At 70.3% G+C, this 56,313-nt stretch carries 53 protein-coding genes (1 of these 53 cut by a window edge); 32 read left to right on the top strand and 21 right to left on the bottom strand.

Annotated features, from left to right (window positions below):
- From ACZ6JY_RS11545 to ACZ6JY_RS11500, 10 genes are all read left to right on the top strand, one after another.
- Positions 1-1,154 carry the 3' portion of an ATP-binding protein gene (locus ACZ6JY_RS11545; RefSeq protein ID WP_469194686.1) on the top strand. The gene continues 187 nt to the left of window position 1, outside the view, so the window shows 1,154 of its 1,341 coding nt (coding positions 188-1,341); its start codon lies beyond the left edge, outside the window; the stop codon is at positions 1,152-1,154.
- Positions 1,151-1,567: a roadblock/LC7 domain-containing protein gene (locus tag ACZ6JY_RS11540; RefSeq protein WP_469194685.1), complete on the top strand. Its 417-nt coding sequence runs from the start codon at positions 1,151-1,153 to the stop codon at positions 1,565-1,567. Before ACZ6JY_RS11545 ends, ACZ6JY_RS11540 begins: the two co-directional genes overlap by 4 nt.
- Complete coding sequence (locus ACZ6JY_RS11535; RefSeq protein ID WP_469194683.1) at positions 1,564-1,920, top strand: DUF742 domain-containing protein; 357 nt, start codon at positions 1,564-1,566, stop codon at positions 1,918-1,920. The genes ACZ6JY_RS11540 and ACZ6JY_RS11535 overlap by 4 nt, the downstream gene beginning before the upstream one ends.
- Positions 1,898-2,506 (top strand): GTP-binding protein, encoded by a 609-nt coding sequence (locus ACZ6JY_RS11530; RefSeq protein ID WP_469194682.1) that lies wholly within the window; start codon positions 1,898-1,900, stop codon positions 2,504-2,506. The genes ACZ6JY_RS11535 and ACZ6JY_RS11530 overlap by 23 nt, the downstream gene beginning before the upstream one ends.
- Complete coding sequence (locus tag ACZ6JY_RS11525) at positions 2,503-3,711, top strand: cytochrome P450 (RefSeq protein WP_469194680.1); 1,209 nt, start codon at positions 2,503-2,505, stop codon at positions 3,709-3,711. Before ACZ6JY_RS11530 ends, ACZ6JY_RS11525 begins: the two co-directional genes overlap by 4 nt.
- A 14-nt stretch (positions 3,712-3,725) precedes the next feature.
- Positions 3,726-4,961: a cytochrome P450 family protein gene (locus ACZ6JY_RS11520; protein ID WP_469194679.1), complete on the top strand. Its 1,236-nt coding sequence runs from the start codon at positions 3,726-3,728 to the stop codon at positions 4,959-4,961.
- Between the two features lie 340 nt (positions 4,962-5,301).
- Positions 5,302-5,652, top strand: a complete 351-nt coding sequence (locus tag ACZ6JY_RS11515) for an STAS domain-containing protein (RefSeq protein ID WP_469194677.1) — start codon at positions 5,302-5,304, stop codon at positions 5,650-5,652.
- A gap of 147 nt (positions 5,653-5,799) precedes the next feature.
- Positions 5,800-6,759 (top strand): hypothetical protein, encoded by a 960-nt coding sequence (locus ACZ6JY_RS11510; protein WP_469194675.1) that lies wholly within the window; start codon positions 5,800-5,802, stop codon positions 6,757-6,759.
- 128 nt (positions 6,760-6,887) lie between these two features.
- Entirely contained in the window at positions 6,888-7,151 is a 264-nt protein-coding gene (locus tag ACZ6JY_RS11505) for a GlsB/YeaQ/YmgE family stress response membrane protein (RefSeq protein WP_469194673.1), read from the top strand.
- A 281-nt stretch (positions 7,152-7,432) separates the two neighbouring features.
- Positions 7,433-7,897, top strand: coding sequence for a PPOX class F420-dependent oxidoreductase (locus ACZ6JY_RS11500; protein WP_469194671.1), 465 nt, complete (start codon positions 7,433-7,435; stop codon positions 7,895-7,897).
- Between the two features lie 24 nt (positions 7,898-7,921).
- Here ACZ6JY_RS11500 and ACZ6JY_RS11495 read toward each other — a convergent pair whose 3' ends face one another.
- Complete coding sequence (locus ACZ6JY_RS11495; protein ID WP_469194669.1) at positions 7,922-8,377, bottom strand: winged helix-turn-helix transcriptional regulator; 456 nt, start codon at positions 8,375-8,377, stop codon at positions 7,922-7,924.
- 125 nt (positions 8,378-8,502) lie between these two features.
- On the opposite strand from ACZ6JY_RS11495, the gene ACZ6JY_RS11490 reads away from it, so the two are divergent.
- Together ACZ6JY_RS11490 and ACZ6JY_RS11485 are read left to right on the top strand one after the other, a co-directional pair.
- Positions 8,503-9,747, top strand: a complete 1,245-nt coding sequence (locus ACZ6JY_RS11490; RefSeq protein ID WP_469194667.1) for an MFS transporter — start codon at positions 8,503-8,505, stop codon at positions 9,745-9,747.
- 98 nt (positions 9,748-9,845) lie between these two features.
- On the top strand, positions 9,846-10,607 hold the full coding sequence (locus ACZ6JY_RS11485) for a GNAT family N-acetyltransferase (RefSeq protein WP_469195039.1): 762 nt from the start codon (positions 9,846-9,848) through the stop codon (positions 10,605-10,607).
- Between the two features lie 16 nt (positions 10,608-10,623).
- Here ACZ6JY_RS11485 and ACZ6JY_RS11480 read toward each other — a convergent pair whose 3' ends face one another.
- Complete coding sequence (locus tag ACZ6JY_RS11480) at positions 10,624-11,445, bottom strand: NAD(P)H-binding protein (RefSeq protein WP_469194665.1); 822 nt, start codon at positions 11,443-11,445, stop codon at positions 10,624-10,626.
- 121 nt (positions 11,446-11,566) lie between these two features.
- Between ACZ6JY_RS11480 and ACZ6JY_RS11475 the strand changes: the two genes are divergently transcribed.
- A complete protein-coding gene (locus ACZ6JY_RS11475) occupies positions 11,567-12,037 on the top strand; it encodes a winged helix-turn-helix transcriptional regulator (protein WP_469194663.1) in 471 nt (156 codons plus the stop codon).
- Between the two features lie 237 nt (positions 12,038-12,274).
- The gene (locus ACZ6JY_RS11470) at positions 12,275-12,811 is read left to right on the top strand and encodes a hypothetical protein (RefSeq protein WP_469194661.1); all 537 of its coding nucleotides are present in this window, start codon (positions 12,275-12,277) and stop codon (positions 12,809-12,811) included.
- A gap of 68 nt (positions 12,812-12,879) precedes the next feature.
- Here the strand turns inward: ACZ6JY_RS11470 and ACZ6JY_RS11465 are convergent, their stop codons facing one another.
- Genes ACZ6JY_RS11465 through ACZ6JY_RS11450 form a run of 4 tightly spaced genes read right to left on the bottom strand, consistent with a single transcriptional unit; the run spans position 12,880 to position 15,445 of the window.
- Positions 12,880-13,365, bottom strand: a complete 486-nt coding sequence (locus ACZ6JY_RS11465) for an NUDIX hydrolase (RefSeq protein ID WP_469195037.1) — start codon at positions 13,363-13,365, stop codon at positions 12,880-12,882.
- Positions 13,366-13,412: 47 nt separating this feature from the next.
- A complete protein-coding gene (locus tag ACZ6JY_RS11460; RefSeq protein ID WP_469194659.1) occupies positions 13,413-13,889 on the bottom strand; it encodes an NUDIX domain-containing protein in 477 nt (158 codons plus the stop codon).
- A gap of 41 nt (positions 13,890-13,930) precedes the next feature.
- Positions 13,931-14,698: a class I SAM-dependent methyltransferase gene (locus ACZ6JY_RS11455; RefSeq protein WP_469194657.1), complete on the bottom strand. Its 768-nt coding sequence runs from the start codon at positions 14,696-14,698 to the stop codon at positions 13,931-13,933.
- Between the two features lie 57 nt (positions 14,699-14,755).
- Positions 14,756-15,445, bottom strand: a complete 690-nt coding sequence (locus tag ACZ6JY_RS11450) for a TetR/AcrR family transcriptional regulator (RefSeq protein ID WP_469194655.1) — start codon at positions 15,443-15,445, stop codon at positions 14,756-14,758.
- 146 nt (positions 15,446-15,591) lie between these two features.
- Here ACZ6JY_RS11450 and ACZ6JY_RS11445 point away from each other — a divergent pair, with 146 nt between their 5' ends.
- Positions 15,592-16,434 (top strand): SDR family NAD(P)-dependent oxidoreductase, encoded by an 843-nt coding sequence (locus ACZ6JY_RS11445; RefSeq protein ID WP_469194653.1) that lies wholly within the window; start codon positions 15,592-15,594, stop codon positions 16,432-16,434.
- Here the strand turns inward: ACZ6JY_RS11445 and ACZ6JY_RS11440 are convergent.
- Positions 16,400-17,023, bottom strand: coding sequence for a helix-turn-helix domain-containing protein (locus ACZ6JY_RS11440; protein ID WP_469194651.1), 624 nt, complete (start codon positions 17,021-17,023; stop codon positions 16,400-16,402). The genes ACZ6JY_RS11445 and ACZ6JY_RS11440 overlap by 35 nt on opposite strands.
- Positions 17,024-17,282: 259 nt before the next feature.
- Between ACZ6JY_RS11440 and ACZ6JY_RS11435 the strand changes: the two genes are divergently transcribed.
- Positions 17,283-17,933, top strand: coding sequence for an FMN-binding negative transcriptional regulator (locus ACZ6JY_RS11435; RefSeq protein WP_469194649.1), 651 nt, complete (start codon positions 17,283-17,285; stop codon positions 17,931-17,933).
- 80 nt (positions 17,934-18,013) lie between these two features.
- On the top strand, positions 18,014-18,718 hold the full coding sequence (locus ACZ6JY_RS11430) for a B3/B4 domain-containing protein (protein ID WP_469194647.1): 705 nt from the start codon (positions 18,014-18,016) through the stop codon (positions 18,716-18,718).
- 8 nt (positions 18,719-18,726) lie between these two features.
- Here ACZ6JY_RS11430 and ACZ6JY_RS11425 read toward each other — a convergent pair whose 3' ends face one another.
- A complete protein-coding gene (locus ACZ6JY_RS11425) occupies positions 18,727-19,323 on the bottom strand; it encodes a TetR/AcrR family transcriptional regulator (RefSeq protein ID WP_469194645.1) in 597 nt (198 codons plus the stop codon).
- A 137-nt stretch (positions 19,324-19,460) separates the two neighbouring features.
- Between ACZ6JY_RS11425 and ACZ6JY_RS11420 the strand changes: the two genes are divergently transcribed.
- Positions 19,461-20,948, top strand: coding sequence for an amidase (locus tag ACZ6JY_RS11420; protein ID WP_469194643.1), 1,488 nt, complete (start codon positions 19,461-19,463; stop codon positions 20,946-20,948).
- Between the two features lie 30 nt (positions 20,949-20,978).
- Here ACZ6JY_RS11420 and ACZ6JY_RS11415 read toward each other — a convergent pair whose 3' ends face one another.
- Positions 20,979-21,986 (bottom strand): LacI family DNA-binding transcriptional regulator, encoded by a 1,008-nt coding sequence (locus ACZ6JY_RS11415; protein WP_469194641.1) that lies wholly within the window; start codon positions 21,984-21,986, stop codon positions 20,979-20,981.
- 98 nt (positions 21,987-22,084) lie between these two features.
- A complete protein-coding gene (locus ACZ6JY_RS11410; protein ID WP_469194639.1) occupies positions 22,085-26,368 on the bottom strand; it encodes a discoidin domain-containing protein in 4,284 nt (1,427 codons plus the stop codon).
- A 364-nt stretch (positions 26,369-26,732) separates the two neighbouring features.
- Here ACZ6JY_RS11410 and ACZ6JY_RS11405 point away from each other — a divergent pair, with 364 nt between their 5' ends.
- The 6 genes from ACZ6JY_RS11405 to ACZ6JY_RS11380 all read left to right on the top strand — a co-directional run bounded on the left by ACZ6JY_RS11405 (position 26,733) and on the right by ACZ6JY_RS11380 (position 32,835).
- Positions 26,733-28,100 carry an ABC transporter substrate-binding protein gene (locus ACZ6JY_RS11405; RefSeq protein WP_469194637.1) on the top strand — a complete coding sequence of 456 codons (1,368 nt, stop codon included), beginning with the start codon at positions 26,733-26,735 and terminating at the stop codon, positions 28,098-28,100.
- Complete coding sequence (locus tag ACZ6JY_RS11400; RefSeq protein WP_469194635.1) at positions 28,100-29,065, top strand: carbohydrate ABC transporter permease; 966 nt, start codon at positions 28,100-28,102, stop codon at positions 29,063-29,065. The genes ACZ6JY_RS11405 and ACZ6JY_RS11400 overlap by 1 nt, the downstream gene beginning before the upstream one ends.
- 4 nt (positions 29,066-29,069) lie before the next feature.
- A complete protein-coding gene (locus ACZ6JY_RS11395) occupies positions 29,070-29,951 on the top strand; it encodes a carbohydrate ABC transporter permease (protein WP_469194633.1) in 882 nt (293 codons plus the stop codon).
- Positions 29,952-30,020: 69 nt separating this feature from the next.
- Positions 30,021-31,601 carry a glycoside hydrolase family 13 protein gene (locus ACZ6JY_RS11390; RefSeq protein WP_469194631.1) on the top strand — a complete coding sequence of 527 codons (1,581 nt, stop codon included), beginning with the start codon at positions 30,021-30,023 and terminating at the stop codon, positions 31,599-31,601.
- Between the two features lie 147 nt (positions 31,602-31,748).
- Positions 31,749-32,264 (top strand): lytic polysaccharide monooxygenase auxiliary activity family 9 protein, encoded by a 516-nt coding sequence (locus ACZ6JY_RS11385; RefSeq protein WP_469194630.1) that lies wholly within the window; start codon positions 31,749-31,751, stop codon positions 32,262-32,264.
- 169 nt (positions 32,265-32,433) lie between these two features.
- Complete coding sequence (locus tag ACZ6JY_RS11380; protein WP_469194628.1) at positions 32,434-32,835, top strand: nitroreductase family deazaflavin-dependent oxidoreductase; 402 nt, start codon at positions 32,434-32,436, stop codon at positions 32,833-32,835.
- A gap of 73 nt (positions 32,836-32,908) precedes the next feature.
- On the opposite strand, the gene ACZ6JY_RS11375 is transcribed toward ACZ6JY_RS11380, so the two are convergent.
- Positions 32,909-34,198: a PAS domain S-box protein gene (locus ACZ6JY_RS11375; protein WP_469194626.1), complete on the bottom strand. Its 1,290-nt coding sequence runs from the start codon at positions 34,196-34,198 to the stop codon at positions 32,909-32,911.
- A gap of 331 nt (positions 34,199-34,529) precedes the next feature.
- On the opposite strand from ACZ6JY_RS11375, the gene ACZ6JY_RS11370 reads away from it, so the two are divergent.
- Genes ACZ6JY_RS11370 through ACZ6JY_RS11360 form a run of 3 tightly spaced genes read left to right on the top strand, consistent with a single transcriptional unit; the run spans position 34,530 to position 39,237 of the window.
- Positions 34,530-35,894, top strand: a complete 1,365-nt coding sequence (locus tag ACZ6JY_RS11370; RefSeq protein WP_469194624.1) for an ATP-grasp domain-containing protein — start codon at positions 34,530-34,532, stop codon at positions 35,892-35,894.
- A complete protein-coding gene (locus ACZ6JY_RS11365; protein WP_469194623.1) occupies positions 35,891-37,918 on the top strand; it encodes a PEP/pyruvate-binding domain-containing protein in 2,028 nt (675 codons plus the stop codon). Before ACZ6JY_RS11370 ends, ACZ6JY_RS11365 begins: the two co-directional genes overlap by 4 nt.
- The gene (locus tag ACZ6JY_RS11360) at positions 37,915-39,237 is read left to right on the top strand and encodes an MFS transporter (protein ID WP_469194621.1); all 1,323 of its coding nucleotides are present in this window, start codon (positions 37,915-37,917) and stop codon (positions 39,235-39,237) included. Before ACZ6JY_RS11365 ends, ACZ6JY_RS11360 begins: the two co-directional genes overlap by 4 nt.
- Here the strand turns inward: ACZ6JY_RS11360 and ACZ6JY_RS11355 are convergent.
- Entirely contained in the window at positions 39,149-39,814 is a 666-nt protein-coding gene (locus tag ACZ6JY_RS11355; RefSeq protein WP_469194619.1) for an HAD family hydrolase, read from the bottom strand. The genes ACZ6JY_RS11360 and ACZ6JY_RS11355 overlap by 89 nt on opposite strands.
- A gap of 277 nt (positions 39,815-40,091) precedes the next feature.
- Here ACZ6JY_RS11355 and ACZ6JY_RS11350 point away from each other — a divergent pair, with 277 nt between their 5' ends.
- From ACZ6JY_RS11350 to ACZ6JY_RS11340, 3 genes are read left to right on the top strand one after another with little or no spacing between them, the layout of a single operon-like run.
- Positions 40,092-41,504 (top strand): family 2B encapsulin nanocompartment shell protein, encoded by a 1,413-nt coding sequence (locus ACZ6JY_RS11350; protein ID WP_469194617.1) that lies wholly within the window; start codon positions 40,092-40,094, stop codon positions 41,502-41,504.
- Positions 41,505-41,514: 10 nt separating this feature from the next.
- A complete protein-coding gene (locus ACZ6JY_RS11345) occupies positions 41,515-42,648 on the top strand; it encodes a family 2 encapsulin nanocompartment cargo protein terpene cyclase (RefSeq protein WP_469194615.1) in 1,134 nt (377 codons plus the stop codon).
- A 15-nt stretch (positions 42,649-42,663) separates the two neighbouring features.
- Positions 42,664-43,542, top strand: a complete 879-nt coding sequence (locus tag ACZ6JY_RS11340; RefSeq protein ID WP_469194613.1) for a geranyl diphosphate 2-C-methyltransferase — start codon at positions 42,664-42,666, stop codon at positions 43,540-43,542.
- Between the two features lie 19 nt (positions 43,543-43,561).
- Here ACZ6JY_RS11340 and ACZ6JY_RS11335 read toward each other — a convergent pair whose 3' ends face one another.
- From ACZ6JY_RS11335 to ACZ6JY_RS11315, 5 genes are all read right to left on the bottom strand, one after another.
- On the bottom strand, positions 43,562-43,903 hold the full coding sequence (locus ACZ6JY_RS11335; RefSeq protein ID WP_469194611.1) for a VOC family protein: 342 nt from the start codon (positions 43,901-43,903) through the stop codon (positions 43,562-43,564).
- 89 nt (positions 43,904-43,992) lie between these two features.
- Complete coding sequence (locus ACZ6JY_RS11330; protein ID WP_469194609.1) at positions 43,993-46,851, bottom strand: NHLP bacteriocin export ABC transporter permease/ATPase subunit; 2,859 nt, start codon at positions 46,849-46,851, stop codon at positions 43,993-43,995.
- A 1-nt stretch (position 46,852) separates the two neighbouring features.
- On the bottom strand, positions 46,853-49,135 hold the full coding sequence (locus ACZ6JY_RS11325) for an NHLP family bacteriocin export ABC transporter peptidase/permease/ATPase subunit (protein ID WP_469194607.1): 2,283 nt from the start codon (positions 49,133-49,135) through the stop codon (positions 46,853-46,855).
- On the bottom strand, positions 49,132-49,935 hold the full coding sequence (locus ACZ6JY_RS11320; protein WP_469194606.1) for a hypothetical protein: 804 nt from the start codon (positions 49,933-49,935) through the stop codon (positions 49,132-49,134). The genes ACZ6JY_RS11325 and ACZ6JY_RS11320 overlap by 4 nt, the downstream gene beginning before the upstream one ends.
- Positions 49,936-50,030: 95 nt before the next feature.
- Entirely contained in the window at positions 50,031-50,258 is a 228-nt protein-coding gene (locus ACZ6JY_RS11315; protein WP_469194604.1) for a type A2 lantipeptide, read from the bottom strand.
- 740 nt (positions 50,259-50,998) lie between these two features.
- Here ACZ6JY_RS11315 and ACZ6JY_RS11310 point away from each other — a divergent pair.
- A complete protein-coding gene (locus ACZ6JY_RS11310) occupies positions 50,999-51,931 on the top strand; it encodes a trypsin-like serine peptidase (RefSeq protein WP_469194602.1) in 933 nt (310 codons plus the stop codon).
- Between the two features lie 10 nt (positions 51,932-51,941).
- The gene (locus ACZ6JY_RS11305) at positions 51,942-52,247 is read left to right on the top strand and encodes a carboxypeptidase-like regulatory domain-containing protein (RefSeq protein ID WP_469194600.1); all 306 of its coding nucleotides are present in this window, start codon (positions 51,942-51,944) and stop codon (positions 52,245-52,247) included.
- A 16-nt stretch (positions 52,248-52,263) separates the two neighbouring features.
- On the opposite strand, the gene ACZ6JY_RS11300 is transcribed toward ACZ6JY_RS11305, so the two are convergent.
- From ACZ6JY_RS11300 to ACZ6JY_RS11285, 4 genes are read right to left on the bottom strand one after another with little or no spacing between them, the layout of a single operon-like run.
- Complete coding sequence (locus ACZ6JY_RS11300) at positions 52,264-53,100, bottom strand: alpha/beta fold hydrolase (RefSeq protein ID WP_469194598.1); 837 nt, start codon at positions 53,098-53,100, stop codon at positions 52,264-52,266.
- Between the two features lie 60 nt (positions 53,101-53,160).
- Positions 53,161-54,024: an SAM-dependent methyltransferase gene (locus ACZ6JY_RS11295; RefSeq protein WP_469194596.1), complete on the bottom strand. Its 864-nt coding sequence runs from the start codon at positions 54,022-54,024 to the stop codon at positions 53,161-53,163.
- Positions 54,025-54,053: 29 nt separating this feature from the next.
- Positions 54,054-54,593, bottom strand: coding sequence for a flavin reductase family protein (locus ACZ6JY_RS11290; RefSeq protein WP_469194594.1), 540 nt, complete (start codon positions 54,591-54,593; stop codon positions 54,054-54,056).
- On the bottom strand, positions 54,590-56,185 hold the full coding sequence (locus ACZ6JY_RS11285) for a tryptophan halogenase family protein (protein ID WP_469194592.1): 1,596 nt from the start codon (positions 56,183-56,185) through the stop codon (positions 54,590-54,592). Before ACZ6JY_RS11285 ends, ACZ6JY_RS11290 begins: the two co-directional genes overlap by 4 nt.
- Positions 56,186-56,313 lie beyond the last annotated feature (128 nt).

Genomic DNA, 56,313 nt, shown 5'->3' with positions numbered 1-56,313 from the left:
GCGGGGTGATTCCCCGTCTCGGGGCCGAGGCGGAGCGTTCGGGCACCGGCCATGGTGTCGACATCGAACTGCCCGACGCCCTGGTGGGCACGGTGCTCGCGCAACGGCTGACGGAGCTGGCCAACTCCGCGGCACACACCGTGCGCAAGGTGCAGTACGACGCGCAGACCAGCACCAGTTCCCAGATCGCCGAGGCCCAGCAGGACGCGCGGGAGCAGACCGCACGCGCGCGGCAGGCTGCCGAGGAGTCCAGCCGCGCGGCGGTGCGTGCCGTCTCCTCCGCGATGGTCGGCATGGCATCGAAGCTGAGCCAGCGGGTCAGCCAGGGCGTGCGGCGCCACGAGGGCGACGAGGCGTACGAGACGCTGGTCGGCATCGACCACCCCACCCAGCAGATGCTGCTCGTGGCCCAGAACTACGTGGTCCTGTCGGGAGGCAAGCTGTCACGCCGCTGGCCGGCGACGCCGATGACCGATGTGGTGCGGGCGGCCATGGGAAGCATCGAGGAGTACGAGCGGGTCGAGCACCAGGAGCTCGCCGTCACGGTGACCAGCCGGGCCGTCGGACCCGTCGTACACGCCCTCGCGGTCCTCCTGGACAACGCCGTGCGCTACTCCCCCTCCTCCTCCCGGGTGCACGTGGCGTTCCAGGAGGGCCACCACGGGGTCTCGGTCATCGTGGACGACGCCGGTCTGCGCATGAACGAGGAGCAGTTGACGTGGGCCAGGGAGATCCTGACCGGTGAGCGGCGCGATGACATCAACCAGCTCGGCGCGCACCCGCAGACCGGTTTGCGGGCGGCCGCGGCCCTGGCCGGTGACTACGGGTTCCGCATCGACCTGGAGGCCCCGAACCCCTTCGGCGGCACCCGCGTGTACATGTTCATCCCCAAGAGCCTGCTGACCACGCCCGCCGCGCCGCGGCCCACTCCGCCACCGGCCATCGAACCGGCTCCCGCGACGCGCACCACCGCCAGCGGGCTGACCGTCCGGTCACGGAAGGCCCCGGCCGCGGGCGGGCGGACGCCTGCGTCCGCCTCCGAGAGCCCGGCGGTGGCGCCCGGGCGCCCCTCCATCGCCGCCGCCTGGGCGAGGGGCACGCGCAGCGCCCGTACCGAAGACCCGACCACCACGCACGAAGGAGCCCGACCGTGACCACCGGCAACGAACTTGGCTGGCTGCTCGACCGATCACTGGGGTCGGTCGAGGGTGTCCGGCACGCGGTGCTCATGAGCTCCGACGGTCTGCTGCACTCCCGTACGTCCGGCATCGGGCAGGACGACGCGGAGAAGTTCGCCGCGATCACCGCGGCCGTCCGCGCCGCCGCGCTCGCCTACGACGAGGAGACCGGCGGCGGTGGCACCCGGCAGGCCCTGATCGAGCTGACCAACCACGTCGGCCTGATCACCCAGGCCGGGGGCAACACCATGCTGTCGGTGCAGACCACGGGGCCCGACGCCGACATCGGCCTGATCACCCATCACATGCTGGAGCTGGCCCAGCGCGTCGGCCATGAGATGAAGGTCGCCGCGCGGCAGCCTTCCGGGCCCGGCCCCCTGGCGACGTGAGCGGACCGCGGCGAGACCCGGATCTGGTCAGGCCGTACGTCCGTACCGACGGACGGGTCCACGCCGACCCGGATGTGCGCCTGGAGACCGTGGTGCTCGCCGCGAGCGGCTCCAGGGACGGCCTGGGAGCGGACACCCGGCGCGTGATGGGCCTGTTCGCCCACTCCGCCGGCGGCGGCCTGGCGGTCGCGGACATCGCGGCCGCCCTGGAGTTCCCTCCCTCCACGGTGCGCATCCTCGTCTCCGCGCTCATCGACCAGGGCCTGTTGATCCGCCCGGTCGCCGCCGATCACGACCAACCCGAAACAGATCTGCTCCAGGAGGTACTGCGTGGTCTCCGCGCCCTCGTCTGACGGCCTCATCTACGTGCCTCCCGGCGTGACCCGGTCCGCGAAGATCGTGATCTCGGGGAGCTTCGGCGTCGGCAAGACGACGTTCGTGGGCAGCGTCTCCCAGATCCCGCCGCTGCGCATGGAGGAGCGGATCACGGAGGCCAGCGCGGGGGTGGACGACCTGGCACGCACCCCGCGCAAGACGACCACGACCGTCGGCATGGACTTCGGGCGGCTGCACCTGAGCGACGCGCTCGTGCTGTACCTGTTCGGCACCCCGGGCCAGGGCCGTTTCCGTCCCATGTGGGCGGGGCTCACCGAGGGTGCGCTCGGGGCGCTCGTCCTGGTCGACACCCGCAATCTGGAGGACTCCTTCGAGATCCTCGCGCTGCACGAGGAGCAGGGCACGCCGTACGTGGTGGCGGTCAACCTGTTCGACGGCGCACCGCGCTACGACCTGGACGAGATCCGCCAGGCCCTCGCCCTGGACGCGCACACTCCGCTGACGACGTGTGACGCGCGGGACGGCACCTCCAGCGTCCTGGCCCTGATCACCCTCTGCGAGTACCTGACCGACCTGCACGCACCCTTGGAGCCCCGCCCGTGACCAGCCCGACCACGACCGAGGCGGCGTCCGAGCGCCGCGTCGCCCTGTACGAGCCCGGGTTCGCGGCCGACCCGCATACGGCGTACGCGAAGATGCGGGCGGAGTTCGGTCCTTTCGTCCCGGTGGACCTCGTCCCCGGGGTCCCCGCGACGCTCGTCATCGGCTACGCCCAGGCCCGGCGCATTCTCAACGACCCCTTGCGGTTTCCGGCCGATCCGCGAGTGTGGGAGCAGACCGTTCCCGACACCTGCCCGGTGCGCCCGATGATGGAGTACCGCCCCAACGCACTGCGCTCGACCGGTCCCGCGCACACGCGCTACCGGTCGGCGAACACCGCCGCGATCAACGCCGTCGACCAGCACGGACTCCGTACGCTGGTCGAGCAGGTCGCCGATGCCACCATCGGCGAGTTCAGCGCGGCCGGCGAGGCCGATCTGCTGACCCAGTACTCCTGGCCCATCGCCTTCCGCGTCCTGAGCGCGCTGCTCGGCTGCCCGGACGAGACGGGCCGCCGCATCGCCGACGGCATGGCCAAGATCTTCGAGGGAGTAGACGCCACCAGCGGCAACGAGATCCTCGGGCAGGCCGTCGCCGACCTGGTGGGTCTGCGCCACCGGCACCCCGGTGACGACATCACCTCACGGCTCCTCGCGCACGACGCGGCCCTGGACGACGTCGAGATGGCCCACCAGCTCGTCACGCTCTACGGCGCCGGCATCGAGCCCCTGACCAACCTCATCGCCAACACCGTCCTGAAGATCCTCACCGACGACCAGTTCTCCGGGGACCTGCACGCGGGCGGTTCCTCGGTGCGCGAGGCGCTCGACACGGTGCTCTACCTCGACCCGCCCATGGCGAACTACTGCATCAGCTATCCGCCGCACCCGGTCGACGTCGACGGTTTCCTGCTGCCCGCGCACGAGCCCGTCGTCATCTCGATGGCCGGCTGCAACAACGACCCGGCCCTCGGCGACCAGCGCACCGCCAGCAACCGTGCCCACCTGGCCTGGAGCACAGGACCGCACGCCTGCCCCGCACGACCGCACGCCTACCTCATCGCCGAGACGGCCATCACCCACCTGCTCGACGCGCTGCCGGAGATGGACCTCGCCACCGCCCCCGAGGAACTGCACTGGCGCCCCGGGCCCTTCCACCGGGCACTGTCCGCCCTGCCCGTCCTGTTCCCCACCGTCGTATCCGTCTGAAGGGACACCCCACCATGGCCCTGTCCACCCGGCCCATCGTTCTGGACCCCACCGGGGCCCGCGCCCACGACGAGCACCGCGAGCTGCGCGAGCACGGTCAGGCGGCCCGCGTCGACATCCTGGGGGTGACCGCCTGGTCCGTCACCGACCCCGCCCTGCTCAAGGAGCTGCTGACCAGCCCCGACGTCTCCAAGGACGCCCGCGCCCACTGGCCGGACTTCGCCGAGACGGTCCAGCGGTGGCCGCTGGCCCTGTGGATCGCGGTGGAGAACATGTTCACCGCCTACGGAGCCGACCACCGGCGGCTGCGGCGCACGGTCGCGCCCGCCTTCAGCCACCGCCGCATCAGCGCGCTGCAACAGGACATCGACACGGTCGTCACCGACATCCTCGACCGCCTCGAAGCCCTGCCGCCCGGCGAGACCGTCGACCTGCGCGAACAGCTCGCCTTCCCGCTGCCCATCGCGGTCATCAGCCGGCTCATGGGCGTACCGGCCGAGCAGCGGGACGCCTTCCGCCGGGTCGTCGACGGCGTCTTCGACACCACCCTGACCGCCGAGCAGTCCGAGGCCAACACCAAGGCGCTGTACGAAGCCCTCCACCGGCTCATCGCCGCCAAGCGCACCGAACCCGGCGACGACATGACGTCGCTGCTGATCACCTCGCGGGACGAGGACGAGGACGGCGGACTGTCGGAGGAGGAACTCCGCGACACCCTGCTGCTGATGATCAGCGCCGGTTACGAGACCACCGGCAACGTCATCGACCAGGCGATCACCCAACTGCTCAGCCACCCCGAACAGCTCGCGCTGCTCACGTCCGGCAAGGCCGACTGGGCCGACGCCGTCGAGGAGACCCTGCGCCTCGAACCGGCCGCCCGGCACCTGCCGCTGCGGTTCGCGGTGACCGACATCGCCCTGCCCGGCGGCCAGACCATCGCCAAGGGCGAGGCGATCCTCGCCTCCTACGCGGCCGCCAACCGGCACCCCGACTGGCACGGCGAGACCGCGGACGCCTTCGACATCACCCGCGCCTCCAAGGAACACCTCGCCTTCGGCCACGGCGTCCACTTCTGCCTCGGCGCCCCGCTCGCCCGTCTTGAGGTCATCGCGGCCCTGCGGCTGCTCTTCGAGCGCTTCCCGCAGCTCGAACTCGCCGTGCCCGCGGCCGAACTGCTGCCCCTCGGCTCCCTGATCAGCAACGGTCACCAGTCCCTGCCGGTCCGCCTCAGGCCAGCCGCCACCGCCTGAGGACGGACGCCCGCCTTCCACCTCACTTCTTCTTACGGTGAGGTGGAAGGGGCCGCGTGGCGTGGCCTCACGGGCCACAGCTCTGCCGTGCAGCCCTGCCGTACAGCCGTGGCAGGACCGCCATCAGGCCATGCGACACCTTTCCGTCGGCCGAAGACGGGCCTACGCTGCGAAGGGAACCGCAAGAACCGGCCATTGCCCCTCCCGAGGGAGCACATGCGGTCGGCGGCGCTTGCTCGCACACCGCCGGCCACCAGTGAGGGCGTCCCGCGCGAAAGCCGCGAACCCGCGTACGTCGCGCCCGTGGAAGCCCCGCCCACGATGTACCGGAACGGGCCACATGACGGGCAAGTACGACACCTTCGACCCGCAGCAGCGGCTGACCATCGAGGAAGCACCCGCCGACGAGCATGGCGTCCTGCTCCGGCTCGGCGGGGAGCTCGACTTCGCCACGGTCCCCACGCTCTGCGGCACGGTCGTGGACCTGATGGCCGACGGGCACCGGCACCTGCGCCTGAACCTGTCCGCGATCACGTGGTGCGACAACGCCAGCCTCTACACCCTGCTCGGCATCCGCAGCGCGCTCGAGAACGCCGATGGCAGCCTGGCCCTCATCGAGGCCAGCCCCGCCATCCGCCGAGCCCTCGACCGCACAGGCCTCTCACACCGCCTGCCCGTCACCCGGAACTAGACATGGCCCGGGCAGGACCCTATGCGGCTCGGGGGGGCGAGCAGCCTCTGCCCCTGTGTCGGTGGGTCGCGATCACGGAGGGCCTAGGATCTCCGCGACCCATTCGTTCCCGACCCATTCGTTCGCGACCCACTCGTTGGAGGGCCGTTGCGGTACCTACGTCTCGCGGGTGTCCTTGCCGCGCTCACGCTCTTGTCGGCGTGCGGCGGGGGCGGCGACACGTCCGATGCCGAGCCCAGCGCGTCCAGCTCATCGCCGGTCGGGCTCCGCATGCACAGCGTCGGGGACCGCGGCGACGCCCGGCGCGGGCTCTCTCTGGACTTCGCCAACAAGGGGCGCCCGCGGCCCGATGTCACCGTGCGGGTACGCATCGGGGGCCACCACGCCGACGATGCCCGGCTGAAGCTGGAGCAGAGGGGCGGCAGCGACTGGAAGCCGGTGGCTCTGACGGCGGACAAGCAGGGCTCGACCGGCACCTTCCGTACGGACCTGCCGCGAGGGAACTCCCTGTCGTTCCTGCGCATCACCCCGCGCACCCGCCCCGAGGTCGAAGGCGAGGGGTTTTCCGTGGACGTCGCGGTGCGGGACGGGTCTCGCACGCTGGCGCGCGAGCGCCACACCGAACCGCTGGCCACGCTGTCGCTCAACCCCGTCTCCCCGGTCACTCCCGCGCCACTGCGGGACGGCCACTGGACCGAGGTGGTCTTCACCGCGGTCAATCACTCGCACAGCGCGTACCCGAAGGCGCAGGTACAGGCGGACTACACCGCCTGCGACGCGGCGGACGACCCGTACGACTCGGGCGACTGCCGGGAGGTTTCACCGCTAGTGACAACTTCTCTGCGCACCCAGTTCCACGACGGCAAGGGCTGGAAGGACGCCACCGCTCCCGACGACGGCTCGATGCTCGCCGAGACACTGACCATGCCGATCGGAACGCTCCCCGCGGATTCCACGCGGAAGTTCAGGCTCAGGTTCACCGGCCGCGAGAATCTGGACAGCAAGGTCCATCTGCTCGTCCTCAGTGCCCGTGTCAACGGGAAAGCCACCGGCGCCTCCGAGCGCTCGCTCGATGTCGCGCCTCCGCTCACTTTCGCCGTCCGCTGACGCCCTGGCCCCTGCCGTCGGCCGTCTTGTCGCACTACGGGATGACTGTCTCGGCAAAGACGGGGAACTCGTACATCTACAGTTTTGTAGATAAATTTGTAGACGAGTCGCAGAGGAAGGCAGCCAGCATGGAGATCTCAGGGATCATCACCGCGATCGTGATCGGTATCGTCATCGGGATCCTGGGGCGTCTCGTCCTGCCGGGCCGGCAGCGCATCGGCGTGCTGTGGACCATCGCGGTCGGCATCATCGCCGCCCTCGTCGGTACGGCCATCGCCGGAGCCTTGGACGTCGCGGACACCAAGGGCATCGACTGGATCGAACTCGCCATCCAGATCGGCCTTGCCGCCGTCGGTGTCGCCGGCCTGGAGCGACTCAAGGGCCGCCGCTGACCTTGTCCTGTCCACCATGGCGGCGGCGAGGGGCGAGGGGCGAGGCGTAACGGGTGGCCGACTCGGACGCCGACTCCCAGGTGCCCGCTTGCCGTAGTGCCCGCTTGCCGTGCGGCGCGGGGTCGTGGCCGAGCCACGGCTCCGCGCCGCTCGGCGGATCGCGCCAGCGCTTTCGGCTCCCGAGGCGGAAGCGGCATCCGAGCAGTGCGGCAACCTACTCCGGCGGCGCTCGACGTCCAGCCGGACGACTCCACCACGACGACTGAGAGCCGACACCCGCCATGCCCCGCTCGATCGCCGCCAACACCCGCGTCGACCTCGAAGGCCTCCTGGACTTCGTCCGCCCCCGCCACCGCGCCCTGCTCATCACCAACCGCAGCGACGGCACCCCCCAGGCGTCCCCGCTGACCTGCGGCGTCGACGACGCCGGGCGACTCGTCATGTCCACGTACCCGGAACGCGCCAAGACCCGCAACGCCCGCCGCAACCCCATGGTCAGCGTGGTCGTCCTCTCGGACGACTGGAACGGGCCCTGGGTCCAGATCGACGGCGAGGCCGAGGTCCTCGACAGCCCCGACTCCATCGAGCCGCTGGTCGAGTACTTCCGGAACATCTCCGGCGAGCACCCCGACTGGGACGAGTACCGCGAAGCGATGCTCAAGCAGGGCAAGTCCCTGATCCGCGTCACGCCCCGCCGCTGGGGGCCGGTCGCGGTGGGCGGCTTCCCCGCACGCCTGGCGGAGTGAACAGCCGCCTGGCCAATCCAGGAGCTAACCGTCCCGGCGCACCTTGTGGACGGCTGTGTCGTCGGGGGCCAGTCGCCGTCCGTCGGCGGACAGCACTTCGAGTGCGCGGAGGCGCTGTCCCTGCCGGCGGTCGACCAGTTGTGAGTGCGGTTCGTCCGGAGCGAAGAAGTTCTGTTCGCCCCACTGCCGCAGGGCCACGATGACGGGGAAGAGCTCCTTGCCCTTCGGGGTCAGCACGTACTCGCGGTAGGCGCTGCCGTCAGAGGCGGGGACGGATTCGAGTACGCCGCCGGCCACCAAGGTGCGAAGACGCGCGGTGAGGATGTTCTTCGCCACGCCGAGGCTGCGCTGGAACTCCCCGAAGCGCCGGCTTCCGTCGAAGGCGTCCCGCACGATCAGCAGGGACCACCAGTCGCCGATGGCGTCCACCGACCGGGCGACGGGGCATTCACTGTCGTCGAAGCGCGTCCTGGTCACCAAGGCGTCCCTCAATCGGTCTGCTCGATCCCACTGGTTGCAACATGCTACCAAAACGCATACCGTCACCCCATTCCAAGAGTGGTAGCAAGTTGCCACCACATCACACGTGACGGGGAAGGGTGCCGATGCCCTGCAAGAATGCGGACGCGGCCGCTGCACGACACGACGAGGTCCGCCGCAAGCCTGAGGAATCCGCGTACGAGCTCTCCCGCGGCGTCGTCGCGCTGTTCGCCGTCGCCTGTGGTGCCGCGGTGGCCAACGTCTACTTCTCCCAGCCGCTCCTGGTGACCATGGGGCACGACCTCGCCATGAGTCCGGCGCTCGTCGGGAGCGTCGTCACCCTCACGCACGTCGGCTACGGCCTGGGCCTCTTCTTCCTCGTACCGCTCGGGGACATGGCCGACCGCCGACGGCTCGTCGTGGCCCAACTGCTGCTCCTCGTGGTGGCCCTGGCCGTGGTGGCGACCGCCGGTACCGTCGCGATCCTGCTCGCGGGCATGGCCGCGACAGGGCTCCTCGCGGTCGTCACGCAGACCCTGGTGGCCTTCGCGGCATCACTGGCCACGCCCGCCGGGCGCGGCCGGGTCGTCGGCCTGGTCACCAGCGGCGTGGTCATCGGCATCCTGCTCGCCCGCACCGCGTCCGGCCTGCTGGCCGACCTCGCGGGCTGGCGCTCCGTCTACCTCGCCTCGGCCGCGCTCACCGCGTTGCTCGCCGTGGTCCTGCACCGAGTACTGCCGCGCCACCGTGACGCTCCGCCGACGAACCTGCGCTACGGGCGGCTTCTGCGCTCCACGATCACGCTGTTCGCACAGGAACGGCTGCTGCGGCTCCGGGCCCTGTTCGGCCTGCTGGTCTTCGCCGCGTTCAGCACTCTGTGGAGCAGCGTCGCGCTGCCGCTCAGCGAGGCCCCGTACTTCCTGTCCCACAGCGCGATCGGGGCGTTCGGGCTGATCGGTGCCGCCGGCGCCCTGGCCGCGGGGGTGGCGGGCCGCCTGAACGACCGCGGACACTCCCGGCGCACCACCGGCGCCGCCCTGGCACTCCTCGCCATCTCCTGGCTGCCCCTGGCCTTCACCCGCAGCTCGCTCTGGGCGCTGGTGGCCGGGGTCGTCCTTCTCGACCTCGCCGTGCAGGCGGTCCATGTCACCAACCAGACCCTGATCTACGCGCTGCGCCCCGACGCGGGCAGCCGGCTGATCGGCGGTTACATGGTCTTCTACTCGATCGGCAGCGCCACCGGCGCCATCGCCGCGACCTCCCTCTACACGGCGGCCGGCTGGGGCGCGGTGTGCGCGCTGGGCGCGGCGTTCAGCTGCCTCGGTCTCGCGGTGTGGGCGTTCACTGATCGCGGATCTACGCAGGGGTGAGGATTCCGCCCGGTGTGGACTGCCGTGGACTGCGCGCGGACGCCCAGGGGGACGAGCCCGCTGCCGTCGAAGCGGGCGGGGATGGAAAGATCTGCCGGGTGAACAGTGATACCGCAGTCCTCGCCAACCCCGTGACCGAGTCGCTGCTCGGGCCGCACGCGCACCTGGGCCGACGGCTCGGGCAGGCAGCCACGTACCTGCCGGGCGTCTCGACCTTCTGCGCGCTGCCGGCCGAGCCCGGCGCCCAGGACTGGTCGGACCTTGCGGAGCTGCTGGGGCCCGGCGGTTTCGCCGACATGTTCAGCAGCCCGGCGCTGCCGCCGCCGGGCTGGGAGCCCGTCTTCAAACTTGAGGGCCGGCAGATGCTCTGGCCCGACAGCCCTCCGCTCGCCGCCCCGTCCCCGGCGGCCGGTACCGCGATAGCCGAGTCGGGGGCCGTCGAGTCACCGGCCGTCGAGTCGATGGCGGTCGAGTCGACGGTCGTCGATTTGGGGCCGGGCGACGTGCCCGAGATGCTTGACCTCGTCGCGCTCGCCCAGCCAGGGCCGTTCGGACCCCGCACACACGAACTCGGCACCTACCTGGGTATCCGCGCGCAAGGACGCCTCGTGGCGATGGCGGGCGAGCGGCTGCGGCCCCCGGGCTTCACCGAGATCAGTGCCGTGTGCACGGCCCCCGAGGCGCGCGGCCAGGGGCACGCCGCCCGTCTGGTGCGTGCGTTGGTCGACCGTGTCCTGTCCCGAGGCGAACGGCCGTTCCTGCACGTGGCCGAGGCGAACACCGGCGCCATCGCTCTCTACGAGCGGCTCGGCTTCGAGAGCCGCCAGGACGTGACCTTCCGCGGTTTCCGGACGCCTTGAGGCTCGTGGACGCCTCCTATGCCGCCCGGCCGCCGACCGCAGCGACGTACGCATCGAGGGCGGAGTGCGGTGTACGGCCGAGCAGGGCCCGCAAGGAACCGCGGTCGTCGATGGACGTGCCGTCGAGGAAGCCCCCGGCGATCGCCGAGTACGTGCTCAGGAGCATCGGCACCTGGAACGGCAGCGCGTGACCGGCGCCACTGATCGCCTCGCGGGCCGTGGCGAGCGTGCCGGGTTCGTACGAGCCACCGATCGCCGCGGCCAACTCGGCGCCGCCCAGGGCGTGTTCACCGACCAGTTCGTACGTGCGGCCCTCGTGGTCAGCGGGGGCCGATGCCACACGTACCGCCACCTCGGCCAGATCTTCGCGCGCCACGGCGGCCAGGCGCCCCGTGCCCAGCGGTGCGGCTATGACGCCGTCGGGGCCGGGCGCGGCGATGGCGGCGAGGAACTCGGCGTACAGGCCATTGCGCAGGATCGTCCACCTGAGCGAGGAGGCACGCAGCATGCGTTCGGTCACGCGGTGGGCGAGCGCGTAGGTGAGGTGGTCGCCGTCACCGGCCAGGCTGGTGTAGACGACGTGCCGCACACCCGCCTTCTCGGCGGCGGAGATCGCGGCCTCGTGCCGGGCGGCGACGACGTCGTCCTCGGCGGCCCCGGCGGAGATCATGAGAAGGGTGTCGACGCCGGTGAATTCGAGGGACGCGGGGTCGTCGAAGTCGATGTGGCGTCCACCGGGCGTGGGCCTGCGGGAGCCGACGACGACGTCGTCGCGGCCGGCGAGGCGGGCGGTGATGAGCGTACCGAGGGCGCCGGAGGCGCCGGTGATCATGAGCATGGGAAGCTTCCGTGTGAGGAGTGGGTGAGTACTGTCAGGTAGGTCTCGGCTTGGGCCTGAGGCTTTAGCTGACCTGGACCATGGTGATCCGCGGCGCGCGGCCGCGTAAGGAGGCACTCTGATGTCAGCAGGGCACATGGCGGTAACCACCGCGCCGATCGCGCCGCCGAACAATGCGGGTGCTGCGGGGGCTGCGGACGCTGCGGACACCGCCGAGCCGGTGATCCGTTGTGAGACCCCGCAGGACGAGTGCGGGGTGCGTGACGTCCTCGACCGCCTCGGCGACAAGTGGTCCGTATACGTCGTGGTCGAACTCGCCTCAGGCGTCCTGCGGTTCAAGGAACTGCAGCGCAGGATTCCGGGTGGCATCTCGCAGCGCATGCTCACCGTCACCGTACGCCGTCTGGAGCGCGACGGCCTGGTCAAGCGCACGGTGTACCCGACGATCCCGCCGCAGGTCGAGTACGAACTGACGGAGCTGGGCCACAGCCTCACCCACCTCATCAAGGCCCTTGCCGACTGGTCGATCGGCCACCGCCCGGCCATCACCGCGGCGCGCGAGGCCTACGACGACGCGGCGGCCAAGGTGTGACCCTCTCGCGGCGCCGAGGTCACGAACGCCCGCGGCCGGCAACACGCTTTGCTCGGTTCGCCCGACGAACCCACGTGCCATGCCGCCCCGGAAAACACCCCGCACCGGCACGTTGACGCCAGGGCACGCGGCAGATGACGTCGTGCCGCGAGCTGCCCGCCCGGAAGACGCGTCCCAGAGGTGTCGGCACTGATGGACATAATGCGATCTGTGTACCTGAGTCCGGAGGAGGAACCCGTGTCTTCACCTTGCGACCCTGAGAACGCCCCTGCCGGCGACGTCGGCGGGGCGCTCATGATGGTCGACTCCCGGCTCAAGAGCGTTCACAGCGACAGAACCGAGAACGATCCCGTGCAACAGGCGCTGAGCGATCAGTTCACCGCGTCGCTGGACCACGAGGGGATCACCGATCTCCTGGACGGCACGTGCACGCTCATCTATATGTACATGATCTGGCTGCGCCAGGTGCACGAGAGCCAGGACAAGGACGTCATCGAATACGTGGTGCCGACCCTCGTGGCGACGATGCGCAGGATGCCCAAGAGCATCCGTCCCGAGGTCATTCCCACCATGGCCGGCCTCGTCGTCGCCGCGGGCATGGGCCTGAGCCCGAATCTGTGGCGGCTCCAGTACGGAGACTGGACCAGGAAGGAGATGAACTCCTTGGAGGCCACCGCCTTCCTGCTCGCGGACCACATCAACCGCGTCACCGACGATCCAGACTTCGCCACCCGCCTTATCACGGAGGCGATGTCCCTCTCCGAGGAGAACTGAGACACGGCGCCCCATGTGACGGAACCGCTGTCGCCCTGCACTCAGGGCTGCGTTCCCAGCGCTCGTTCCTACTCCGGGTCGGTGTCCTCGTTGACGTGCCCCAGGTGCAAGGGCGTCGGCCGTCGCACGTCGCTCGTCAACAGGTCAGCGAGCAGGTGGGCCATCCTCTTCGGACGGACCGTCTCCGAAGTGGCGGCCAGCTCGTCGACCGGCCACCAGCGGTGTCCGTGCCGGGCTTCCTCCGTATCGATTTTTATCGCATCCGCCTCGTCGAACGTGACGCGGGCGAGGCGATACTCCTCGTACTGGTCGAAACTCTGGCCATCCACGCTGAAAAGAGCCTGCCGGGTCCAGACGATCGGGCTCAGCCGCCGGACAGGCAGTCGCAGTGCCGTCTCCTCCCACACCTCGCGCACTGCCGCCTGGAGATAGTCCTCACCGTCTTCCACTCCCCCTCCGACGGTGAACCACCATCTCGCTCCCGGACTGCGTGGATCCCTGCCGCACAACAGAAGAAGACGATCACGCTCGTCGACCAATAGCACACGGGACATCCATCGCCGTTTCGACTCCATGCCAGGCGACGCTATCTGCCTGCGGCTCACTGCGGCTGCCGATGCCGCCAAGGGCCCCCAGGGGCCAAGGCATCGAGCACTGCCAGGAGTTGTGGCGGTTCTACCGGGTCCGACAGGGAGCTGAGGTTCGACCGCTCGGTCCAGATGTGCGAGTGCAGGCTGGTCCGCTCTTCGGGCAGCAGGCCGGTCCGCAGCAGGGGTGGTTGTTCTACGGCGAAGTGGGCGACGAAGAACAGCTCCGTGCCGACGTACCGCTTTCCCATCCAGCGGACGTCACGGTCGACGGGTACCGATCGGTCCAGCACTGCTGCCGGGTCCAGGCCGGTCTCCTCGGCGAGTTCGCGTCGTGCCGCCGCGAGCGGTGTCTCGCCGGGCTCGATGCCGCCACCAGGTGGCTCCCACAGATGGTTGCCGTCCACCGGGTCCCGCCACCGCAGCAGAAGCAAGCGGTCGGCGGCGTCCAGACAGAGGACTCGTACGGCGGGTCGATGTGTCGTCTCCACCAGGGGGACGGTATGCCGCACCGCAAGACATGGGCAAGGCCTCAGGTGCGGCGGCGCGCGAGGTGGACCGTGAAGTCCGCGTCCAGTTCCACCGTGGCGGGCAGGACCCGCAGGGTCCGGCTGAACACCTGCTCTCGCTCGTGGGGCGGCAGGACGAGATAGGCCGAGACGGTCGAGAGATGGCCCAGGTAGTCGCGGGCGCTAATCGACAGGCGTCGTGCGATACATCTCTGCTGGACATCCGTGAACCACTCGGAGCGTCGCAGCTCCGTACCCGGCCACCGCATCCCCTGTTCGGGAGGTCTACCGTCCGGGGACCGGAGCTCATCGGTCGTCAGGAACGATGCCCGAGCCGCGCGAGCGGCCGACTCCACAGCGGGGTCGGCCAGTCGCATCGGGCCGCCGCACGACACGAACACACCGTCCGGCTCCAGCAGCCCGGCCACTCGCGCCCACCGGCCCACCGGGTTCGTCCAGTGCAGCGCCGCCGCCGCATAGACGAGTCCGTAGCGCTCACCCGCCCCGAAATCCGCGTCCTCGAACGCGGCTTGCACTGTCCTCACCCCGGGTGGCACGTGCTTGTGCAGTTCCGCGAGCATGGCGCCGTCCGGTTCGGTCGCGGTGACCGCGATGCCCCGCCGCGCGAACAGGCGGGTCGCTTTGCCTGTTCCGGCGCCGATCTCGAGGGCGGTCCTGATCGGATGGCCCGCGTACGCCATCACCATGTCGACCAGCTCCGCCGGATACCCCGGCCGATACCGTTCGTACGCCTCCGCCACCGCTCCGAAGCTCTGTGCACGATCAGACATGCCAAGCATCCTGACACGAGCCGGCCCCTCCGCGACCTGACCGGGCCTGAGCGGCGGCTACGTCGACCGCGGCATCGTCGATGAGACGGTGTCGTCGGGATCGGGCAGCGGCGCCTGCCGCGGGCGGGCGCGCAGTCCGTCGAGAAGGATCACCAGATAGCGTCGCCACGTCTCCGAGGGGCGTTCCGCGGGCAGGGCCATGACTGCGTCGAGCATCGCGGCGACGGGTCCGAGATCAGCCTCGGTCACTCCCTCACGTAGCGTGCCCTGCGTGCGAGCCCGTGACAGAAGGTGCTCGCAGTGCACGGTGATCTCCTGCCGTGCTCGGGCCAGACCGGCGCCCTCGACGGCACCATGCCGCATCAGTTCTCGTAGCCCTCGGTTGTGTGCTGCCCGTGCAAGGGCCTTGTCGAGGAAGTCGGCCAGAGCGGTGAACGCGTCGTCCTCGGCCCGGGCCTCCCGTGCCATCGCTGCGATCTCGTCGAGCTCTTCGGCGAAGACGGCCTTCGCGAGCGCCTGCTTGTCGGGGTACTTCCGGTAGACCGTGCCGACTCCGAGGCCGGCGTGGTGCGCGACATCGTTCAGCGTGGCTTGCAGGCCGCGCACGGCGAAGACCTCGCGTCCGGCCTGGACGATGCGGCGACGATTGAGCTCGGCGTCCCGCCTCAGTGAACGCCTTCCAGTCCCCCCGGCTCCCCCGGCTCCCCCGGTCACCAACGGTTCCTCGCCTGCCTTCTCCCTGCCCATGAATGGCTCCTTCCCTTTCTCCTGCGATGGCCGTTGACCATGTCCGGGCCTAAGCGGATACATCATATCCGCATCGTGGTACGGTCCCGCCTAAGCGGATATCCAGTATCCGCATGGAGTCCACTCGGAGCAGGGAGGGTTCAGGCATGCGAACCGTGGTCATCACCGGAGGAACCGACGGGCTCGGCAAGGGGCTCGCACTGCACTATTTGCGCCAGGGCGCGCGCGTGCTCGCCGTGGGCAGTACGTCAGCCAAGGGAGCCGCGCTTCTGGCCGAGGCGAGGCGCGCGTCAGCCGGTGACCGAGTCACCTTCCTGCAAGCCGATTTGACCTCGGTCGCGGCGGCCACGGACCTCGTCACCACCATCGCCGACACCTGCACCTCGGTGGACAAACTCGTCCTCTGCGCCCAGCGGTACCAGTTCACGGGGCCCCGTATCGTCACACCCGAAGGGTTCGAGCGCGGCTTCGCCCTCACCTACCTGAGTCGGTACGTACTGAGCCACGGCTTACGCGCGTCACTGGAGTCCGCGCCGCGACCGGTCATCATGAACGTCGGCACCCCCGGCGTCCCTCTGGGCCGGATCCACTGGGAGGATCCGCAGTTGGAGCACCGCTACAACGGCGTCCGAGCCACCCTGCAGTCCTTCCGCGCCAATGACCTGCTCGGCATGGCCTTCTCCGCCGTGCACGACGGCACCCCGATCCGCTACATCGGCTACAACCCCGGCGTCGTGGCGACCGGCATGCCCGACCACCTTCCGCAGCCGCTGCGGGCCCTCACCAAGGCTTCCTTCGCCATGCTGGCCACCTCCGTGGCGAAAGCCGTCACCCCGATGTACCGCCTTCTCGACGATCCGCCGGACGCGCGATTCACCGCCTATCGCGCCACACGCCAATTGCCCCTGAAAGGCACACCGTTCGATCAGGATGCGGCTCTACGCCTGCACCGACTCACGGAGACTCTGGTGTCTCGACGGAAGGCGTGAGGGCGTCAGGGCGTGAGGACGGCCCGGGTGGGATGTGGACCGTCATGATGAGGTGGCACGTGTCGGTGCCCGCGCCGCGGTAACCGTGTGGGGCGTCGCCGTCGAACGTGGCGGTCTGGCCGGCCTCGACAGCATGCTCCGTGCCGTCGACGATCAGCGTCATCCGGCCGTACGTGACGCTGACGGTCTCCACGACTCCGGCCTGGTGCGGGTGGCTGGGGTACTCCTCGCCGGGCTCCAGGCTCCAGCGCCAGACCTCGACCGGGGCCGGTCCCGAGGTGGTCAGCATGAGGCGGGCCTCGCCGCCTTGCTCACCGGCCCACAAGGGCATGACCTCGTCGGCGGCCACCACCCGCACACGCCCCTCCGCCGACCCCTCCATCAGGGCGGACACCGAGACGCCGAGGGTGTCGGCGAGCCGGACGAGCGTGGCGAAGTTCGGATTGCCCTGTGCCCTCTCCAGGCCGACCAGGGCGCCCTTGCTGACCTTGGCACGCCGGCCCAGCTCGTCAAGGGACAGGCCCGCGCGCGTACGGGCGGCTCTGACGTTGCGCGCGAGCGTGCGCAGGGCTGCCTCTGCCTCGGGCACCTGATCACCTTTCCTCGGGATGGGCTTGGACTCCGGGCTCCGGACTCCGGACTTCCCTTATCTGCCAAGTGCTCGAATGTACCGTCCGGTCATTTGGTTGACAGCAGGCGGTCGTTTCATTGTACGGTCGAGTCGTTCCATTGTGAAAGTTGGGGAAGTGCGTGATCGCTCTGCTGCACGGTGATGGTCGCCGCACCCGCCAGCCCGATGAACGTGCTCACGCCCCGCCCCTCAACATCGCCCCTGCCAGGAGACCCGCATGTTCATCCAGCCCTGGGACACGAGCCTGGACGACGCCGAGTGGCAGACCTGGGTCGCCGAAGGCCACGACTTCGGCGTCCTGAGCGTCAACGGCCTGCCCGGCCGAGCCCCCGTCACCGTTCCCACCCACTTCACCGGCGGCGACGCGGGTCACCTGCTGATCCACCTCGCCCGGCCCAACCCGGCCTGGAAGGCGATCGAGCACGACCCGCACGTCACCTTCACCGTCATCGGCGACTACGCCTTCATCCCCGGCCCCTGGCGCGCCAAGGACGGCACCCCGCCCGTCGACGGCGTCCCCACCAGCTACTACTCAGCCGTCCAGTTCACCTGCCGCGCCCACATCATCGACGAGCCCGAAGCCAAGGCGGAACTGCTGCGCCGCCAGCTCGCCCACTTCCAGCCCGACGGCGACCACGCCCCCGTCGCCGCCGACCAGCCCCCGTACGGCCGGATGCTGCCGGGCATCCGCGGCCTGCGCCTGGACGTCACCGACGTACGGGCCAAGTTCAAGTACGACGACCACAAGCCGGTCGAGCAGCGCGCCGACATCGCCGACCGCCTCGCCGATCGCGGCCAGGGGCTCGACACACCCACCGCGCGGCAGCAGCGCCGCCGACTGGACCGCATCGGCCCCTGGAAGGCCTGACCCCGCCGCACCGAACGCCGCCCCCCTCCGCCCATCCACGTCCACGTACACCTACCCGTACAGGAACTGAGTCTCTCGCCATGACCCTCCGCATCGGCCCCGCCGTCACCGACGCCTTCCCCGACACCCGTATCGCCGTGGTCACCGCCACCGGGCTGCGCGGCCACGAGCCGTGGCCCGCCACCGCTGCCGCTGTCCAGGACCTGGAGCAGCAGCTCGCCGACGGCGCCTGGCAGCCGGCCGACGAGACCGATCCGCGCATCGAGGCGTGGCACACCGCCTACCGGTCCTTCGGCACCAATCCTCGCCGTATCCGGCCCAGCGTCGACGCGCTCGGCCGCCGCATGGCCAAGAAGGGCACCCTGCCGCGGATCAACCCGGCCGTCGACTCGTACAACACCGTCTCCATCCGGCATGCCCTGCCCGCCGGCGCCTTCGACCTCGGCCAGGTCACCGGCGACATCGACATCCGGTACGCCGACGGCACCGAGGAGTTCACCCCTCTCGGCGAGCCGGACACCGTCGAGAACCCCAAGCCCGGCGAGATCATCTACGTGGATGCCACCGGCGTCCTGACCCGCCACTGGAACCACCGCGACGCCCACCGCACCCGGGTCACCGAGGACTCCGCCCACGTCGCCTTCGCTCTGGAGACCCTGCACGCCACCCGCGACGGACACCTCCTCGAAGCCGCCGCGAACGAACTGCTCGACCTGCTCACCCCGCACGCCGCGCAGACCGCCGTCCACTACCTCAGCGCCGCCCACCCCGACGCCGACGTCTGACGCACGCGTCAGGCCCGGTGACGGTCGACGATCCCCTCGACGATCCGCATCAGCCGCTCCCCCGTCCGGTCGATGCTCCCGTTCTGCCTGCTGACCTGCGCGCCTTCGAGTACGAAGGTGATCTCGGCAGCGGTCTGCTCGGGGTCGGGCAGCCCCGCCTCGGCGCACATGCCGATCAGCCTGCGGGTCTGGCGGGCCTTGTGCTCCTCGATCACCTGCCGGGCGGGATGGGAGCGGTCGGGCAGCTCGGCGAGGGAGTTGATGAACGGGCAGCCGCGGTGCGAGATCGTCGGCAGCCCCTCCGCGATGAATCGCGCCAGGCCCAGGATCTGCTCCCTCGGCCGGTCGGGGTGTTCGGTCTCGACCCGGTCGAACGCCGCCTGGTAGTCGGCGGCGACGATCCGCAGCCACTCCGCGACCAGCGCGTCCTTGGTCTCGAAGTGGCGGTAGATCGCCATCTTGGTGGTCTCGGCCCTCTCGGCGATCGCCTGGACGCCCACCCGATGAATCCCCTGGCTCTGGAAGAGCTCCTCCGCCGCGTCGAGGATGCGCTCGCGTGGCGGCAGCTTGGCCACTCTGCTCGGCCTTCTGGCGGTCGATGTCATGACTGCACTGCTCCGTACGTCTCGTCGGTCGACGCCCTCGACGCCCTCAGCACCTGCTACGGTACCAGTCTGTCCTGCCCGATACCGCTCGGTATCGGGCAGGACTCAACGGTATTCATCTACGGCTGGAGTGACACGTGAGAGTCAGCGAATACGTGAGCCATGACGCGGTCGGCCTCGCGGAACTGGTGGCCAGGGGCGACGTGACGCCCGCCGAACTGCAAGCGGCCGCTCGCGAGGCCGCGCGGATGGTGAATCCTCGGATCAACGCCGTTGTCGAGACATGGCCGACCGACGACAAACCGGCTCCGGGCAGCACGCCGCTGGCCGGAGTCCCGTTCCTGATCAAGGACCTCGGCGTCTCCATGGCCGGTCGGCGGACGGAGTTGGGCAGCCGTCTCGCGGCGGGCAACGTCGCGCACGCCGACTCCGCGTTGATGCGGCGCTTTCGCCGCGCCGGCCTCGTGACGTTCGGGCGTACCACGACGCCGGAGATGGCCTACAGCATCACGACCGAACCGGCGCTGTACGGGCCGACCCGCAACCCCTGGGACCTCGAGCGGAGTGCGGGCGGTTCCAGCGGGGGCGCGGGCGCGGCCGTCGCCGCCGGAGTGGTGCCGATCGCGCACGCCACGGACGCGGCGGGCTCGATCCGCATCCCCGCCGCCCACAACGGCCTCTTCGGGCTCAAGCCCACGCGCGGCCGGGTCTCCATGGGCCCGGACATGGACGAGATCTTCAGCGGCCTGGCCGTGCAGGGCGGTGTCAGCCGTACCGTGCGCGACAGTGCGGCACTGCTCGACCAGATCCGCGGCCCGGAGCCGGGTGACCCCTACTTCGCCCAGCAGCCGTGCCGCGGCTACGCGGAGGAGGTCACCCGTGACCCGGGCCCGCTGCGGATCGGTGTGCTCACCCAGGCATGGGGTGGGCGCCGTACCACCGCGCCGGTGGCCGACGCCCTCTCACGCACAGTGGACCTGCTCGAATCCCTCGGCCATCGGGTGGAGGAGGCGCGGGTCGACCTCGGAGCCGACTGGGAGGAGTTCGTCCTGGCCGGCGCCCGGCTGATGGCGGCGAACCTCGCGGCCTCGGTCGACGAGCTGGCTGCGGCCTTCGGCCGGCCCGTCGACGCCTCGACCCTGGAACCGGAGACCCTTGCGGGCTACCACTACGGGCAGCGGGTCAGTGGCCCCGAGTTCGTCACCGCGCTCTCGATGCGGAACCGGGTGGGCCGAAGCCTGGCACGGTACTTCGACACCCGCGAGGCCCGCGACACCCATGACACGAGTGGCGGGCACGACATACTGCTCTCCCCGACCCTGCCGGAGCTCCCCATGCCTCTGGGGGCCTATGCCGAGGGTGGTGAGGCGTTGGACGGCTTCGGCTGGATCGACCGCCTCAACGACCGCTCGCCGTTCACGATGGCGTTCAACGTGGCGGGCACACCGGCCATGTCCGTGCCCCTGACGGCCGACCCCGGGACGGGGCTCCCGATCGGCATGCAGTTCGCCGCCGGTTACGGGCTGGAGGGCCGCCTCTTCCGCCTGGCCGGTCAACTGGAGCGTGCGTGCCCGTGGGCGGGACGTACCCCCGCGGTGTGGGCGGGCGACCACACCGGGCGGTGAGCAGCTTGCCGGGCGGGCCGACCGCGCGGTTCAGGAGGGCAGTTGCGCCGTGGAACCGCGGACGACCAGTTCCGGCTCGAAGAGCAGCTCACCGGGGTGCGTCTGCGTGCCCCGGATCTGAGCGCAGAGCAGGTCGACCGCCGCACGGCCCATCGCCTCGATGGGTTGCCGTACCGTCGACAGCGGCGGTTCCGTGCAGGTCATGAAGGCCGAGTCGTCGAAGCCGACCACGGACACGTCGGCGGGGACGGAGAGTCCCCGTCGGCGCGCCGCCCTGATCGCTCCGAGGGCGATCGGGTCGCTTCCGCACACTATGCCGGTGACGCCGCGCCGCAGGAGACGGGAAGCGGCGGCCTGGCCGCCCTCCAGCGAGAAGATCGACCGCTCGACGTGCTCGTCGGGCAGCTCCATGCCCGCGGCCTCCGCCACGCCCCGGGCGGCTTCGAGCTTGCGGCGTGAGGGGACGTGGTCGGAGGGGCCGAGCACCAGGCCGATCCGCTCGTGCCCGAGTGAGGCGAGGTGACGCCACGCCTGTTCGACGGCGACGGCGTCGTCGCACGCGACGCAGGGGAAGTCGATGCCGTCGATCGACGCGTTGATCAGGACGACCGGGATGTTGCGCTCCGCCAGCTGACGGTAGTGGTCGTGCGGCGCGTCGGCCTCGGCGAAGAGACCTCCGGCGAAGATGACGCCCGAGACGTGCTGTTGGAGCAGGAGGTCCACGTAGTCGGCCTCCGATACCCCGCCCCTGGTCTGTGTGCACAGCACGGGCGTGAGGCCCTGTTGTGCGAGTGCGCCGCCGATGACCTCGGCGAACGCGGGAAAGATCGGGTTCTGCAACTCGGGCAGCACCAGGCCGACCAGGCGGGCGCGTTCGCCCCGCAGCTGCGTCGGGCGCTCGTAGCCGAGGACGTCCAGCGCCGTCAGTACGGACTGTCGGGTCGCGGCGGAGACACCGGGTTTGTCGTTGAGGACGCGGCTGACCGTCGCCTCGCTGACCCCCACCTTCTTCGCAACTTGAGCAAGTCGTCGCGTCATGGGCGCAAGAATAGCGCAAGGGTACGCAAACGAGTTTCGTTCAGGGAGCGGGTAACGTGCACGGCCGCCCGCAGAACGGACGGACGGCCGTGCGGTCGCTAGGGTTGCATCGTCAGTTTGAACGTGGACGTGTCGTTCTTGACGTCCTGCCCGTTGTCGCTGAACTTCGGCCGTACGAAGGTGGCTTCACCGACGGCCGGGCCCTGGCCCGCCTCCGGCATCTCGTTGACGTAGATGCCGATCGGCGCCCCCGAGATGGAGACGTCCGTGAAGACGGTGTCCTTCACCGGAAATTCCGGATTGCCGCCCGTGTACTTCGTCTGGAACATCACCCCGTGGTACGTGGGATCGATGATGTCGACGTTGTTCACCCGGATTCCCTGGAAGACCTTCGAGGCGGAGAACGCCCAGATGGCGGGGAAGTCCTGTCCCTTCCAGAAGGCGCCGCCCGCCCGCTCGATCGTGATGTTCTCGAAGGTCGTCGGATCCTTCCCGAAGCCGTTCATCGGATAGCCGAAGTCCAGGGAACTGATGGTGATCCCCGAGTAGACCAAGGTGTCGGCTATGCGGATGTTGCGGAAGGTGTTGTTGTAGCCGCCGTAGACGGCCACGCCCGCCGCGCGCCAGGTCAGGAGCGTGGTCAGGTTCTCGTAGACGTTGTTCTTCATGTCCGCGCCCCCGGCGTCGACCGCCGAGAAGAGGGCGAAGCTGTCGTCTCCGGTGGCCCGCGCCTCGTTGTTGCTGACCAGGTTGTCCGTGCTGCCGTTGGTCATGTTGATCCCGTCGGCGAACATGTCGCGGATCCGCGAGTTCTTGATGGTCATGCGGTCCGTGTTGGCGCCCCAGTAGAGGCACACCATGTGTTCGTTCCAGATGTCGTCGATGGTGATGTCGGAGACGTTCTGGAAGTCGAAGACCTTGCCGGGGCCGTCGATGCGGGACGTGTAGTTGCCGAAGTAGGCGAAGCCCGAGAAGGACGAGCCCTTCGCGCTCGCCTCCGCGCGGAATCCGATGTCCGTGTTCTCCTGGGTCTTCGGTGCGTGGAAACGGGTGTACCAGGGCCCGGCACCGACCACCTTGACGGCCTTGCCGTACACCTGGAACTTGCTGCTCGTCTCGTAGTCACCGGCCGGGAGGTAGACGCCCGTCAGCTTTCCGCTGGTGTCCATGCGGACCTTGTCCAGGGCGTTCTGCACGTCCTGGTGGGCGAAACCGGCGGGCACGACGTACGAGCCCGGGTCGGGGTTGGCCTTCGGCGCGACCTGCTCCAGGTCGACGAAGTCGATGGCGTAGCGGGAGGTGTTGGCGCTGTCCTTCTGGAGCTTGATCCTGCTGCCCGCCTTGACCGTCCCGCCGAGCATCACGTTCGCCTCGTCGTAGATGTGCCGGGCCGGGCCCGCGCCGGGCGAGTTGCCGGGGGCGGCTTCGTCCCCGTACAGCCAGGCGTACTTGGAGGTGAGGTCGATCGCCTTGCGGAAGGTGCCGTCGACGTAGATGTTCAGGGTCGCCTCGGTGCCGCCGCCGCCCGGTGCGTCCGGGATGGAGAAGCGGGTGACCAAGGTGTTGGTGTCCTGCTTGGCGGTGAACTCGACCGACTCGCCCGTCGAGTCCAGCGTGACGGCCTTGCGGCCCGACGCCTCGCCGGCGAGGTCGCCGACGGTGCGGTTGGGTCCGACGGTCTTCGCGCCGCCGCCGAGGACGCCGTCCTCCGCCTCGTAGGTGTCGTAGGGCATGTCGGCGCCACGGCCGACGAAGAGCGAACGGGTGCTGGTGTTGTTCTCGCGCTTGACCGGCAGTTCGTTGGCGTCGTCGGCGATGACCGTCTTGACCGTGAAGCGGCCGCCCGCGGCCGTCCAGGTGCCGAGCTTGACCGGTGCCGTGGTGTCACCCGCGCCGATCGTGCCGTTGTGCTCACCGGTCAGGGTCTTCACCGTGTCACCCTTGTCGTCCCGCACGAGCAGGGTGATGCCGTGGGTGCCGGACGCGGACGCCTTCGTGCCCTGGTTCTTGATCGCGACGCTGAAGGTGACGTCCTTGCCCTTGGTGGGTGCGGACGGCGTCCAGCTCACCGGTGAGGCCACCAGGTCGGAGGAGTCCACCGGCTTGACCACCAGGGGGCCGGGGCTGGTGAAGGTGTTGTTGCCCTCGTCCTGCTCGATCACCTCGTTCTTCGTGTCGGCTTCCGCGCTGAGGGGGTACGAGCCTGCCGGGCGCGCGCCGGCCTTGGTGCTCACCGTCGTCGACTCACCGGCGCCGAGCGCGCCCACGGTCGCCGTGCCGGCTTTGTCACCGCCGAGGCGGAAGACGGCGTCGGTGGCCGTGGAGGCCTCGCTGCCGCGGTTGCGGACCGTCGCGGTCAGCGTCAGCTCGTCGGTCTCGGTCGGCGTCTGTGGTGCGTACGACAGCTTGGTGATCTCCAGGTCCGGGTTGGCCGCCGGGGCGCCGAGGACCTGGAACTCCGCCACCTGACCCGCCGTGGCCCCGCTGTTGGCGGTGAAACGCAGCCGCACGTCGGCGGCCTTGCCGGAGACCGGGACGGTGACGGTGTTCTGGTTGGCGGACGGGCTGAAGGTGTACTCCTTGGCCGCCACCAGGGAGGTGAAGTCGTCGGCCTTCTGCTCGCGGCCGAGGACCTGCACGGTCTGGGTGCGCGAACTCCAGCCCGCGTCCGGGTTGAGCTTGACGACGACCGCGTCGACGTCGGCGTTGGCCCCGAGCTTGACGGTGAGTGTGTTGGGGTAGCTGTTCGCGGCGCCTTCCCAGTAGGTGGACGTCCGGCCGTCGTTGGCGTTCTCGGCGACGTAGGTGTGGATCACCGAGGAGGCCGTGATGGGTTTGCCCTCGGCCAGGTTCTTGTTGCCGCCGCCCGGCCGGGTCACGGTGTTGCTGTGCGCCGAGACGTTGCCCGCCGCGTCACGGGCCCGCACGGAGTAGGTGACCGTGTCATGCGCCGAGCGGGTGTCGGTGTACGTCGTCACGTCGCCGGCCAGGGACTTCAGGACCTTGCCGTCGGCGTACACGTCGTACGCGGTGACCTTCACGTTGTCGTTCGAGGCGCCCCAGGTCAGTCTGGTCTCACCGCTCGACGGCTGGGTGTAGGCCAGGTTCGTCGGCGCGGTCGGGGCCTGGGTGTCGCCGTTGTCGCCCTTGCGGGTCACCGAGTTGCTGTTGGCCGAGGCGTTGCCCGCCGCGTCGCGGGCCCGTACGTAGTAGGTGACGTCGGCGCTCGCGGGCTGGGTGTCGGTGTACGTGCGGACGTCACCGGCGACGCTGGTGCGCAGCTCGCCGTTGGCGTAGACGTCGTAGGCCGTCACGCCCTTGTCGTCCTCGGAGGCGTCCCAGGTGAGCTTGACCTTGCCCGGCTCGGGTTCGGTGAGGGCGAGGTTCTCGGGCGCGGTGGGTGCCCGGGTGTCGCCACCCGCCGGGCCGTAGATCTCCAGCTCGGAGAGCTGTCCGGCGGGTTGTGAGGTGTTGGCGCTGATCAGGACGCGGACGTAGCGGGTGGTGACCCCGTCGAAGGAGAGCGTCGCGGAGTGCTCGGTGGCCGCGGTGAAGGCGTGCTCCTTCGACGCGGTCAGATCGGTGAAGTCCGAGCCGTTCGTGCTGCCCTGGATCTTCAGGGTCTGGGAGCGGCCGCTCCAGCCGTCGGGCAGCCGCAGCACCACCTCGTCGATCCGCTTGGACGCGCCGAGGTCGGCCTGGATCCACTGGGGCAGCTTGTTGTTGTCGCTCTCCCAGTAGCTGTCGCGGTTGCCGTCGTTGGCGTTGGCCGCGGTGTACGTCTGTGTGTGGCTGCCCGCCTTGAGGGTCTTGCCGAGCGCCAGGTTCACCGAGGCGTCGGCGGCGGCGTGCACCTGGAGTTCGGCGAGCTGGGCGGCGGGCCAGCCGGTGTTGGCGGTGACGTGCACCCGGATGTGCCGGGTCTGCGCGGCGGCGAAGCGGACCGTGACCGTGTTGCCCTCGCCGGGCTCGAAGGAGCGCGCGGTCGAGGCGGCGAGGGTGCTGAAGCTGTCGCCGTCCGCGCTGCCCTGCACGGAGAGGGTCTGCTTACGGGTTTCCCAGGCGGGCGGCAGCCGGAGGACGACCTCGTCGACGCGGGTGGCGCGGCCGAGGTCGACCTGCACCCACTGCGGCAGGTTCGAGGAGGCGCTCTCCCAGTACGAGCCCGGATTGCCGTCGGTGATCTGCCCGGCGGAATGGTCGGCCTTGGCGCTGCTCGCCTTGGCGGGTCTGCCCGCGGCCAGGTCGGGGCCGCCCGCGGCCATGGCGGGCAGCGCGGGCAGGCCCAGCAGGAGCAGGCTCGCGGTGAGCGCGGCGGCGAACGGCCGCCACCACCGGTGGGATCTTCGGGCGGCGCCCACGGCGCCGCTGATGCGTTGCATGGCTCTTGTGGCTCCTTCGCTCTCATGTCACGCAGGATTTCGCGTTGGAGAGTGGGAGAATTGCAGAGTTCTGTCGAGTTGACTACAGAGGGCGCGGAAGTCGTTACCGCCCCCCTGTAGGGCCCATTGGGGCCCCGCAGCACCAAGCATCGCGGTTCCCCCGCCCGATCCAGCAGGTCGGGACGGTTCAAGTGGGGTGCTCATCGCGGCACTTCAGCGCCTGAGCGGTTTTTTGCAAACTTCGTACAAGTTATTGCGCGCACGGTTGCGGCGGTGGTTATGTATGCGCCGCACCCACACAGCACCTGCACAGCACCCGCGCAGCACCCACAGCACGACAGCACGACCCGGAGGGGGTCCCCCGATGTCATCCACGAGCAGCCGTGCGCTCTCGCTCGCCACAGCCGCCGTTCTCGCGCTGGTTCCGTTGTCCGCCTGCGGCACGAGCAGCGACGGAGCCGAATCGGATTCCGGCGGCAAGGTGACGCTCGACGTCAACGGGCAGCCGCCCAAGACCCAGGCCTTCGAGCGCGAGCTCTTCGACAAGCACGTGCAGCAGTTCGAGAAGGCCCATCCGGACATCGACATCGTGCCCCACGAGGGCTTCATGGACCCGAAGACCTTCAACGCCAAGCTGGCCGGCGGAAAGCTCGAGGACGTCTTCTACGTCTACTTCACCGACACCCGGTCCCTGATCGAGAAGAAGCAGGCGGCGGACATCACCGACGCCGTCAAGGACATGCCGCGCCGCGGCGACATCCAGGACCCGTTGATGAAGATCTTCCAGGACGACAAGGGCCGGCAGTACGGCCTGCCGACGTCGAACTACTCGATGGGCCTGATCTACAACCGCGCCCTGTTCGAGAAGGCGGGCCTCGACCCCGACCAGGCGCCCAAGACCTGGGCGGACGTCCGCAAGGCGGCCAAGAAGATCGCCGGCCTCGGCGACAACACGGTGGGATACGCCGACTTCTCCAAGAACAACCAGGGCGGCTGGCACTTCACCGCGGAGCTGTACTCCCGCGGCGGCCGGGTCGCGGCCGAGAGCGGCGGCAAGTGGAAGGCGGCATTCAACACCCCCGAGGGCAAGGCCACCTTCCAGGACCTGTACGACATGCGCTGGAAGGACGACTCGATGGGCAGCAAGCAACTGCTCCAGGTCGAGGACGTCCAGCGCATGATGGGCTCCGGCAAGCTCGGCATGTACGTCTCGGCGGCCGACAACATCACCGTCATCGCCAAGCAGTTCGGCGGCAAGTACAAGGACTACGCTCTCGCGCCCGTGCCGGACGCCAAGGGCACGCTGCTCGGCGGCGAGGGCTACATGTTCAACCCCAAGGCGTCCCCGGAGAAGATCAAGGCCGGCGTCGAGTGGATCCAGTGGCGCTACCTCAACCCCGAGCTGATCGAGAAGAACGTCGCCGACTACGCCGAGGCCGAGCTGCCGGTGGGCATCCCGATGCCCACGGTCCCCGACATCTTCGAGGGCTCGGTCCGCGACCGGATCGAGAAGGTCAAGAAGGAGAACGCCAACATGCCGACCGGCAACTACCAGGCGTTCATGGACTCCGCGCCGAACGTGCCCGGTGTGATCGAGCCGCCCAAGGCGCAGGAGGTCTACGCGGTGCTCGACTCGGCGATGCAGTCCGTCCTCACCAAGAAGGGCACCGACATCGACGCGCTTCTCGACGACGCCGAGAAGAGGGTCAACGCGATCTACAGCGCCTCCTGATGAGCATGCCGCTCAAGACGCCACCCCGTACACCTGCCCGGCCCACGTCCGCGCAGCCGCCGTCCCCCGCCGCCGCAGGGGGGCGGCGGGCGGCCCGGCGTCGCGCGCTGCGCGAGAACCTGACGGCGTACGGGTTCCTCTGTGCCGCAGTGGTGGTCTTCGCGCTGTTCTCGTGGTGGCCGATCATCCGCAATGTGTTCCTCGGCTTCCAGGAGGTCAACTTCGCCACGGGGAACACCTGGACCGGCCTCGACAACTTCCGGAAACTGGTCGACGACCCGCTGTTCCTCACCGCCTGGAAGAACACCGGCCTGTTCACCCTGTACGCGCTGGTGCTCGGCTTCGCGGTGCCGTTCCTGACCGCGGTGCTCCTGAACGAGTTCCGGCACGCGCGCGCGTACTTCCGGGTCCTGGTCTATCTGCCCGTGATGCTGCCGCCCGTGGTGGTGGCGCTGATGTGGAAGTGGTTCTACGACCCGGGCCCTGGGCTGCTCAACGAGATCCTGCGGACGCTGCACCTGCCGACCTCGGCCTGGCTGGACTCCTCGTCCACCTCGCTGATCTCCCTGGTCATCGTCTCGACGTGGGCCAACATGGGCACCACCACCCTGATCTACCTGGCCGCGCTCCAGACCATCCCCGGCGAGCTGTACGAGGCCGCGGAGCTGGACGGCGCCAACGTGTTGCAGCGGCTGCGCCACGTCACCATCCCCCAGACCAGGTTCGTGCTGCTCGTCCTGCTGCTGCTCCAGATCGTCGCGACGATGCAGGTGTTCACCGAGCCGTACGTGATGACCGGCGGCGGCCCCGAGGACTCCACGGTGACCGTCATGTTCCTGGTCTACCGCTACGCCTTCGTCTACAACGACTTCGGCACCGCCAGCGCGCTGAGCCTGCTGCTCCTGATCGTCCTCGGTGCCTTCTCCGCCCTCTACCTGCGGGTCACCCGCGCCGCGAAGGAGTGAGGGGATGTCCGCCTCGATGCGCACCCTCGTCCGTCCCGCCGTCCTCAGGACGCGCAAGGGACGGCTCGTCTACTGGTCGACGCTCACCGTCGCGCTCGTGCTGTTCACGCTGGCCTTCATCGTGCCGCTGTACTGGGCCGCGACCGGCGCCATGAAGTCCTCCACGGAGCTGGCGCAGAACCCGCCCACCTACGTGCCGGAGAGCTGGCACCCGGAGAACTACGCCAAGGCGTGGCGGGAGATGGACCTCGCGGACTACTTCCTGAACACCGTCGTCCTGGCCGGCGGGGCCTGGCTCGTGCAACTGGCGGTGCAGGTGCCGGCCGCGTACGCGCTGTCGAAACTGCGCCCGCGGTTCGGCAACGTGGTGCTCGGCGCGATGCTCCTGACCCTGATGATGCCCGCCACCGCCCTGCTGGTGCCGGTCTACCTCACCGTGGTGGACGTCCCCCTGTTCAACCGCAACCTGATCAACAGCCCCAGCGCGGTCTGGCTGCCCGCCGCCGCCAACGCCTTCAACATCTACATCCTGAAGAACTTCTTCGACCGCATCCCCGACGAACTCCTCGACGCGGCCAAGGTCGACGGCGCGGGGCCGCTGACGACCATGTGGCGTGTGGTGCTCCCGCTGGCCCGGCCGATCCTCGCGGTGGTCTCCATCCTCTCCATCGTCACGGCCTGGAAGGACTTCCTCTGGCCGCTGCTCGTGCTGCCCGACCCGGCACAGCAGCCGCTGAGCGTGTTCCTCCAGCGCGTGGCCCAGGACACCCCGCTGAACAGCCTGGTCGCCGGGCTCGTGATGGCGTCCCTGCCGCTGATCGCGCTGTTCCTGGTCTTCCAGCGCCACATCGTCGCCGGGCTGAGCGCCGGCAGCCTCAAGGGCTGAGCCGCGCTCCTCCCTCCCCGCCTCCCCCGCCTCTCACGTCCGTACGCGATCCGTACGAAAGGACTCCTCTTGCCCAGCACGGAGTGGTGGCACAGCGCTGCCATCTATCAGGTGTACGTCCGTTCCTTCGCGGACGGGAACGGTGATGGCACCGGCGACCTGGCCGGTGTCCGGGCCCGGCTGCCCTATCTGGCCGACCTGGGTGTGGACGCCCTGTGGTTCACCCCGTGGTACCTCTCGCCGCTGGCCGACGGCGGCTACGACGTCGCCGACTACCGCACCATCGACCCGGCCTTCGGCAGTCTCCGCGAGGCCGAGACACTGATCGCGGAGGCCCGGGAGTTCGGTCTGCGCTGCATCGTGGACATCGTGCCGAACCACGTCTCCGACCAGCACGAATGGTTCAAGGCCGCGCTGGCTGCCGGACCCGGCTCCCCCGAGCGGGAGCTGTTCCACTTCCGGCCGTACTCGGCGGAGCCGCCCAACGACTGGGTGGGTGAGTTCGGCGGGGTGCCGTGGTCGCGGACGGAGGACGGCGAGTGGTACCTGCACCTCTTCGCGCCCGAGCAGCCGGACCTCAACTGGAGTCACCCGGCGGTCCGCAAGGAGCACGAGGAGGTGCTGCGCTTCTGGTTCGAGCGCGGCGCGGCCGGTGTGCGCATCGACTCCGCGGCGCTGCTCGCCAAGGCCGACGGGCTGCCCTCGATGGACCCCGCGCGACCCCACCCCTTCCACGACCAGCCCGAGCTGCACGACATCTACCGCTCCTGGCGGCGGATCGCCGACGAGTACGGGGCCGCGCTCATCGGCGAGATCTGGCTGCCGGACGCGGAGCGGTTCGCCCGCTACCTGCGCCCCGACGAGCTGCACACCGCGTTCAACTTCGACTTCCTGTCCCGGCCCTGGGACCCGGCGCGGCTGTGGGAGTCGATCGACCTCACCCTGTCGACCCACGCCCCGGTCGGCGCGCCCGCCACCTGGGTCCTCGCCAACCACGACGTGACCCGCACGGTCACCCGCTACGGGCGGGCCGAGGACACCGGCTTCGCCTTCGAGCGCAAGCGCTTCGGCGTCCCCACCGACCTGGCGCTCGGCACCCGCAGGGCCCGGGCCGCCGCCCTGCTCACCCTGGCCCTGCCCGGCTCGCTCTACCTCTACCAGGGCGAGGAGCTGGGACTGCCGGAGGCGGAGATCCCCCGGGAGCGGATCCAGGACCCGATGTACGCCCGCTCCGGCGGAGTCGACCCGGGCAGGGACGGCTGCCGGGTGCCGCTGCCCTGGGACGGCGCCCCGGAGCGGAGCTGGCTGCCGGTGCCGCGGGACTGGTCCGCCTACGCCGCCGAGGAGCAGGCGCGCGACCCGGAGTCGATGCTCTGCCTGTACCGCACGGCGCTGCGGCTGCGGCGCTCCTTCGGCGACGCGGGGCCGCTGCGCCGGCTGCGCGCCGACGAGCCGGACGTCCTGTCCTTCGCGCGCACCTCCGAGCGGGACGGCACCACCTGGATCTGTCTGGTCAACTTCGGGCCCGACGACGTGGCGCTGCCCGCGGACACCGAACCCCTGCTGGTCAGCGGGCCCCTGTCCCCGCAGGGGCGGTTGCCGAGGGACACGGCGGTCTGGCTGCGCCGCATGGCCGGAAACCACTCTTGACGGGGACCTGCCGAAGTCTATGGTCTGGACTAATCGGCACCCGTGCACATCCTGCACCACTGCTCGGTCCCCGCACCCCTGCCCCGCCCCACCCGAGCACTTCACGTCGCACACCCCCATGAAGCAACGCCCCGTGAAGGAGTACGCATGCACAAGAAGCGGAAGATGGCCGCGGCGATCGGTGCCGGTATGGCACCCGTCCTCGCCCTCACCCTGCCGACGGGCTCGGCCAGCGCCCACGGATACGTCAACGGTCCCGCGAGCCGTCAGGCGCAGTGCGCCGCGCGTACGGTGCCCTGCGGCGACATCAAGTACGAACCGCAGAGCGTCGAGGGCCCCAAGGGCCTGCGCAGCTGTAGCGGCGGCAACTCACGGTTCGCGGAGCTGGACAACGACAGCAAGGGCTGGAAGGTCAGCGACGTCAGCAGGACGCAGACCTTCACCTGGACGTTCACCGCCAGGCACCGCACCGCGAACTACGAGTACTTCGTCGACGGCACGAAGGTCGCCACCATCGACGGCCACAACCAGCAGCCGCCGTCGACCGTCTCCCACCAGGTCAACCTCGGCAACTTCACCGGCAGGCACAAGGTCCTCGCGGTGTGGAACATCGGTGACACGTCCAACGCCTTCTACGCCTGCGTCGACGTCAACATCCGCTGAGGTCCCGCCGCCGGCGTGATGTGTCCCGTCCGTCGTCCTCACCGCGTTAGTCCGGGCGCGCCGATTCAGCCGTGCCCTCATGGGAAACCGGCCCGTTGACCGTGAGACTGGGTCGTGCAACGCGCAACGACACCCGCACGACCGCGTGAGGACGCAGAGGAGACGCCAGATGCTGTTCGGCAAAGAGCATGTCAAGCGCTACCAGGAGACCGACGGCGCGGAGGGCCACGATTGGCAGAACACCACGGTACTGATCCTCACCACCATCGGCCGCAAGAGCGGTGAGCAGCGCAGCACTCCCCTGATCTACCAGCCGTACGGCGACGCGGTGCTTGTGGTGGCCTCGAACGGGGGCGCCGACGCGCCGCCGCTGTGGTACCGCAACCTTGAGGCGAACCCCGAGGTCCAGGTGCAGATCAAGGGCGACCGCTACACCGCCCGCGCCCGCACCGCGAGCCCGGACGAGAAGCCGGCCATGTGGCGGACCATGGTCGCCACCTGGCCGGCCTACGAGGAGTACCAGACCAAGACCGATCGGTCGATCCCGGTGGTGGTCCTGGAGCGCGTCTGAGCCACGGACCACCGCGAGGGGCCCCCGGCAGCCGCCGCTGCCGGGGGCCCCTCGCGTATGCGGGCCGGACCCGTCAGACCGTGCTGAGCGGATGCGCCGCCGTGGCGGAGCGCGGGGGCCAGGCGCGGGGGGCCAGGATGCCGAGGACGTAGGCGCGGGCCACCAGGGCCGGGCGGGTCGCGGCGCCCAGGAGTTGGCGCAGGCGGCCGAGGTGGTAGTCGACCGTCTGGCGGGACAGCTTCAGGGAGGCGGCGATGTCGCCGTTGCTGCTGCCCTCCGCGAGGAGGGAGAGGATGCGGATCTGCGCCGCGGTGAGCGAGGGATGGGCCTCGTGGGCGAGGCTCTGGTGGGTGACGACGGCCCAGACGTGCCGGGCCCGGGAGGAAGAGTGGCCGATCGTCGTCAGGTGGAGCTGCGCGCGCCGTTGCATGCCGTGGGCGTCCACGAGTACCGCTGAGGTCTCCACCCGTCTGGTGCGGCGGGCTATGAGGTGGTGCCACCGGTGGTGCAGCCGGTCGAGGCCGGGCTCGGCGGCCAGCAGTGTGTGCGCCCGGCGGCCCACCAGGTCGTGGACGTTGAGCTGGAACAGTTCGGCGGCCGCCGCGCTCGCCTCGACCACGCGGCCGTTCGCCGAGAGCAGTGCGCAGGGCAGACCGCTGTGGTCGCGCAGCGCTTGCAGGCTCTCCTCGGCCTCCTGCCACTGGAGCGTGGCGCGCAGATGGTCGGTGACGTCCACGTAGATTCCGGCGACGCAGGTCCGCGCGTTCTCCCGTACGGGGAAGCGGTGGCCCACCGCCCGGCCCGCGCTGCCGTCCGGCCGCCGGTAGCCGATGGTGTGGCGTACCGGCGTGCCTCGGCCGAGTATCTCCTGGTCGAGGGTGCGGAACTGTTCGGCGTCGGCCGGTGCGTCGAAGTCCTCGATGTACTTGCCGGCCATGTCGTCCGGCACGGTGCCGTAGAGGTGCGCGTAGGCGTGGTTCGCCCACAGGTAGCGGCCGTCGCTGTCCCGTATGAAGGCGGCGGCCGGCGCGAGGTCCACGAGGCCGGCGAAGGCGGCGTATCTGCGCGGGGCCTCGGCGTGGGCGTCGACCTCGACGGCCAGGCCGCGCGTATGGCTGTGGGTGCGGCTCCCGTGGAGGGGGCGGCTCACGTCGAAGGTGCGGCCGTCGAACAGGACCTGTCGGCGGGCCTCGCCCGGCGGATGCTCAGGGAGCTCCTGGCGCAGCCGGTCGAGGAAGCGCCGCGCGGCGTCCGTGTCGGCGAAGGCGCCGCCTCCCCGCTCGAGGACCTGCCACGTCTCGTCCACTTCCCACCAGAACACGGGGAGGTGTTCGAGCAGTGCCTTGAGGCTGGAATCGTCCACGACGGTCTCCGTCCGTATATGACTGTCTGACAGCCAGTCACTTTGCGTCGGATATCCGTCCCTGTCGTCACGCATGCCCGTTTCCCGGCCGATGCGCCGAGGTGCCGATGTCGCGGCAAACGTCCGATGCGGCCCGCGACTCAGGCATTTGCCTGAGTCGCGGGCGTCCCCGATGGCGTCACGGGCGTCTGCCGCCTGGTCCCCTTGAGTGAGCGGGTGAACACGCCCCGCCATTTGGACCGGGAGATTCCCCCGGGCCCATCACGCATCACCCACGTATGACGGCGACCGGTGACAACCGGACGATTGGAGACGAACTTCAGTGAGCAAGGTGCTGTTAGTGCATGCCAAGGGTGGTCCGCCGCTCGGTCACGTCCTGTCCCGGACGGCCGCGAAGGCGGAAGTGCACCTGCTGGCCCTCAGCGCTCTTCCTCCCGCCGTGGCCGACTCCGCCCGGAGACTGTGTGCCTCGGTCGTCACGCCTGACGACGCGCACCGCTCCGACCTGGTGTCCCTGATCGTCTCGCGGGCGAAGGCCGTCGGCGCGGACGCGGTGCTCACCTTCTCCGAGTACGCGGTCGTGGCCGTCGCCGAGGCCTGCGAGGAGCTGGGCCTCGCCGGAGCCGGCCGCGCCGCCGCGCTCGCCCGTGACAAGCGGCTGATGCGGCACACCTGGCAGCGGCACGGTCTGCCGCAGCCCGAGTTCCGCCCCGTCGCCACGGAGGACGACCTGCACGCGGCGGTCCGTACGCTGCCGGGACCGCTGCTCCTCAAGGCGGCCTGGAGCGCCGGTTCCACCGCGCACCAGATCATCCGCGCCCCGCAGGAGGCGTCCGCCGCCTGGGCCCGCTCCCGTGACGTGATGGCCGAGTCGGCCCGGTTGGGCTACGCGGAGCTGCATGTGGCCGAGGCCGGCGCGGACTTCGTGGTCGAGCGGATCGTGACCGGTACCGCGGCGCACTGGTTCGACGAGCCCGGCTGGGGCGACTACGTCAGCGTCGAGGGCGTCGTGACCGACGGCGTCTTCCGCCCCGTCTGCGTCAGCGGCCGGATGCCCACGGTCGAACCGTTCACCGAACGCGCGGGCATCACCCCGGCCCTGCTGGCGCGGGACGCCCAGGACCGGGTCGTGGACCTGGCCCGGCGCGCCGTCGACGCCCTCGGCCTGCGCGACTGCGGGACCCACACCGAGATCAAGCTCGGCGCGGACGGCCGGATGTGGCTGATCGAGACGGCCGCCCGGTTCGGCGGCGCGATGACCGTGCCGCAGATCGAGGACGTCTTCGGGCTCGACCTCGTCGGCATGCTCGTCGACCACCTCGTCGGCCGCCCGGTGGAGTGGCCCGAGCAGGCCCTCACCCCCGGCCGGGCGCGCGGCGCGGCGGGCTCCCTCGTCGTCCTCGCGGTCGACGGCGACGGCGAGGCCTGGCGGGACCGCAAGGTCTGGGACTTCCCCGCCGTCGCGGCGGACGTGCCCCTCAGCCGGGGCAGTGACCTGTCGGTGGTCGCGGAGAGTTCACTCGCCGACGGCCAAGTCGTACCGGTCTACGACCCGGCCGCGGGTGCCAACACCATGGCGGCCCTGTGCCTGCTCTCCGCCACCGACGCGCGCACCGTGCTCCGCGACTTCGAGACCCTGGTGGAGGCCCTGCCCCGGGTGCTGCCCACCGCCCGGCGCGAGGAGGTTCCGGCATGACCGCCCCACTGCTCACCGGCGCCGCCGGACCGGCCACGGACCGCACGGTCATCGGTGAGAACCTCTCCCTGCCGCTCTTCCGCACCCTCTCCGGGGTCCTGGCGGGTCACCCGTACCTGAAGGTCGTCGTCGACCGTGCCGAGAACACCTGGCACCTGCTCGACACCGCCGTGCACCCCTTCCACGTCGACTACGTCGCCACCCGTGTCCTGGGCATGGATCTCGCCGCGCTCGACGCGGAGCTCGACGCGTTCAACGCCTCCGTCTACATGGACCCCGACCGCCGCTTCCTGCTCGGTGTGCTCTCCCTGCACACGGACGAGGACGCGGACGGCCGCGAGCGCACCTTCCTGGTCCTGGAGACGACCGAGGCCGACACCATGCACGGGGAACTCCTCGTGTTCTTCCACGAGTTCGTGCGCGCACGCGTCGACGCCGGGCTCCCGCTGCTGCTCAAGCCCGCCAACCACGGGCAGGAAGAGACGCTGGCGGGGATCAGCGAACTGCGTGTGCCCCGCGTCCTGAGCCACGAGCTCTTCGGCACCAGGGCCCGGACGCCGCTGAACCCGGGCGAGGCCACCGGGCGGCTGCGGTTCTTCCGTACGCAGGAGGAGTACGCGGCGGCGGAGGCCGGGCTCGGCTGGGCGGACATCGTGGCCATGCCGTGCCTGCCGGACGACGTGCCCCGCGTGGCCGGTTTCCTCAACACCGCGCCGATCACCCCGCTCTCCCACACCAACGTCCTCGCCTCGGGCTGGGGCATACCCAACGCCATCGTGCGCGACCTGGAGCAGCTCGTCGAGCGGGACGGCCTCGACGGCGCGTGGGTGTGCTACCGGGTCGCCGAGGACGAGATATCCCTTGAGCGCCTCGACGACGAACCCGCCCTGCGGGCCCCGGCCTGGCACCAGCAGCGCATACGCCTCGAACCGCCGCTGCTCGAAGACACTCCCGTACTGGCCCTGCACCGGCTGCGCGGCACCGACCGCGACCGGTACGGCACCAAGGCGGCCAACCTCGGCGAGCTGCACCACGTGCTGGACAGCCGTACGGCCGACCTCACCGCCTTCTACGGGCGGCCACGCCCGCCGCGCGCGGACCTCTACGGGCACCTCGCCGCCCGCCTCGGCCTGAGTGAACCCACCGAGGGCGAACTCCGCGCCAAGGCGGCCGAGTTCGTGGCCGGTGCGGTGAGCGCCCCCGACGGCGTCGCGCTGCCTTTCGCGCTCCAGCAGCGTTTCCTCGCCTCCTCCCCCGTGCTCCAGCAGGGCATCGGCAAGCTGAAGATGGCACTCGAACTCGACGCGACCGACGTCCTGGACTCGCTCTGCCTGCAACTCCAGCACCTGATCCGGCACACGCCCGTGCCCGGGTCGGTCACCCGGCAGATCAACCAGGCCTTCCCCGCCCCCGCGGGGACGCGCGGGCGCCTGGTGGTGCGCTCCTCGTCCAACGCCGAGGACCTCCCCGGGTTCTCCGCAGCGGGCGTCTACGACTCCGTCACCACCGTGCACGGCACCGGTGAACTCCTGGACGCCGTACGCCAGGTGTGGGCCTCCCTGCTCTCACCCCGCAGCGTGCGCCTGCGCCACCAGGTCGGCATCTCCCTGGACGACACCTACATGGGCGTCATCGTCCAGGAGTACGTGCCCGCCTCCCTCGGCGGCGTCCTGGTGACCTGCGACCCGACCCGCCGCGAGGACTTCCGCAACGTCTACCTCAACTGCTCCCCCGGCTCGCCGGAGCACGTGGTCGACGGCTCGGTCCTGCCGCAGCAGTACCTGTACAACACCGTGGAGGGCGGTGGCCGCACCGTCGCCCTGGGCTCCTGGGGCGACGGGCTCTCCGCCGCCGTCCGCGCCCGGCTCGCCGACCTGTCGCTGACCGGGCGGCTCCTTCAGTCCCACTTCAGCGGGGCCGGCGTGTCCGATGCGTCCGACGTGGACAAGCCGCTGGACATCGAGTGGCTGATGACCGAGCGGGGCGACTTCCGGCTGGTCCAGATCCGCCCCTACGCGCTGTGAGGGCGGCGCGCCCCCGTCGGCCGGGCACGCGCACCGGCCTGACGGACACCGCCCGCCGCATCATCCGGCTCAACTACGGCTTCCAACTGCTCTTCAACCTGCTGTGGTGGATGCCGGTGTTCTACGCCTACCAGAAGGCCGCCGGGCTCTCGGACGGGCAGATCTTCGGCATCCAGAGCGTCTACTACGTGGCCTTCTGCCTGTTCGAGATCCCGACCGGGCTGATCGCCGACCGGATCGGCACCCGCAACTGCCTGCGGGCCGGGGCGGTGGTCATGACGGCGGCGAACCTGGCTCCGGTGGTCAGCGCCTCGTACACCGGTTTCCTCGTCCACTTCCTGGCCATCGCGGCGGGCCGGTCGCTCACCTCGGGTGCGGCGAGCGCCTATCTGTACGACGGTCTGCGGGCCGAGAAGTGCGACGATCACTACCTGCGGGCGGAGGGCACCGCCCGGGCCCTCGGTCTGGCGGCGAAGGTCGTGTGCTGGCCGCTGGTCGGGCCGTTGATGACCGTCGCCCACTCGGCCCCGTACCTGCTCAGCGCGGTCAGCGCGGCGGGCTCCCTCGCCTGCGTCATCGCGCTGCCGCGCCTCGCGGGGGCGGGCGGTGCCGTGGAGAAGGCGGGCGGCGGGCGCGGCGCGATCCTGCGGGACGCGGGCACCGCGCTGCGCTGTGTCGCCTCCTCGCGGTGGCTGGCCCTGGTGATGGTGCAGGGCGTTGCCGTCTTCACGCTCTCCCGGATCTGCCAGGTCAACCTCTTCCAGCCGATCCTGCTGGACCACGGCATCGCCGAGGCCTCGCACGGTGGGGTGATGGCGGCGATGACGGTGGCCGAAGCGGTGGCCTCGGCGCGCCCGCAGTGGCTGAGCCGCCGCCTGCCACCGGTGGCGTGGGTGTCCGTCCTCAGCCTCGTGCTCGCGGGCACCCTGGCGGCCATGACGTTCGGCGGGCCGTGGGCCGTCGTGGCGCTGCTCTGCCTGTTCGCCGCCGCGACCGGCTTCGCGTACCCCGTCCAGCGCAAGCTGGTGAACGACGCGGTGCCCGCGCACGCCCCGCGCGCCACGCTGCTCTCCGTCGAGAGCATCGTGGACCGCGCGGTGTGCGCGCTGGCCGCGATCGCCGTGGGCGCCTATCTCTCGGCCGGGCGTCTGGACGCCCTGCTGTGGCACAGCGCGCTCGCGACGGCGGTGCTGCTCGGCGTCTTCCAACTGCTGTTGCGCAGCGGGGTCGTCAGGCGGGAGAGCTCCGGCCGAGGAGTTCGACCCACCACACCGGAAGGAACGCCGGCCGGTGCGCCCGGCCGACCTGGTACGGAATGAAGCCGAGCGAGGAGGCCACGCCGACCTCCTCCGCGGTCTCCGCCTGGTAGACGACCCGGCAGTGGCCCGAGCCGGCCTTCGCCCGCTGCCAGAGGGCGGGGGCCGGTTTGCGCTCGGCCTCGGTGCGCGGCGTGAGGACGCGGTCGCCGAAGTCCCGCCAGGCGAAGGGCGCGGGCCCCTGCCACGTGGCGTCGACCTCCTGCTTCAGCCGGGCGGCGCGCTCGGCGTCGGTCGCGCCCCAGGCGGACGGCACGTTGGTGATCAGGCCGACCTTGATGTGGCGTTCGCGCAGGGCGCGCAGGTAGGCGGCGGCGCCGGGCTGGTAGCCGGTGCCGCCGTCGTCGGCGGTGTGTACGAGGGTCTCGCCCAGGTCGAAGTAGACGATGGGGCACGCGCGTTCGCGTACGGCGACGGCGGCCGACGCCGCTCCCGATTCACCGCCGCCGCTCGCGCCCACGGGCATGGGCACCGGCACGGGCGCCGCGCTCGCCGTGACGGCGCAGAGCGCGGTCGACGCCAGGGCGGCGCCCAGCGCGGCACTCGCACGGACGGTCCCCTTGAAGGCGGATCTCTGCATGACGTCGTCGCCCTTCCCTCGCCCACACCGGTCCACGGCGCTCTACCCTCGAACCCCACGTGTCACTCGGACCTGGCGCGGTTCGGCGGTCGCACTGTCGAACCGTCGGTTATGCCGATAAACCTGATGCGGAGCAAGATCGCTGCATCGTGCTAACAAAGCGGTCTTTCAGGCGAGTTGGGGGGCACTGCCCCTTAGCGTTTCCGTGGATCTGGACGCATTGCCGGGGTTTCCCCCCGCGGTTCGTTCGCCACCGTCGCGAAGGAGACTCCACCCGATGACCGTTGAGACCGGCCCGGAGGCAGAGCAGGAGGTGCCCCGGCAGTTGAGCCTCGGCACCGCGGCCGCCCGCAACCTCGCCTCCACGACCAAATCCGCACCGCAGATGCAGGAGATCACCTCCCGGTGGCTGCTGCGGATGCTGCCGTGGGTGGAGACCAAGGGCGGCACCTACCGGGTGAACCGCCGCTTGAGCTACACCGTCGGGGACGGCCGCATCGAGTTCGTCCAGGACGGTGCCGACGTCCGGGTGGTGCCCCAGGAACTGGGCGAACTGGCCCTGCTGCGCGGCTTCGAGGACGCCGAGGTGCTGACCGCCATCGCCGACCGCTGCGTCCAGCGCGACTTCCGCGCCGGGGAGGTGCTGGTCGAGCGCGGCTCCCCGGCCGAGCACATCCACCTGATCGCCCACGGCCGGATCAACCAGACCTCGGTCGGCAAGTACGGCGACGAGACGTCCGTCGCCACCCTCGCCGACGGCGGAAGCTTCGGCGAGAACACCCTCCTGGACGCCGACGCTCGGTGGGACTACACCGCCACGGCCGAGACCGCGGGCACCCTGCTCACCCTGTCCCGCGCCGACTTCGCCGCGGTGGTGTCCTCGGCACCGGACCTCCAGGCCCACCTGCGGGAGTTCGGCTCGCTCGCGGGCCGGAGGCAGAACCGGCAGGGCGAGGCGGAGATCGCGATGTCCGCGGGCCACACCGGCGAGGCCGAGCTGCCGGGCGCCTTCGTCGACTACGAGGTCCGCCCGCGTGAGTACGAACTCTCCGTGGCCCAGACCGTTCTGCGCGTCCACACCAGGGTCGCGGACCTCTACAACGGGCCGATGAACCAGACCGAGGAGCAGCTCAGGCTCACCGTCGAGGCGCTGCGTGAGCGCCAGGAGCACGAGCTGGTCAACAACCGGGAGTTCGGGCTGCTGCACAACGCCGACTTCAAGCAGCGCATCCAGCCCCACTCCGGGCCGCCCACCCCCGACGACCTCGACGAGCTGCTCTGCCGCCGACGGGGCACGAAGTTCTTCCTCGCCCACCCCAGGACGATCGCGGCGATCGGACGCGGCTTCACCGCCTGCGGGCTCTACCCGGACAACGTCGACCTCGGCGGGCAGCAGGTCCCGGCCTGGCGCGGCGTCCCGATCCTGCCGTGCAACAAGATTCCCATCACCAGGGAGAACACCAGCTCCATCCTGGCCATGCGTGTCGGCGAGGACAACCAAGGCGTCATCGGGCTGCGGCAGACCGGCTTGCCGGACGAGTACGAGCCGGGCCTTTCGGTGCGCTTCATGGGCCTCAACGAACAGGCCATCACCTCGTACCTGGTCAGCACCTACTACTCCGCCGCCATCCTGGTGCCCAACGCGCTCGGCGTGCTCGAGAACGTGCAGATCGGGCGCAGCCGCGGCTAGGGGGTTTCTGATGGATCTCACCCTGCAACGGGTCCTGAGCGGCCCCAACGGTCTGGGCACGGCGGGCCTGCGCCTGGGCGGACACGAGGAGCCTCCACGTCTTCCGGAGGCCGGGGCTCCCGGACGACCCGCGGGCGCGCCGGAGCCCGAGCCCCCGGTGGAGGAGGGCCGGCCGATTCCCGGTCTCTACCACCACCCGGTGGCGCAACCCGACCCGGCACGGGTCGAGGAGGTCAGCCGCAGGATCAAGGCGTGGGCGGTGGACGAGGCCCAGGTGTATCCGCCGGAGTGGGAGGAGCAGTTCGACGGCTTCTCCGTCGGCCGTTACATGGTCGCCTGCCATCCGGACGCGCCCACCATCGACCACCTGATGGTCGCCACACGGCTGATGGTCGCCGAGAACGTGCTCGACGACTGCTACTGCGAGGATCACGGCGGTTCCCCCGTCGGCCTCGGCAGCCGCCTGCTGCTCGCGCACACGGCTCTCGATCCGGTCCACACGAGCGAGGAGTACGAGCCGCGGTGGGCGGAGTCGCTCCAGTCGGACGCGCCGCGGCGGGCCTACCACTCCGCCATGACGTACTTCCTCCGGCAGGCCTCCGCCTCGCAGGCCGACCGGTACCGGCACGACATGGCCCGCCTTCACATGGGCTATCTCGCCGAGGCCGCCTGGGCGCAGGAGGAGCACGTGCCCGAGGTGTGGGAGTACCTGGCGATGCGTCAGTTCAACAACTTCCGCCCCTGCCCCACGATCACCGACACCGTCGACGGCTACGAACTGCCCGCCGACCTGCACGCCCAGCCCGCCATGCAGAGGGTCATCGCGCTGGCCGGCAATGCCACCACCATCGTCAACGACCTGTACTCCTACACCAAGGAACTCGACAGCCCCGGCAAGCACCTCAACCTGCCCGTGGTGATCGCCGAACGCGAGGGTGTCTCCGACCGGGACGCCTACCTGAAGGCGGTCGAGGTCCACAACGACCTCATGCACGCCTTCGAGGCAGAGGCCGCCGCCCTGGCGGCAGCCTGCCCCGTCCCGAGTGTGCAGCGCTTCCTCCGAGGAGTGGCCGTGTGGGTCGACGGCAACCACTACTGGCACCGGACCAACACCTATCGATACAGCCTGCCCGACTTCTGGTAGAGAACGGACCTCCACGTGACCAGCATTGAACTCACCACCGGCACTCCCCTCTCCATCCCCGCGCCGGCGTCGCCGTACCAGGGTGACATCGCCCGCTACTGGGACGGGGAGGCCAGGCCCGTGAACCTGCGCCTCGGCGACGTCGACGGCCTTTACCACCACCACTACGGCATCGGCGACGTCGACCACGCCGCCCTCGGCCCTGCGGACGACAGCGGATACGAGAAGAAGCTGATCGCCGAGCTGCACCGGCTGGAGTCGGCGCAGGCCGAAGTGCTCCTGGACCACCTGGGCATCATCCAGGGCGGCGACACACTCGTGGACGCGGGCTGCGGGCGCGGCGGCTCCATGGTCATGGCCCACCAGCGCTTCGGTTGCAAGACCGAGGGTGTCACCCTGTCGGCCAAGCAGGCCGACTTCGCCAACCGGCGCGCCCGAGAGCTCGGCATCGCGGACCACGTCCACGCCCAGGTGTGCAACATGCTCGACACGCCCTTCGGGACGGGCCAGATCGCGGCCTCGTGGAACAACGAGTCGAGCATGTACGTCGATCTGCACGACCTCTTCGCCGAGCACTCCCGCATCCTCGCGCCCGGCGGCCGTTATGTGACCATCACCGGCTGCTGGAACCCCCGCTACGGCCAGCCCTCGAAGTGGGTCTCACAGATCAACGCGCACTTCGAGTGCAACATCCACTCCCGCAGGGAGTATCTGCGGGCCATGGCCGACAACCGCCTGGTCCCGCAGACGGTCATCGACCTGACCGCGGCGACCCTGCCGTACTGGGAGCTGCGGGCCACGTCCTCGCTGGTCACCGGCATCGAGGAGGCGTTCATCAACTCGTACAGGGACGGTTCGTTCCAGTACCTGCTGATCGCGGCCGACCGCGTCTGACACGCCAGGGCGTCGCGGGTCAGAGCGGCGCGCCGCCGAAGCCGATCTCGTTTCCGTCCGGGTCCCGGTACACGACCTTGCGCACGCCGTTGGCGTACGTCTCGCGGTTGCAGGGGTCGACGCCCCGGCCGGTGATCCCGGCGACGCGGTCGTCGAGGTCGTCGACGAAGACGGTGTGCAGCGCGTGGCCCGCGCGCCCTGGCCGGAGCTCGATGTACACGTAGCGGTGTTCGGCCAGCTCCCACACGGCCTCCGTGTCGTTCGGGATGAACGCAGCCGGGGAGCCGAACAGCCGCTCGTACCAGGCAAGGGCCGCTGCGTAGTCACTGACGGGGATGCCTGCGAAGAGGTCGACGGCCATGACGTCATGATAGACCGAACACCGGTCGAAACCGTGCGATTTACACCGTACTGCCGAGGCCGCAGACCCCGCAGACCCGCAGGCAGCCCTCAGGCCATCTGGCGGCGCACCAGCTCACGCAGGCGGCCGCCCTCGTCGGCCAGGAGCTGAGCCGGTGCGCCCTGCTCCACCACACGCCCCTCCGACATCACGATGACCCGGTCCGCGTCCATGACCGTCGTGAGGCGGTGGGCGATCACGATGCGGGTGGCGTTCAGGGAACGGGTGCTGTCGATCACCGTGCGCTGCGTCTCGTTGTCCAGGGCGCTCGTCGCCTCGTCGAAGAAGAGGACGCGGGGGCGGCGGATCAGCGCCTGGGCGATCATCAGGCGCTGGCGCTGGCCGCCGGAGACCGCTCCGCCGCCGGAGATCATGGTGTGCAGCCCCATCGGCATGCGTTTGATGTCCTCGGCCAGGCCGGCCATCGCCGCGGCCTCCCACGCCTCCTCCTGCGTGAACGACTCGGCCCCGCAGATGCAGTCCAGGATCGATCCAGTGACGGGCTGCGCGTTCTGGAGTACGACACCGCACTGGCGGCGTACGGCCGACTGGTCGAGGGCGGCCAGGTCCTGGCCGTCGTACAGGACGTTTCCCGAGACCGGCTTGTCGAAGCCGATCAGCAGGCGCAGCAGCGTCGACTTGCCGCAGCCGCTCGGGCCGACGATCGCGACGAACTCACCCGGGCGGATCGAGAGGGACACGTCGTCCAGGACCAGGGGGCCGTCGTCCGCGTAGCGGAAGGTGAGGCCGCGGGCCTCGATCTCGCCGGTCAGTTCGCCCGGCTGCGTGCTCGCGCCCCGCACCTCCGGTGCCTCGTCGAGGACCGGCTTGATCTGTTCGAACATCGGGAGGACCGACGCCGCCGAGATCAGCGCCCCGGTGAGCTGGGTGACCGACGTCAGGAGCATGGTCACGGCGGTGCTGAAGGTGAGGAACTCCCCCGCGGTCAGGCTGCCGCGTGCCGGGCCCGCGAGGAGGATGAACATGATGAGTGTGCAGAGCGGGAGGTAGACCGAGTTCAGGACCGTCGTCACGTTCTTGATGCGGCCTGCCCGCTGTTGCAGCTCCCTGCTGCGCGCGAACTCCCCCGCCCAGGCCGCGTACGCGAAGCTCTCCGCGCCGGCGACGCGGAGCTTGGGCAGGCCGCGCAGGGTCTGGAACGCCTGGTTGTTGAGCTTGTTGGCGAGCACGACCAGGCGGCGCTGCCAGCGCAGTTCCCACAGGCCGAGGGTGAGGAACACCGCCGCGATGACGGCCAGCATGGCCAAGGCGGCCAGCGCGAGGGGGACGCTGTAGACGAGCAGCAGGACGATGTTCATCGCGCCGATCGTGCTCGCCTGGAGCGCGACCGGGCCGATGCCCGACAGGACGTGGCGGATCGCGCTCACCCCCATCGCCGCGCTCGCCAGTTCGCCGGTGGAGCGGGAGGCGAAGAAGCGGGTGGGCAGCCGCAGCAGGCGGTCCCAGACCGCGGGCTGGAGCGCGCTCTCCATGCGGCCCTCCATCCGCAGGATGGTGAGGTTCTGGAGCAGCATGAAGGCGGCGGAGACGATGCTCGTGATCATCACGGCCAGGGAGACCTGGGCGATCGCGCTCTTCTCGCCGTTCGGGACGAACACGCCGAGCACCTGGCCCGTCGCGATCGGCACCAGCGCGCCGATCACGACCGTCACCAGACCGGCGATCACGAGACTGCGTACGTCACCGCCGTTGCCCCGCAGGCTGAAGCGGAACAGCCGCCAGGGCGTCAGCCGGTGCTCCGGCAGCGGGCGGTAGAACATCACCGCCTGCGGCTCGAACTCCTCCGCGTTGGTCTTGTCGACGCGGGTGCGCCGCCCCGATGTGGGGTGCACCGACTCGTAGCCGCCGCGCCGCCACAGCAGCGCGACCGGTGCCCCGCCGGACGCGCGGCGGCCCACAAGGGGGCCCGCGTTCTCGCGCCACCAGCGCCCGTCGAGCCGGACGACGCGGGTGCGGATGCGCGAGGCCACGGCGACCTGCTCCACCGGGTCGATCCGGTCGCTCACCGCACCGCCGGCGGCCGGGCCGGCCAGGGTGATGCCCGCCGCCTCTGCGGCCAGCCGGCAGGCCGCGTACGTCGCGTCGTCACCGCCGCTGGCGTCGGGGCGGCGCGCACCGCCCCTGCCGGAGCGGCCGATGGAGGCGATCAGCGTGCGGTCGGCCTGTTCGCGGACCGTCTCGCCCGCCTTGATGCCGGCCGCCGTGCGGTCCTCGTGGGCCCGCTCAAGGCGTTCGATCCAGCGGTCGAGTGTGGACAGGAGGCGGTACTGCTGGTTGACCATGCGCTGCCACATGGCCGGGTCCACGAGCAGGTCGCCCGCCGCCTCGGCGCTGTAGGCCGAGCCGTACTGCACGCTGCCCGGTGCGACCGGCATCCAGAGGATGTCGTCGTCGGTCACCACGTCATCGGCGGTGGTGCGGCCGTCGAGCGGCGCCTCGAACAGGACCCGGTGGCCGCGTCCGATGCCGAGCGCGAAGGCGTGCTCCAGCAGGCTCAGGGCGGCGTCCTGGGTGTCGTACTGGCTGGGGTACTGCTGCTCGTAGGCCCAGGTGTCGCCGTAGTCCGGCCGGTACAGCTCGCGCAGCGGGATGCGGCGCAGCTCGCAGCCCTGCGACGGGCGCCCCACCAGGGTGTGCTGCGGGCCTTCGACGGGGCCGAGCAGCAGGGTGCCCGGTTCGAGGCGGCCGAGGAAGTGCCAGTGGCCCTGCTGCGCGGCGTCGACGGCGAACAGGTCGAGGGCGCCCGCCACGACGAGCCAGAGGACCTGCGGGCCCTCCAGGTGCACGCTGCGCAGCCCCGTGCAGTCGGCCGGTGTGCCGAGCGCGCCGAAGGCGGCGGCGACCGAATCGCCGCCGTAGGAGGTGTACTGCTCCGGTACCGAGGTCACCTCAGTGCTCCTTGACCAGGTCGGCGTAGGGGCCGCCGGCGGCGACGAGGTGTTCGTGACGGCCGCGTTCCACGATCGTGCCGTGGTCGAGTACGACGATCTCGTCGCTGTCCCGTACGGTGCTCAGCCGGTGGGCGATGACGACGCAGGCGCAGCCGCGGCGGCGCAGGTTGTCGATGATGATCTGTTCGGTCTCGGCGTCCAGGGCGCTGGTCACCTCGTCGAGCACGAGGATGCTGGGGCGGCGGACCAGGGCCCGCGCGATCTCCAGGCGCTGGCGCTGGCCGCCGGAGAAGTTCCGGCCGTCCTGTTCGACGCGGCCGTGGATGCCGCCGGGCCTGCGGGCGACGGCGTCGTACAGGCAGGCGTCCTTGAGCGCGGCGATGACGGCGTCGTCCGGGATGGAGGGGTCCCACAGCGCGACGTTGTCGCGGATGGTGCCCTCGAAGAGGAAGACGTCCTGGTCGACGAAGGAGACGGAGGCGGCGAGCGCGCCGCGCGAGATGTCCTCCAGGCGCTGCCCGTCGATGCGGATCGTGCCCTCCCACGGGCTGTAGAGGCCCGAGATCAGCCGGGAGACGGTCGACTTGCCGCTGCCCGAGCCGCCCACGAGGGCGACCTGCCTGCCGGGGCCGACGGAGAGGGAGAAGCCGGTCAGGAGCGGCTTGTCGAGGGGGCTGTAGCCGAAGGTGACGTTCTCAAGGGTGACGTGGCCCTTGAGGCGGCGGGTGCTCGCCTCCGGTTCGGGGCGGGAGTAGAGCGTGTCGACGGGGAAGTTCTCGACATCCTTGAGGCGGGCGACGTCGGCGCCGAAGTCCTGGATGCGGCCGGCGACGCCGTTGAGGCGGGTGATCGGCGCGGTGAAGCGCACCACGAGGGCCTGGAAGGCGACGAGGAGTCCGATCGACAGATGTCCCTCGACCGCGCGCAGGCCGCCGATCCACAGGATCAGCGCGCTGTTGAGCGTCGCGAGCGTCGGCGCGACGACGCCGAGCCAGGCGCTCGGCACACCGAGGCGCTGCTGCTCCTCCAGGGTGGTGGCGTGCTGGCCCGCCCACCGCCGGAAGTAGCCGTTCTCCCCGCCGGTCGCCTTCAGCGTCTCGATCAGCTGCAGGCCGGTGTACGAGGTGGTGGTGAGCTTGGCGCTGTCGGCGCGGAGCTTCTGGGTGCCGGTGGCCCGCAGGCGGATGACGACGCGCATCGCGACGATGTTCAGCAGGGCGATGCCGACGCCCACGAGGGTGAGCTGGGGGTCGTAGGTCCACAGCAGGGCCGCGTAGAGGAGTACGACGATGCCGTCGACGCCCGCGGCCGTGAGGTCGCGGGCCAGGGTCTCGGCGACCGCGTCGTTGGACGCCAGGCGCTGCACCAGGTCGGCGGGGCTGCGCTGGGCGTAGAAGGTGACGGGCAGGCGCAGCAGATGGCGCAGGAAGCGGGCGCTGCTGAGGGTGGAGGAGATGATGCGGCCGCGCAGCAGGTTCGCCTGTTGCAGCCAGGTGAGCACCAGGGTGAGGGCCACCATCGCGCCCATCGACGCGAACAGCGCGCCGAGCAGCGAGGTCTGGTGGCCGACCAGGAACAGGTCGATGTACGTGCGGCTGAGCGCGGGCAGCGCGGCGCCGACGGCCACGAGGAGCAGGCTGGCGAAGAGCGCGGCGAGCATGGTGCCCGTGGTGCCGCGCAGCCGCGCGGGGAGCGCCTTCATGACGCCGGGCCTGCGGCCTCCTGGGCGGAAGTCCGGTCCCGGTTCGAGGACCAGGACGACTCCGGTGAAGCTGGTGTCGAAGTCCTCGGCGGGCACGAAGCGGCGGCCCTTGTCGGGGTCGTTGATGTGCACGCCACGGCGGCCGAGGCGGCGGCCCGGGCCGTCGTAGACGACGTAGTGGTTGAACTCCCAGAACAGGATCGCGGGCGCCTTGACCTCGGCGAGCGCGGCCGGCTCCATCTGCATGCCCTTGGCCGTCAGGCCGTAGCTGCGGGCCGCCTTGAGCAGGTTGCTGGCCCGCGAGCCGTCGCGGGAGACGCCGCAGGCGATGCGCAGCTCCTCCAGCGGGACGTGCCGTCCGTGGTGGGCCAGGACCATGGCGAGGGCGGCGGCACCGCACTCCACGGCTTCCATCTGGAGGACGGTGGGGGTGCGGACGGTCTTCTGCCGCTTGCCCTTCGACGCAGGGCGCGGTGCGGCGCGACGGCTGCGGCGCGGGGGCTCCGGGCGGTGCCTGCGCCGGCCGCCGGGGGGCGGCAGGGGCTGCTGGGCCGCCGGGGACGGGTGTGGTGCGGTCACGGAAGCAGCCAATCGATCGGTCGCTGCTCGGCGAGCTGGAAGGCGCCGGCGGCCGGGGTCATGGACTCCAGGGCGAAGGGCGGGCCCTGCTTGGTCCACGCGTAGCCGGACTTGGCGGTGGCGGAGCGTTCGAGCCGCACGAGGACGGCGACGGGCGGCCCGTCCTTGGTGAACTGCGCGGCGAGCTCCTTGTCCCCGAGGAACCCCGCCACCTTCTGCTCGCTCTGCGCGGCCCGCCCGACGGCCTTCACACGGCCGCGCAGCTTGCCGTACTCCTCCGCGGGAACGGACTGGACGGTGACGTCCACCGAGGCGCCGACGGGTACGGTGGCCGCGCTGTCCGCCGGTACGTAGAACATCGCGAGGAGCGGGTCGTGGGCGCCGGATACGCGCTCGACGGTGGCGACGTCGGCGCCGGTGGTGACGACGGTGCCGATCCTGGCGACCACGGAGGTCACCCGGCCCGCCGCGATGGCGCGTACGACCTTGTCACCCTGCTCCGTACGGACGTTGAGCACGGGGGCGCCGGCGGAGAGCCGCTCGCCGTCCTCTGCCAGGACGCGGGTCACCTGGCCGGTGACGGGGCTCTGCAGGACGTAACTGCCCTGGCCGTGGGTGAGGATGCCGGGGGCGCGGAGGGTGGAGGAGACCGAGCCTGTCACGGCCCAGATGCTCGCGGCGGCCATGACGACGACGGTGACGGCGAGGACGAGCAGGCCCTGGGGACGGGCGTAGCGCACCGGCAGGTCGAGTTCCTCGGGCGACTGCAGCTTGGACAGGGCCTGTTGGCGGAACTGCACGGGACGCTTTCCTTACTTTGCCTACGGCGTCCGTGAGCCCCGGAACTGGATGTTCCGGGGCTCACGGATCAAGGGTGTCTCAACGAGGTCGAGACTCAGAGACCGGCGACCGTGCTGGTGGCCAGGCCCGCGACGGGGGCCGTGTTCAGGCCGGTGGTGCCCTCGACGAGGCCGACGGCCGTGCCGACGGTGGAGGAGACCGGGGCGATCGAGTCGACGACGCCGGTCACGGTGCCGACGGCGTTGGCGGAGAGGCCACCCGAGACGTTGTCGAGGTCGGCGTCGGAAATCTCGAGGGTCTCGACCTGGGAGATGTGGTTCATGGTGTGAACTGCCCTTCTCATGAGCGGTGCAAAGGTGTTTTCAACACTGCGGATTTCTGGGGACGAATTCCGCGGTGGCCAGGATCAAAGCACGTTCGCATGTCGTACATCCAATCGAGGTGGTGGCACTCCGTCGCGGCAGCGGCATCGAATCGCCGCTGCGTGCAGGCGTGTTCACCGGGCGAGGACAGCCCCTTCACAACATTCACAGACGGAAATCCCGCACACGGAAGGACTCCTTCCACCAAAGCGGACACTCTCACCGCAATGGGCAGGCTCTATGGTCAATGCACGAAACCAAGAACGGCACTTGCGCTGATTTCCGTGACCACGCTGCGCATTGGATGTGCAGGTCCGTTGAAGGCCCGCCGGAGCGTGTCCGAAGCCCTGGGGTGGGCAAGTCGCTTGTTCGAATCGCTATTGAGGCATCGCGCCTCGCCCCTTCGCGCGGCGGGCGGGGCGCGGGCGCCGGGACGGGCTGCTGGGAGCCGGCCCGGGGCGTTCACCGTGAGGTGGCGCGGGTGGCTGTCACCCCGAGCGCGGCGTGGGGCCAGGGAGCCGGCCGGCCGACGCGCCCGGCACCCGTTCGGTGGCCGGCGCGCGCCCCGGCGGGTAGGCGCGAAAGGTTCGTTGCGGCGCCTGCCCGGCGGCAGTAGAAGAGGCATTACCCCTAAACGTTGCGGCCGCGGCGTCCATCAAGGCATCACATCGCAGCTCTCAGAGAAGCCAGGTGATCCAACATGCCGCAAGACCCGCACAGCGCAGTCACCAACGAGCCCGAGGACGGCACCGCCACCCTCGCCGTTGAGCAGGAAGCGGTCCTGCAGCCACCCTCCCAGGGGACCGAGGGCGAGCCCCAGCACTCGACGGGCGAGGGCCTGGAGCACATCGAGGGCTACCGTCGCCCCGAGCACTTCGCGCCGGAGGCCTGGACGGCACCGACCGCCACGCTGCCCGACATCGGAGAGGCGTCGTTCGGCCCACCGCCCCTGGCTCCGGAGACGGTGCACGGCCCCGATGACCGCGTACAGATCACCAACACCAGCGTGTATCCGTGGCGGGTGCACTGCTACCTGCTGATCACGGCCCGCGACAACGCCCTTTACCAGGGCACCGGCTGGCTGCTCGGTCCCCACACCCTCGCCACCGCGGGCCACTGCGTCTACATCAAGGGCAGCGGCGTGGCGGGGCGGGACGGCTGGGTGAAGAGCATCCAGGTCATGCCCGGGCGCAACGGCGGCTCGCTGCCCTACGGCAGCGTCACCTGCACCAGCTTCCGTTCCGTGGTCGGCTGGACGGAGAACGGCGACGCGAACTTCGACTACGGCGCCATCGTCACGCCCAACAACATCGGTTCCACGGTGGGCTGGTTCGGCTTCGGCGTATATTCGGACTCGGACCTGCTCAAGACCACGGGCAACATCGCCGGCTATCCGGGCGACAAGCCCGGGGGGACACTCTGGTACGCGGCACGCGGGGTCGACTCGGTCGCCGCGCGCAAGGTGTACTACGACATCGACACCGCCGGTGGACAGAGCGGAAGTTCCGTCTACCGCATCGACAACAACAACCGCTACGGCTTCGCCATACACGCCTACGGCGGTTCCCGGGTGAACTCGGGTACGAGGTTCACCACCCCCGTCTACAACAACTACGTGGCATGGAAGGCGTGAGCCGACCCTCATGAGCGGCAGCAGCTCCGGAGTGGAGATCACCGGTGTCGTCCGCGACACCTCGGGCACACCGGTGGCGGGCGCCCACGTCCTGTTCACCGACGGCCCCCGGCCCCTGCCGGACATCGCTGCCCTGACGGACGCCGAGGGACGCTTCTCCCTCGGCGCCCCCTCACCGGGCTCGTACACACTCACGTGCCGGGCGGACCCGCTCATGGGCCCGTCCGGCACGGCCGAGGCCACGGTCCGCGTGGAACCGGGGGCGCGGGCCACGGCAGCGGGGCCGGTCCGGGTCGACCTGACACTCGGTCAGTGACCGAGCGGCTGAGCGGCTAGGCCCGAACGGCTTCCGACCGCAGGAAGCCGAGCACCAGCGAGACGACCCGGTCGGGGAACTGGTCGTGCGGGTAGTGCCCGGCTCCCTCGATCATGTCGAGGGAGCCGAGGCCGGGCGGCAGGGCCTCGACGACCGCCGTGCCCTCGGCGTGCGGGTCGGCCCAGTCGGGGTCGAGCGTGCCCATCACCACGAGGACCGGGCATTGGACGTTGCCGAGCTGTGCGCCCGCGTCGGTCGGGGCGCTGCGGCCCATGCCCTGTAGTGCCTTCATCCGGCCCGGCTCACGAAGCATCGAGTCGATGCGGCCGAGCCGTTCGGCCCAGTCGGCCGGCTTCACGCCGGGGCAGGCCACGTCGAGGTACGAGCGCCAGAGCGGCACGCTGCCGAACACACCCGCGCCGAGCAGCCGCAGCATGCCTCGACGGAACCGCTTGACCCGCAGGTCGCCGAGGCGGACCGACTGCTTGCGGGTGAACGGCGCCAGTTCCACCACCGCGCGGACGAGCGAGGGCTCCCGTGCCGCGGCGATGGTGGCGGCGCCGCCGGATATCGAGTGACCGACGAGCACGGCGGGGCCGCCCAGGTGCCGCACCAGGGCGAGCAGGTCACCGGCGATCGCGGTGCGGCTCCAGGCCGGCCAGTCGACGGTGGACTCACCGCAGCCGCGCAGATCGACCGCGGCGACCCGGTACCCCGCCGCCACCAGCTCCGGGGTCACGGCGCGGTACGCGGCGCGGCTGTCACCCATGCCGTGCGCGAGCACGACCAGCGGGCCCGACCCCGTCACCTCGTACGCGATGGTGCCGCCGTCGACGACGAGGTGCTCGGTCATGACATCCCCCTGATGTGGCTAACAGTGTTAGCTGAAAGCTAATGCTGTTGGCCCCACCTGTCAACGACGGGCGATCCACCGGGTGTAGTGGTGAGGGCCTCCGCAGGCGTCAGAGCCGGCGAAGAGGTCCAGGAAGCCCTGGAGGAACTCCTCGCTGTACACCGCCGCGAGCGAGGGGGCGACCTCCTCCCTGAAGATCCGGCCGAAGCGGGCGTACGTCGGCGTCGACGTCCGGTCGGTCACGTCGCGGAAGTCGAGCAGGTCGAGGCCGGCGTCCGCGACCTGCCGGGCGATCTGTTCGGGCCGCGGATACTCGCTGAGCAGTGCGATGCCCCGGAACGCCTCCGCCACCGCCTTCTGGGCGGCGTTCGCCGAGCCGTGGAGGAAGTAGTCGTACGCCACGATCCTGCCGCCCGGCTTGAGGGCCCTGGCCAGGCGGGGCAGGACGACGGGGCGGTCCATGTGCCCCAGGGACTCGATGGCGACGACGGCGTCGAAGCTCGCCTCTGCGCACTCCAGATGGTGGGCGTCGGCCACCTCGAAGCGGACCTGTTCCGCCAGGCCCTCCTGGGCGGCCTGCCGGGTGGCCTCCTCGATGTGACTCGGGATGACGGACACGCCCAGCACGTCCGCCCCGGTCTCCCGGGCGATCCGCAGGGCCGGGCCACCCATGCCGCAGCCCAGGTCGAGCACCCTGTCACCCGGACCCACCGCCAGGTCGGCGACGGCCCGGCCGGTCAGGTGGTCCTGCGCCTCGGCGAGGCTCCTGGGGTCCTCGGGCGAATCCCACCACCCGCAGTGGAAGTTGCTGCCGCCCAGCTTGGACAGCAGCTCGGCGGCGAAGTCGTAGGAGGTTTCGATGACGTCGGGCGTCGGAGCGGTGGAAGGGACGGACGCGTCCTGGGAAGCCACTTTGGGCGGCATGAGCTGCCTCTCTGTCGACGGGATCGTTGTCACACGCCCTCGGGGGCGTACGGATGCGCTCCTTGCGGCTGCGGAGCCCACCGGGAGAACTGCCGGAGGCCGTAGAGCAGCGGCACTCCCGGAACGGAGAAACTGCTCACCACCCGGCCGAGCACCACGGTGTGACTGCCGACCGTGGACAGCTCGGCGGCCCGGCACTCGGCCACCGCGAAGGCGTCCCGGGCCAGCCAGGGAAGGCCGTAGTGTCCGAACCGCTGCCACGTCACCGTCGCGAACCGGTCGTCGACCGGGGTGGAGAACATGACGGCGGTGTCGCGGGCACAGGAGTTCAACAGGTTCACGGCGAAGCCGCCGCTGTCGCGGATGGCCGACAGCGTGCTGCTGGTGGTGTTGAGGCACAACAGCAGGGTGGGCGGGGTCAGGGTGACACTGCACAGGGAGGAGCAGGTGGCTCCTCGCGGCTGCGCGTCCGTGTCCAGGCTGGTCACGACCGCCACGCCGGTCGGGAACGCGCTCATCAGAGTGCGGTAGTCGTCGACGTCCGTCGAGGACGGGTTCGCGGCGGTCATTTGCCGTGGAGCCGAAGGAGATACTCGTGGTTCGAGGGCAGCACCTCGGCCAGCTTCCGCTGCTCCTCGGCCACCCGGTCGAACAAGTACTGGGCACCGCCGGCCGCGTCCGGACGGTGCATGAGGGCGGGCAGGGGATGGTCCGGCTCCAGGCCGAGGCCGGCGAAGACGGAGTAGTAGCTGCCGTTCGTCCAGAAGTTGCGGAACTCCACGTCGAAGTTGTCGTAGTAGGCGCCCTCCGTGCTCGCCGGAGGGTTGATCGGCAGCCCCGCGCGGTACATGGCGACCTTCTCCTGGATCCCGTCGGGGAGGCGGAGGTCCTTGTTGGCCTTCCAGAAGGGGGTGTCGGTGCGCGGGGAGAGCGCGAAGTGCGCCTGGATGAAGTCCCGTGTGTCGTCGAACATCGCCTCGATCTCCCCGTTGAAGCGGTCGGCGAGCACGGCGTCGAAGCGCTGGTCCGGGAAGTGCTTCACGAGGTGGTAGAGGGCGGCGGTGATGAAGTAGATGCCGGTCGACTCCAGCGGCTCCAGGAAGCAGGACGCCAGTCCGACGCTGACGACGTTCCTCACCCACGCGCGACGGTTCCTGCCGACGCGGAAGCGGACGTGGTTGAGCCGGTCGCCCACCTCGTCCGGGTCGAGCCCCCACATCCGGCAGAAGTCCGTCGCGGCCCGGTCCTGGTCGGCGAAGGCGTCGGAGTAGACGTAGCCGGTGCCGAAGCGGCCGAGCATCGGGATCTTCCAGGTCCAGCCGGACTCCATCGCGATCGCCGAGGTGTACGGTTCGACGCCGTTCGCCTCGTCGTCGTTCGGCAGGGCGTACGCCACCGCCCTGTTGCAGAGCAGATGGTCGCTCATGTCGATGAACGGCTCTTCCATGGCCTTGTTGATCAGCAGCCCGCGGAAGCCCGAGCAGTCGATGAACAGGTCGCCTTCGATGACGGCACCGGACTTGGTCCGCAGTGCCGTGACGAAGCCGCGCCCGTCCCTGCGGACCTCCACCATCTCGTCCTGGACGTGGGCGACATCCTGCTTCTCCGTGGCGAAGCGGCGCAGGAAGTCGGCGACCAGATGGGCGTCGAAGTGCCAGGCGTAGCGGGTGACCGGTTCACCGGCGTGATCGCGCGGGGCCTTGAGCGCGTCCATGATCGCGACGCCGGGGAAGCAGGCCTGGTCGAAGGGCTTCTCGGTGGCGCCACGCTTGCGGTCGTAGACCCAGTAGTGCGAGAGCGGGAGGCCGTCGTGTTCGGGCAGGAGCCCGAAGGGGTGGTGGAAGTGGTCCGGGCGGCCGTCGATCTCGCGCGCGTGCGCCTCGCCCTTTCCCGGCGTGGACCAGTTGATGAACTTGACGGCCACTTTGTAGGCCGCGTTGCATTCGGGCATCCACTCTTCCTCGGCGAGGCCGAGCTGGTCGAAGAAGACCCTCTGAAGATTGGGTACGGTGGCCTCTCCGACGCCGATCCTGGGAATGGACGGCGCTTCCAGGACCGTCACCCGGACGGTGTCCCCCAGTTTCTTCGCCAGATAGGCGGCCGACATCCAGCCCGCCGTACCGCCGCCCAGGATCACGATTTCCTTGACCCTATGGTCCATGACAGGAACCCCCTCGGAACTGTGTCTTGGAAAGCCGGATTCCGTTCAGCGTATGAGCAGTTGGCGCGGCCCGACTGAGGCCGGACGTGCAACCTACGCGATCACGCGGGATGACCCGCACGCCCCTC

This window comes from Streptomyces sp. NPDC046335, assembly GCF_055587985.1.
Note: the sequence above shows the minus strand (reverse complement) of the source record. Positions and strands in the feature narration are given on the sequence as shown.

Bases quoted from the DNA above. Each gene is read 5' to 3' on its own strand.
- ACZ6JY_RS11415 (WP_469194641.1), bottom strand. From the start codon at position 21,986: ATGACGCGACGACTTGCTCAAGTTGCGAAGAAGGTGGGGGTCAGCGAG.
- ACZ6JY_RS11475 (WP_469194663.1), top strand. From the start codon at position 11,567: ATGTCAGCAGGGCACATGGCGGTAACCACCGCGCCGATCGCGCCGCCG.
- ACZ6JY_RS11365 (WP_469194623.1), top strand. From the start codon at position 35,891: ATGACCGCCCCACTGCTCACCGGCGCCGCCGGACCGGCCACGGACCGC.
- ACZ6JY_RS11310 (WP_469194602.1), top strand. From the start codon at position 50,999: ATGCCGCAAGACCCGCACAGCGCAGTCACCAACGAGCCCGAGGACGGC.
- ACZ6JY_RS11345 (WP_469194615.1), top strand. From the start codon at position 41,515: ATGGATCTCACCCTGCAACGGGTCCTGAGCGGCCCCAACGGTCTGGGC.
- ACZ6JY_RS11410 (WP_469194639.1), bottom strand. From the start codon at position 26,368: ATGCAACGCATCAGCGGCGCCGTGGGCGCCGCCCGAAGATCCCACCGG.
- ACZ6JY_RS11455 (WP_469194657.1), bottom strand. From the start codon at position 14,698: ATGTCTGATCGTGCACAGAGCTTCGGAGCGGTGGCGGAGGCGTACGAA.
- ACZ6JY_RS11285 (WP_469194592.1), bottom strand. From the start codon at position 56,185: ATGGACCATAGGGTCAAGGAAATCGTGATCCTGGGCGGCGGTACGGCG.
- ACZ6JY_RS11405 (WP_469194637.1), top strand. From the start codon at position 26,733: ATGTCATCCACGAGCAGCCGTGCGCTCTCGCTCGCCACAGCCGCCGTT.
- ACZ6JY_RS11355 (WP_469194619.1), bottom strand. From the start codon at position 39,814: ATGCAGAGATCCGCCTTCAAGGGGACCGTCCGTGCGAGTGCCGCGCTG.
- ACZ6JY_RS11305 (WP_469194600.1), top strand. From the start codon at position 51,942: ATGAGCGGCAGCAGCTCCGGAGTGGAGATCACCGGTGTCGTCCGCGAC.
- ACZ6JY_RS11290 (WP_469194594.1), bottom strand. From the start codon at position 54,593: ATGACCGCCGCGAACCCGTCCTCGACGGACGTCGACGACTACCGCACT.
- ACZ6JY_RS11400 (WP_469194635.1), top strand. From the start codon at position 28,100: ATGAGCATGCCGCTCAAGACGCCACCCCGTACACCTGCCCGGCCCACG.
- ACZ6JY_RS11425 (WP_469194645.1), bottom strand. From the start codon at position 19,323: ATGACATCGACCGCCAGAAGGCCGAGCAGAGTGGCCAAGCTGCCGCCA.
- ACZ6JY_RS11350 (WP_469194617.1), top strand. From the start codon at position 40,092: ATGACCGTTGAGACCGGCCCGGAGGCAGAGCAGGAGGTGCCCCGGCAG.
- ACZ6JY_RS11395 (WP_469194633.1), top strand. From the start codon at position 29,070: ATGTCCGCCTCGATGCGCACCCTCGTCCGTCCCGCCGTCCTCAGGACG.
- ACZ6JY_RS11515 (WP_469194677.1), top strand. From the start codon at position 5,302: ATGACGGGCAAGTACGACACCTTCGACCCGCAGCAGCGGCTGACCATC.
- ACZ6JY_RS11450 (WP_469194655.1), bottom strand. From the start codon at position 15,445: ATGGGCAGGGAGAAGGCAGGCGAGGAACCGTTGGTGACCGGGGGAGCC.
- ACZ6JY_RS11295 (WP_469194596.1), bottom strand. From the start codon at position 54,024: ATGCCGCCCAAAGTGGCTTCCCAGGACGCGTCCGTCCCTTCCACCGCT.
- ACZ6JY_RS11335 (WP_469194611.1), bottom strand. From the start codon at position 43,903: ATGGCCGTCGACCTCTTCGCAGGCATCCCCGTCAGTGACTACGCAGCG.
- ACZ6JY_RS11490 (WP_469194667.1), top strand. From the start codon at position 8,503: ATGCCCTGCAAGAATGCGGACGCGGCCGCTGCACGACACGACGAGGTC.
- ACZ6JY_RS11385 (WP_469194630.1), top strand. From the start codon at position 31,749: ATGCACAAGAAGCGGAAGATGGCCGCGGCGATCGGTGCCGGTATGGCA.
- ACZ6JY_RS11505 (WP_469194673.1), top strand. From the start codon at position 6,888: ATGGAGATCTCAGGGATCATCACCGCGATCGTGATCGGTATCGTCATC.
- ACZ6JY_RS11315 (WP_469194604.1), bottom strand. From the start codon at position 50,258: ATGAACCACATCTCCCAGGTCGAGACCCTCGAGATTTCCGACGCCGAC.
- ACZ6JY_RS11380 (WP_469194628.1), top strand. From the start codon at position 32,434: ATGCTGTTCGGCAAAGAGCATGTCAAGCGCTACCAGGAGACCGACGGC.
- ACZ6JY_RS11465 (WP_469195037.1), bottom strand. From the start codon at position 13,365: ATGTCCCGTGTGCTATTGGTCGACGAGCGTGATCGTCTTCTTCTGTTG.
- ACZ6JY_RS11435 (WP_469194649.1), top strand. From the start codon at position 17,283: ATGTTCATCCAGCCCTGGGACACGAGCCTGGACGACGCCGAGTGGCAG.
- ACZ6JY_RS11500 (WP_469194671.1), top strand. From the start codon at position 7,433: ATGCCCCGCTCGATCGCCGCCAACACCCGCGTCGACCTCGAAGGCCTC.
- ACZ6JY_RS11520 (WP_469194679.1), top strand. From the start codon at position 3,726: ATGGCCCTGTCCACCCGGCCCATCGTTCTGGACCCCACCGGGGCCCGC.
- ACZ6JY_RS11300 (WP_469194598.1), bottom strand. From the start codon at position 53,100: ATGACCGAGCACCTCGTCGTCGACGGCGGCACCATCGCGTACGAGGTG.
- ACZ6JY_RS11480 (WP_469194665.1), bottom strand. From the start codon at position 11,445: ATGCTCATGATCACCGGCGCCTCCGGCGCCCTCGGTACGCTCATCACC.
- ACZ6JY_RS11445 (WP_469194653.1), top strand. From the start codon at position 15,592: ATGCGAACCGTGGTCATCACCGGAGGAACCGACGGGCTCGGCAAGGGG.
- ACZ6JY_RS11430 (WP_469194647.1), top strand. From the start codon at position 18,014: ATGACCCTCCGCATCGGCCCCGCCGTCACCGACGCCTTCCCCGACACC.